This is a genomic window from Reyranella sp. (assembly GCF_050185545.1).
Classification (GTDB): Bacteria; Pseudomonadota; Alphaproteobacteria; order Reyranellales; family Reyranellaceae; genus Reyranella.
Genome location: NZ_JBFWZI010000005.1, coordinates 1 through 56,084 on the forward strand (window position 1 = coordinate 1; position 56,084 = coordinate 56,084).

A 56,084-nucleotide genomic window follows, 5' to 3' on the forward strand; every position below is an offset into this window, starting at 1 on the left:
CGTCGGAGGGCGACACGGCGGCGCTCGACGAGATCGAGGCGATCATGCGCCCGGGCTCCAACATCAACCCCAACCCGCGCGCCGACATCCAGCGCCCGTCGATGGCCCAGGACATCCGCAAGGGCCGACGCACCGAGATCGAGTTCATGAACGGCTACATCGCCGATCGCGGCGCCTACATCGGCGTGCCCGCGCCGACGCACGCCAGGCTGACCGAGATCGTGAAGAAGGTCGAACGGCGCGAAGTCAAGGCCGCGCCGGCACTGCTGGGCGGGTGATGTCATGCTCCTCCCCAGCTTCGCTGGGGAAGTGTCCGCGTCTTCGCGGGCCTGCCTTCACCGACGCGAAGCCGCTCGGCTTCGCGCAGGCAGGCGGAGGGTCATAGTCTTCCGGACCGCGGCCGTCCCGCCCGCTCGTCATCATGCACTTCATGAAACATGAGCGGGCGAGACGCCCGCGGTCCGGAAGACCGACACCTCCCCGGCGAAGCCGGGGAGGTGCATGAAGAGCTAGTTCACATAAAGCCCATACGCCTCCGGATCGCCCCAGGCGTCCCAGTCCAGCGAGTTCATCTCGGCGGTCGGCCAGTAGGGGTCGTCCTCGAGCTTGTTGGTCGCCGCCTCGCCGACCAGCAGCGAGTAGGCGTGCTTCATGTAGGCGCTGCGCGCCGCGCTGTTGCCGATGTAGAGGCAGCCGCAATAGTCGCGATCGGGATAGACCCAGACCGCCTTGCCCTTGTAGGTCGTGCGCGTGAGCTGATGCGGCGTCATGCCCTGGAACGAGGCCTGCTGCGCCGGCGTCTTGATCGGGATCGCCTTGAAGCCGGCCTGCTGCAGCATCTGCTCGTTGCTGGGCGGCGTGGTCGAGCAGGCGAGCAGCGCAGCGCCCAGTCCCGCGGCGACGACAAACGACCTGAACACTCTCATTGGTATCCCCCGTTTTGATGGTGAAGCCGGCATTCCGTGGCTTCCCCTCCCCTGTTCCAGCCTCAGGCCGCCTGCCTGAGGCCGGCCCGGGCATCCTCCTTGATCATGTCGGCGCCCTTCTCGGCCACCATGATGGTCGGCGCGTTGGTGTTGCCCGACGGCTCGGTCGGCATGATCGAGGCGTCGATCACGCGCAAGCCGGCGATGCCGTGCACACGCAGCCGGTCGTCGACCACCGCCATCGGATCACTGCCCATCTTGCAGGTGCCGGTAACATGGTAGGTCGTCTGGCCGTTGCGGCGGGCGAAGTCGAGCCATTCGTCGTAGGTGTTCACGTCCTTGCCCGGGTTGTTCTCGAAGGCGATGTACTTCTCGAGCGACGGATGCGAGACGATCTTGCGGGCGATCTGCATCCCGGCGACCGTGGTGTCGCGGTCGATCTGGGTCGACAGGAAATTCGGCCGGATCGCCGGCTCGACGCCCGGCGTCGCCGACTTGATGTGGATCGAGCCGCGCGAATCGGGCCGGCACTGGCCGATTACCACGGTCATGCCCGGCTCCTTCTCGAGGAGCCGCTTCTGCGCCGTGTCGTAGCTCGCATGCGCCATGTGGAACTGCATGTCGGGCGAGTCGAGGCCGGGCCGCGTGCGCACGAAGCCGTAGACCACGCCGGCGGTGAGCGCCAGCGCACCGCGCCCGGTGGCGTAGTACTTGACGATTTCCTTCACCAGGCTCAGCCCGCGTGTCTGCTCGTTGAGCGTGATCGGCTGCTTGACGCGCCAGTTCATGCGCGGTGCGAAGTGATCGCCGTAGTTCTCGCCGACACCCTTCAGCTCGTGCTTCACCTCGATGCCGAGCCCGCGCAGCAACTCGGGCTGGCCGATGCCGGAATGCTCGAGCACGCCGGGCGACTGCACCGCGCCGCACGACACGACAACCTCGCGATTGACCCGTGCCTCGCGCGCCTGGCCGTGCACCGTGTAGGCGACGCCGACCGCACGCTTGCCCTCGAGGATGACCCGGCTCACCAGCGCGTCGGTCTCGATCGAGAGGTTGGGCCGGCGGCGCGCCGGATCGAGGAAGGCGCGCGCCGTCGACTGGCGCTTGCCGTTTTTCATCGTCACCTGATAGTAGCCGAAGCCTTCCTGGTTGCCGTCGTTGTAGTCCTTGTTCTTCGGATAGCCGAGGGCGGCGGCGGCATCGATGAAGGCGTCGCACAGCTCATGGGTCTCGCACATGTCGGCGACGTTCAAGAGGCCGCCCTTGCCGCGGCTCTCGTCGCCGCCGCGCTCGAAATTCTCCGACTTCTTGAAGTAGGGCAGGACCTGCGAGTACGACCAGCCGCGATTGCCGAGCTGGCCCCAGGTGTCGTAGTCGAGCGGCTGGCCGCGCACGTAGAGCATGCCGTTGATCGAGCTCGAGCCGCCCAGCGTGCGGCCGCGCGGACAGGGGATGCGCCGGCCGGCCACGTTGTCCTCGGCCTCCATCTCGAAGTTCCAGTTATAGGTCTTGTGATTGAGCAGCTTGGTGAAGCCCGCCGGCACGTCGATCCACATCGACTTGTCGCGCGGCCCGGCTTCCAGCAGCAGCACCTTGACGTTCGCATCCTCGCTCAGCCGGTTGGCCAGCACGCAACCCGCCGAGCCGCCGCCCACGATCACATAATCCCAATCCGCCATGACGCTCGTGACCTCCCGCAGGGGGAGTCATATCACAACTTCTCCTCCCCAAGCGCACCTTGGGAAGGTGCCCCGTCATACGGGGCGGAGGGGTTATGATTCTTCTGGACCGCGGGCGTCCCGCCCGCTCATCATCATGCTCATCATGAATCATGAGCGGGCGGGATGCCCGCGGTCCAGAAGCCCATGACCCCTCGGTCGCCGTATGACGGCGACACCTCCCCACGCGAAGCGTGGGGAGGAAATCTACCTCAAATGGCACGACACCTTGTGACCCGGCGCGATTTCGCGGAGCGGGGGCGACTCGACCTTGCAGCGCGCCTCGGCGTAGGGGCAGCGGGTGTGGAAGTGGCAGCCGGGCGGCGGCTTGACCGGGCTCGGCACGTCGCCCTGCAGCACCCGCTTCTGGCGGCGGATCGACGGGTCGGGCACCGGCACGGCCGACAGCAGCGCCTCGGTGTAGGGATGCTGCGGCCGGGTGAAGATCGTCCGCGTGTCGGCATGCTCGACGATGCGGCCGAGATACATCACGGCGATCTGGTGGCTGATGTGCTCGACCACCGCGAGATTGTGCGAGATGAACAGGTAGGAGAGCTGGCGCTCGCGCTGCAGGTCCTGCAGGAGGTTGATCACCTGGGCCTGGATCGAGACGTCGAGTGCCGACACCGGCTCGTCGCCGACGATCAGCTTGGGGCCCAGCGCCAGCGCGCGGGCGATGCCGATCCTCTGGCGCTGGCCGCCCGAGAACTGGTGCGGGTAGTTGCTCATCTGCGCCGGCCTGAGGCCGACGCGGGCGAACAGGGCGGCGACCTGCTCCTCGCGCTCGCGCTTGTTGGCGACGCCGTGCACCAGCAGCGGCTCGCCGACGATCTCGCCCGCGTTCATGCGCGGGTTGAGCGAGGAGAACGGGTCCTGGAAGATGATCTGCATCTGCCGGCGGTAGGGTCGCATCTCGGCCTTGCCGAGCTGCGTGATGTCCGTGCCGCTGACCTCGATCTTGCCCGACGTCGGCTCGATCAGGCGCAGCACGGTGCGGCCCGCCGTGGTCTTGCCGCAGCCGCTCTCGCCCACCAGGCCCAGCGTCTCGCCGACGCCGATGGTGAAGCTCACGCCATCGACGGCGTAGACGTGGCCGACGGTGCGCCGCAGCAGCCCCTTGCGCACCGGGAAATGCTTCTTGAGGTCGTTGACCTCGAGCACGGGAGCGTTGGCAAGGGTGGCGGTCATGGTTTTTCTCCTCCTCCCCCGTCATACGGAGGAGGTGCCCCCATAGGGGGCGGAGGGGGAAGTCCGCAGACGAGATGTCGAAGAGTCCGACGTCGGAATTTCATGCATCTCGACCGAGGCTCTCCTCCTCCGGCCCTCCGGGCCACCTCCCCCGTATGACGGGGGAGGAAATCGATCGGGCCCTTACACATCACTGTGCCAGCAGGCGGCCCAGTGGCCGGACCGCTTCTCCTTGTAGACCGGCCGCTCGCGCCGGCAGAGATCGTCGGCGCGCTCGCAGCGCGGCGCGAAGGCGCAGCCTTCGGGCAGGTCGAACAGCGGCGGCACGATGCCGGGGATCTCCTGCAGGCGCTGCCCCGCCCGCTCGACCTCGCCACGCATCAGATCGAGGCGCGGGATCGAGGCCAGCAGGCCGACCGTGTAGGGATGTATCGGCCGCGAGAACAGCTCGCCGACCTCGGCCTCCTCGACCTTGCGGCCGGCGTACATGACGATGACGCGCCGCGCCGTCTCGGCGACCACCCCGAGATCGTGCGTGATCAGGATCACGGCGGCGCCGAACTCGCGCTGCAGCTCGACGATCAGCTCGAGGATCTGTGCCTGGATGGTGACGTCGAGCGCCGTCGTCGGCTCATCGGCGATCAGCACCTTGGGATTGCAGGCCAGCGCCATGGCGATCATGGCGCGCTGGCGCATGCCGCCCGACAGCTGGTGCGGATACTCCTTGGCGCGCTGCTTCGGCTCGGGGATGCGCACCAGGTCGAGCATCTCGATGGCGCGCGTGAGCGCGGCCTTGCGGTCCATGTCGCGGTGCAGGATCAGCGCCTCGGAGATCTGCTTGCCGATGGTCATCACCGGGTTGAGCGAGGTCATCGGCTCCTGGAAGATCATCGAGATGTCGTTGCCGCGCACCCCGCGCATCTCCTCCTCGCTCAACTTCAGGAGATCGCGGCCGGCGAGGCGCACCGCGCCCGAGACGATGCGGCCCGGCGGATCGGGGATCAGGCGCATCAGCGAGAGCGCCGTCATGCTCTTGCCGCAGCCCGATTCGCCCACGATCGCCAGGGTTTCGCCCGAGGCGACCTCGAAATCGACGCCGTCCACCGCCTTGACGATGCCCTGCCGCGTGTAGAACCAGGTGCCGAGATCCTCGACCTCGAGAAGTGCCGTCATGAACGCTGTCTCGGATCCAGAATGTCGCGCAAGGCGTCGCCCAGCAGGTTGGTGCCGAACACCGTGAGGCTGATGGCGACGCCGGGGAAGATCACCAGCCAGGGCGCGGTGCGCACGTACTCGGCCGCCGATTCCGACAGCATGCGGCCCCACGACGGATAGGGCTCGGGAATGCCGAGGCCCAGGAAGGAGAGCGACGCTTCCACCAGGATCGCCGAGCCGAGCTGGGCGGTGGCGAGCACGATCAGCGGCGCCAGGGTGTTGGGCAGCACGTGGCGCACGGCGATGCGCACCTCGCCCATGCCGACGGCGCGCGCCGCCTCGACGAACGGCTGCTCGCGCAGCGACAGGGTGTTGGAGCGCACGACGCGCGCCACCGTCGGCACCAGCGGGATGGCGATGGCGACGATGGTGTTCTCGAGCGACGGTCCCAGCGCCGCCGCCATGACCAGCGCCATGACCAGGAGCGGCAGCGACTGCATGATGTCCAACAGGCGCTGCGTGAGGAGATCGAACGAACCGCCGAGATAGCCGCTCATCAGGCCGATCGACACGCCGAGCACGCCGCCCAGCAGGGTGGCGCCGGCGCCGACGGCGAGCGAGATGCGGGCGCCGTAGACGATGCGGCTGAACATGTCGCGGCCCATGAAGTCGGCGCCCAGCCAGAAGACGCTGCCGGGCGGAGCGAGCGAGGCCTTGGCATCGGTCGTCGTCGGGTCCATCGGCGCGATGAGATTGGCGAACACCGCGGTCAGCACGAAGACCAGCACGATGATCGCGCCGACCGCCCCCAGGGGATAGCGCCGCGCCAGGAAGCCGAGCTGGCCGCCGAGACCGGTGATGTTGGCGCCGGCGCGGGCAAGCTCGGCATCATGGTCGATTGTCGTCATGGCTCAGGCCTCGACCTCATGGGTTGGCGTCATGACCCGGCTGGACCGCGGGCGTTCCGCCCGCTCGGAATCTAGAACGGGCGGGACGCCCGCGGTCCGCATGAAGCATGATCCGAGGAACCGGTTCGTGACCTTGTCGGCTGTCGTCATGGCTCAGTCCGCGAACTTGATGCGGGGGTCGAGGGCCATGTAGGCCATGTCGACCAGGAAATTCACCACGACCACCACGAAGGCGATCAGCATGACCAGGTTCTGGACGATCGGGTAGTCGCGCCAGCGGATCGCCTCGACCAGGAAGCGGGCGACGCCCGGGATGTTGAACACAGTCTCGGTGACGATCAGGCCGCCGACCAGGAAGGCCGCCTCGATGCCGACGATGGTGACGACCGGCAGCAGCGCATTGCGCAGCGCGTGGTCGTAGTTGACCGACATCGCCGAGGCGCCCTTGGAGCGCGCCGTGCGGATGTAGTCCTGGCGCATCACCTCGAGCATCGACGACCGGGTGAGCCGCATGATCAGGGCCGAGCTGCGGAAACCCACGACCGCCGCGGGGATGGCGGGCAGCCCGACCTCCTGCAGGAAGCTGCGCGGCTCGTTGGAATAGATCGGAATGGTGCCGAACCAGTGCACCGCCGCCATCAGCACCAGCAGGCCGAGCCAGAACGACGGCAGCGACAGGCCGCTGAGGCTGAGCACGCGCAGCGAATAGTCGAGGCTGGTGTTCTGGCGCACCGCGCTGATCACGCCGAACGGCACGCCGATCAGCACCGATATGACCAGCGCCATGCCGGCGAGCTTGGCGCTGATCGGAATGCGCGGGGCGATCTCCTCGATCGCCGGTCGCTCCGAGACATAGGCGAAGCCCAGGTCGCCGCGCGACAGGCCCGAGATCCAGAGGCCGTACTGCTCGATGATCGGCCGGTCGAGGCCGAGCTCCTTGGCGATCTTGGCCTTCTCCTTGGCATCGGCGATGCCGGCGGCGTCGACCAGAATGTCGGAGATGTCGCCCGGCACCAGGCGCAGCATGACGAAGATCAGCACCGACATGCCGAACAGCGTCAGCGCCATCAGGAGCAGGCGTCGGACGAGGTAGGAGCCCATTGGTTCAGCCTCTCATTGCCGAGAGATCAGACGCCTCCCCCGTCTTACGGGGGAGGTGGCCCGAATGGGCGCTGGTTACCGCGAATTTGCCGGTGGGGAAATGATATTTTGGACCGCGGGCGTCCCGCCCGAACTTGATCTTGAGGGGGGGGGACGCCCGCGGTCCGGAAGAAGAGGCCTCCGACCCCTCCGTCGCCGTAAGACGGCGACACCTCCCCAGCGAAGCTGGGGAGGCAAAGAAGAGGGGTTGGCGCCGTCGCATCGGGATCCCTACCGGTCGAGCCAGACGTTTTCGAAGCGCCAGCCGTTGTAGATGCTGTTGACCTGCAGCACCACGCCCTTGAGCTGCGGCGCCATGCAGGTGTTGGCCATGTTGTGGCCCAGGATCGGGCGGGCGACGTCCTCTGCGAGCTTCTTCTCGATCTCCCAGACGAGCTTCTTGCGCTTGTCGCGGTCGAGCTCCGCCGACTGCTGGTCGATCAGCTTGTCGACCTCGGGGTTCTTGTAGGCGCTGTAGTTGCGGTCCGAGGTCGAGAAGTAGTTCTCGTAGAAGTTAACGTCGGGATCGTCCACGCCCTGGCCGGTGAGGTTCATCCCGACCTGATAGTCCTTGCGCGTGACCTTGGTGTGCCAGACCGTCGTGTCGATCGGATCCAGCTCGCCCTCGACGTGGATCTTCTTCAGCTGGTCGATCAGGATCACCGCCGGATCGCGGTAGATCGCGATGTTGCGCGTCGCGACCTTGATCTTGAGCGGCTTGCCCGGCCCGTAGCCCAGGCCTTCCATGATCTTGCGCGCCTCGGCCCGGCTCTTCTCGACGTCGACCGCGTGGCCGGGCAGGCTCGCCAGCATCTCCTTTGGCATGCCCCAGACGCCGGCCGGCGGCGGCAGCATGGCCGCACCGTCCAGATCGTGGCCCTGGCTCAGGATGTCGGAGAAGGCCCTGAGGTCGAGGGCCATCACGATCGCCTTGCGGATCTGGGCGTTGTCGAACGGCGGCTTGTCGCGATTGATCAGGATGTTGGAGCTGACGTTGGTCGGGCGCGCCTCGCACACGGCGTCGGGACGCTGGGCCTTGACGTCCTTCAGCAGCGGGAAGGTGACGTCGGAGTCGAACGTCATGTCGAACTCGCCGGCGCCGAAGCCGAGCAGGCGCGTGCTGCGGTTGGGCACGATCTTCCAGTCGATGGCGTCGAGGTAGGGCTGGCCTTTCTTCCAGTAGTCGGGATTGCGCACCACCTTGATCGATTCGTTGCGCTTGAACTCGGCGGCCTTGAAGGGGCCGGTGCCGATCGGCTTGGAGCGCATGTCGCGCCCCGACACGTGGCAGGAGTAAACCGGCGAATAGCCGCTGGCGAGCATCGACAGGAAGGAAGGCTGCGGCCGCTCGAGCACGAAGGTGACTTCATGGTCACCGTTGGTCGTGATTTCCTTGACGTTCTTGTACCAGATCTTGCGCGGGCTCTTGCGGATGATGTCGAGTTTCTCGTCGCCCTTGCCGCGCACCGCGTCGAAGGTGCATTTCACGTCGGCGGCGGTGAAGGGCTTGCCGTCGTGCCACTTCACGCCCTGGCGCAGCTTGAAGACGAGCCGGGTCTTGTCGTCGCTCCACGCCCAGCTCTCGGCCAGGTCGGGAACGATGTGGTCGGGGCTGTTGGCCTTTTCCTTGGGATCGAAGAGCACCAGGTTGTTGAACACCGCCATGAAGGGCAGGACCGTCGAGATGGTCGCTTCCTCGTGGATCGACGCGCTCGGTGGGTTGTCACGATGAGAAATCTTGAGTGTCCCGCCCTGCTTCTGGGCGAGCGCCGGTCCCGCCGCCGACATCAAGGCAACGAACGTCCCGGCCGTCAAAGCCACTATTCTACGCATACGATACTTCCTCCCAGACACCACGCCCGACGGCCGCTCCGTTGGCCGGCGCGCTTCTTTCGTCCCCGTGGACCGGCAAGCTAGCAGATAATGTGCAACGGCCAAGGGCTAAAGCAGCCGCGAGCCCGGCGTTCCAGGCAAAGGGGCCTTTCGAGTCGGGCTGGTTCACTTTCGGGTTACAGAAGGGGGCGGACACGTCTCTCTGTTTCCTCCCCGTAATCGGGGGAGGTGGCCCGTAGGGTCGGAGGGCCGGGGGAAGGCCAGGGGGAAGGCCCCCGAGGCTTATGAAGTTCCGACGTCGGAATCAGAGGGATCTCGACTGAGGCCTTCCCCCTCCGCCTGCCTGCGCAAAGCCGAAGCGGCTTCGCTTCGGCGAAGGCAGGCCCCGTATGACGGGCACCTCCCCCGATTACGGGGAGAAAAAGAGATGCGTCCACTCCGCGCAGCCAAACCCCTACCGGTCCAGCCAGACGTCCTCGAAACGCCAGCCGTTGTAGATGCTGTTGTGCTGCAGCACGAGACCCTTGAACTGCGGCGTCCAGCAGGTGTTGGCGACGCCGTAGCCGATGATCGGCCGGGCGGCATCGTCGGCCAGGATGGTCTCGATCTCCCACACGATCTTCTTGCGCTTGCCGATGTCGGCCTCGGCCGATTGCAGGCCGATCAGCCTGTCGACCTCGGGATTGTTGTAGCCCGTGTAGTTGCGGTCCGAGGTCGAATGGTAGTTCTCGTAGAAGTTGACGTCGGGGTCATCGACGCCGACGCCGGTGCGGTTCATGCCCACCGTGTAGTCCTTGCGCTGGACCTTGGCGTGCCACACGGTGGTGTCGATCGATTCGAGCTCGGCATCGATGTAGATCTTCTTGAACTGGTCGATCAGGATCACCGCCGGGTCGCGATAGGTCGCGATGTTGCGCGTCGACATCTTGATCTTGAGCGGCTTGGCGGCGCTGTAGCCCAGCCCCTCCATGATCTTGCGCGCCTCGGCCCGGCTCTTCTCGACGTCCGGCGAATGGCCGAGCAGCCGCGGCAGCATGTCCTTGGGCATGCCCCAGAAACCCGCCGGCGGCGGCAGCATGACCGCGCCGTCGAGGTCGTTGCCCTGGCTCAGGATGTCGGAGAACGCCTGGATGTCGATCGCCAGCACCATGGCGCGGCGCAGTTGCGGATTGTCGAACGGCGGCTTGTCGCGATTGACCAGGATGTTGCCGCTGACCCCGGTCGGCCGCGCCTCGCACACCGCGTCGGGCTTCTGCGCCTTGACGTCCTTCAGCAGCGGGAAGGTGACGTCCGAATCGAAGGTCATGTCGAACTCGCCGGCGGTGAAGCCCAGCATGCGCGTGCTGCGGTTGGGCACGATCTTCCAGTCGATGGCGTCGAGCCAGGGCCGGCCCTTCTTCCAGTAGTCCGGATTGCGCACCAGCTTGATCGATTCGTTGCGCTTGAACTCGACCACCTTGAACGGGCCGGTACCGATCGGCTTCGAGCGCATGTCGCGGCCCGACACATGGCAGGAGTAGACCGGCGAATAGCCGCTCGCCAGCATCGACAGGAACGAGGGCTGCGGGCGGCCGAGCCTGAAGGTGACCTCGTGCGCGCCGTTGGTCGTCACCTCCTCGAGGTTGATGTACCAGATCTTGCGCGGGCTCTTGCGGATGATGTCGAGCTTCGCGTCGCCCTTGCCCCGCACCGCGTCCCAGGTGCACTTGACGTCGGCGCTGGTGAACGGCTTGCCGTCGTGCCACTTCACGCCCTGGCGCAGCTTGAAGGTGAGCCGGGTCTTGTCGGCGTTCCACGACCAGCTCTCGGCCAGGTCCGGCACGATGTTGTCCGGCGTGTTCACCTTCTGGTTGGGATCGAACATCACGAGATTGTTGAACACCGCCATGAAGGGCTGGTTGACCGAGATGCTCGCCTCGTCGTGGATCGAGGCGCTGGGCGGGTTGTCGCGGTGCGAGATCTTCAGGGTCCCGCCCTGCTTCTGGGCGAACGAAGGGGCCGCCGACATCAGGGTGGCGACGATCCCGGCCAGCACCGCGATCCGGTTGCGCATGACTTTCCTCCCACATGGCACGCCGTTGCCGAGGACATCGGCCGGCTCGTTGTTCGCTCCCCGTGGCCCGGGGAGGCTAGCCGATTATCGGCAGCGGCCATAGGTCAAAGCGGCGGCGGGCGACCACGGGCGCCCTAGGCGGAGGGGCCCTTGAGCTCGATCTGGTTGCCCTCCGGGTCGTGGAAGTAGACCGACGGGCCGGTGCCCTCGGCGCCGTAGCGCTGGAAGGTCTCGCCGACCGAGACGCCGAGCGGGCCCAGGCGGGCCTCGATCGCGGCCCGGTCGAACGGCTCGATGCGGAAGCAGAGATGATCCATGTTGGGCGCCGCGGATTTGGCGTCGCTCAGCACCAGGTCGAGCATCGAGGCGCCGGCGCGCATCTGCACCAGGTTGATGCGGTCGAGCCGGCGCTCGACGTTGAAGCCCAGCGCCTGCTCGTAGAAGCGGACCATGGCCGGCAGATCGTTGACCCGCAAAACGACGTGATCGATTCGTTCGACATGGAAGGTCATGGCGTCTAGCCTGTCGCAAAACGGAGTGGAGGAGAGAGCATGGCCCAGGCGATCAACGCCGCCAAGGCACGTTTGCGCAAGGGCGAGCTGGCGCTCGGCATCGGCATCCGCCTGGTGCGCAACGTCGACATCATCAAGGTGATGAAAGCGGCCGGCTTCGACTGGCTGTTCCTCGATCTCGAGCACGGCGTCATGTCGATCGAGACGGCGTGCGAGATCGCCGTGGCGTCGCAGGATTCGGGCATCGCGCCGATCGTGCGCGTGCCCTACGGCGAGCTCACCATGGCGACCCGCGTGCTCGACGGCGGCGCGCTGGGCGTCGTCATCCCGCACGTCGACACGGCCGAGGAAGCGCGCGACATCGCCGACAAGCTGCGCTACCCGCCGCGCGGCCATCGCTCGGTGGGCGGCGGCCAGGCGCAGTTCGACTACAACCCGATGCCGCTCGGCGAGATGACGAAAGCGATGGACGACAACACCCTGGTCACGGTGATGATCGAGACGCCCAAGGCGGTGGAGAACGCCGAGGCGATCGCCGCCGTGCCGGGCATCGACTGCCTGCTGATGGGCTCGAGCGACCTCTCCATGGAGCTCGGCATCCCGGGCGAGAACGGACACGCCAGGATCCAGGCCGCGGCCGACAAGCTCGTCGCCGCCTGCACGAAGCACGGCAAATGGGCCGGCATGGGCGGTGCCTACGGCGAGGACCTGCTGAAGGTGTACATCGGCAAGGGCATGAAGCTCGTGCTGGCCGGCAACGACCTTCCCATGCTCACCGGCGCCGCCCGCGCGCACCAGGCGAAGGTGCGGGCGCTCGCGGGGTGACCATTTACCTCCCCCGTCATACGGGGGAGGTGCCCCGTCTCACGGGGCGGAGGGGGAAGGCCGCAGGCGAGGTTCATAAGATCTCGACGTCGGAACTTCATGAATCTCTTCCGAGGCTTTCCCCCTGCCCTTCGGGCCACCTCTCCCGATTGCGGGGGAGGCGAATGAAGAGCCGCTCACCTCTTCCCCTCGATCTCGATTTCGACCAGGTGCGGCCTGCCTGACCTGAACGCCGCGGCAATGGCGGGGGCGATGTCGTCGGCTTTGGCGACGCGGGTGCCGGCGACGCCCATGCCGCTTGCCATGGCGACGAAGCCCAGCGCCGGGCCGCTCAGGTCCATGTGCATGTAGGGCTTGTTGGACTTCACGTCGAAGCGCTGGCGATAGGCGTCGATGTTGTGCTTCAGCACGCGGTACTCGCGGTTGGCGAGGATCACGAACACGATCGGCAGATCGTGGTGGGCGGCGGTCCACAGCGCCTGGATCGAATACATCGACGAGCCGTCGCCCGACACGCACAGCACCGGCCGATTGGGCTCGGCCACCGCGACACCGATCGCGCCGGCGACGCCCTGGCCGATGCCGCCGCCGCGGCCACTGAAATAGTCCATCGGGCCGTCGAAGGCGAAGGTCTTGAACAGGTCGAGATTGGCGGTGATGGTCTCGTCGACCACGATCGCATCGGCCGGCGCGCCGGCGCGGATCTCGGCCATGGCACGCGCCATCGAGGTCGGCGTGCGCGACCACGCCTTCTCGACTCGCGCCTTCTGCGACGCCGCCTCGGCCTGCTTCTGCGCCGCGAGGAGATTCAGGCGCGCCTTGGCGACCGCGGCGCTGAGTCCGCCGGCGGCTTGGACCAGCGCCTCCAAGGCAGCGCCGACATCGGCGATCACGCCGGCATCGAGCGCGAAATTGTAGGCGAGCCGCGCCGGCGCCGATTCGATCTGCAGCACCTTGCAGCCGGCCGGGAAAGGCGAGCCGGGCGCGTACCACACCTCCTCGAAGAACGGCCCGCCGACCATCAGCACCAGGTCGTTGCCGGCCAGCTGCCGGGCGACGCCGGGCGCATCGAAGGCAAGCGTGCCGCGCCACGCCGGATGCTCGGTCGGAAAACTGTTGCGCCCGCGCAGGCCCTCGAACCACACCGCGGCGCCGATGCGATTGACCAGCGACACCAGAGCCTTGTCGGCGCCGGCGCGCGCGATCTCGTCGCCAGCGACAATGGCCGGGCTCTGGGCCGCCAGGATAAGGCGAGCCATTGCCACGATGCCGGCCGGATCGGGCAAGCTCCTGGCAAACGACTGCCCGGGCCGGCCGGGCGGCACATGGGTCTCCTGCTCCATGACGTTGATCGGCAGGGCGACGAACACCGGACCGGCCGGCGCCTCGCCCGCGATCTTGAAGGCGCGCTGCAGGATCGGGCCGAGCTCGTCGGCGGTCTCGACCTGCACGCTCCACTTGGTGACCGGTGCCGCCATCGCCGCGAGATCGTGGCCGAGCACCGGATCGCGCAGGCGCAGCCGCGTGTCCTGCTGGCCTGCCGTCACCACCATCGCGGTGTTGTTCTTGAGCGCGCCGTAGATCATGCCGATGGCATTGCCGAGGCCCGGCGCGACATGCAGGTTGACGAACGCCGTCTTGCCCGCCGCCTGGCCATAGAAGTTCGCCGCGCCGACCGCCACGCCCTCGTGCAGGTGCACGATGTACTGGATCTGCGGGTAGTCGAGCAGCGAATCGAGCAGCGGACTCTCGGTGGTGCCGGGATTGCCGAAGATGCGGTCGACACCATGCGCCGCCAGCGTTTCCATGAATACCTGCCGACCGCGCATGGCATTTTCTCCCTGGCTTTGCCCTGCTATGGAACCTGCGAGGGGTGAGAGCACGCATGATCGGTGTTGTCGAGGCGGATTCCATTGCCAGCCGCGCTGCGGGACTGGCAGCGCTGGCGGATGCCGCGCGGCACGATCTCGCCCGGCTCAACTATCCGCCGGCCAACTGGGTGCCCGAGCACGTCGGGCCGGACGGCCGGCGCGTGCTCGACGTGCTTGTGGTCGGCGCCGGCATGTGCGGCCAGACGGTCGGCTGGGGCCTGCTGCGCGAGGGCATCCGCAACATCCGGGTGATCGAGCGCGCGCCGCACGGCAAGGAAGGACCGTGGAACACCACAGCCCGCATGCCGATCCTGCGCTCGCCCAAGCACCTGACCGGCCCCGATCTCGGCGTGCCCGCCCTCACCTTCCGCGCCTGGTACGAGGCGCAGCACGGGCGCGACGGCTGGGCCAGGCTGTACAAGATCGCCCGCCTCGACTGGCTGGCCTATCTCCTGTGGGTGCGCGAGGTCGTGGGGCTTCCGGTCGAGAACGGCGTCGCGCTGGAAGCGCTGGTGCCGGCCGGCGACCTTCTGGCGGCGCGCCTGTCGACGGGCGAAACTCTCTACGCCCGCAAGGTCGTCATGGCCAACGGCCGCGACGGCGCCGGCGGCTTTCGCTGGCCGAGATTTCCATCCTTCGATCCGGCCGATCCGCGACGGCAAGGCCTCGTCCATCACACGCTGGAGGACATCGATTTCGATCGTCTCGCCGGCAAGCGCATCGGCGTTCTCGGCGTGCTGGCGACGGCAATCGACAATGCGGCGACCGCCCTCGAGGCCGGTGCGCGCGAGGCGATCTGCTACGCCCGCCGGCCGCACCTGCCGCAGGTCAACAAGGCCAAGGGCATCTCGTTTCCCGGCTTCCAGCGCGGCATGGGCGTGCTCGACGACGACTGGCGCTGGAAGATCTACACCTACATGCTTTCGGCGGGCTCGCCGCCGCCCCACGAGTCGGTGCTGCGCGTGCAGAAGCTGCCCGGCTTCTCCTTCCGTTTCGCCGAGCCGTGGATCGACGTGATCATCGACAAGGACGGCGTCACCGTGAAGACCAGCAAGGCGGTCGAGCGCTTCGACGCCGTGCTGTTCGGCACCGGCTTCGACGTCGACGTCTCGCGCGTCGGCGAGCTCGCAGCTTTCACGCCCAATGTCCGCCTGTGGTCCGACATGCGCGCACCGGCGGAGGCGAGGGCCAACGCCGAGGCGGCGCTCTATCCCTATCTCGGTCCCGGCTTCGAGCTGATGGAGCGCGAGGCCGGCCGGACGCCGCGCCTCGCCGACATCCATCTGTTCAACTGGGGCAGCATCCTGAGCCACGGCGCGCTGGCCGGCGACATTCCCGGGCTGCAGGTGGGCGCGACGCGCGTGGTCCAGGCGATCGCCCACGACCTGTTCAAGGCCGACGCCGCCCGGCACGTGCAGACCATGTTCGAGCAGGAGGATCCCGAGCTCGAGCCCACCGACTATTTCGTGCCGCGCGACAAGCGCGTCGGGACGATCTGATTCATACGGACCGCGGGCGTCCCGCCCGCTCATGAGGAAGAGCGGGCGGGACGCCCGCAGTCCACAAGAGCATGAGGAGTAACGCGCATGCAGGCAGACTATGTCGTCGTCGGCGCCGGCTCGGCCGGATGCACTGTCGCCGCCCGTCTCTCGGAAAGCGGCGCCTCGGTGATCCTGCTCGAGGCGGGACCGAGCGACTGGTATCCGATGATCCACATCCCGGCCGGCATGCGCTCCCTGCTGCGCAACCCGCTGGTCAACTGGAACTACACCACCGAGCCGGAGAAGGGCTCGGGCGAGCGCCGCCTCGACTGGCCGCGCGGCCGAACCCTGGGCGGCTCGTCGTCGATCAACGGCATGCTCTACGTGCGCGGCGCGCCGGCCGACTTCGACGGCTGGGCGCAGATGGGCTGCCGCGGCTGGAGCTACGACGACGTCCTGCCCTACTTCAAGAAGTCGGAGCACTACGTCCAGAAGGGCGATCCCGATGTGCGCGGCCAGGGCGGCCCGCTCAAGGTCGAGGACTACCGCACCATCCTGCCGCTCACCCATCGCTTCGTCGAGGCCGCGCAGCAGGCGGGCTTCCCGTTCAACCCCGACCTCAACGGCACGCAGCGCTACGGCGTCGGCTACTCGCAGATGACGCGGCGCGGCCGCTGGCGCGGCTCGACGGCGCAGACCTTCCTGCGCGAGGCGCGGCGCCGCCCGAACCTGCGCGTCGAGACCGACGCGCAGGGCGGCCGGCTCACCTTCGACGGCAAGCGCTGCACCGGCGTCGAGTTCCAGCGCGGCGGCAACCTCACCACGGTACGCGCCAACCGCGAGGTGATCGTATCGGGCGGCACGGTGAACTCGCCGCATATCCTGCAGATCTCCGGCGTCGGCCCGGCAGCGCACCTGCAGTCGCTCGGCATTCCCGTCGTCCACGACCTGCCGGGCGTCGGCTCGCACCTGATCGACCACTACGTGGTCCGCCTGGTGCATCGCGTGCAGGGCACGCGCACGGTGAACGAGCTGGCGCGCTTCCCCGGCGTGCTGCCGGAGATCGCGCGCTTCTTTCTCACGGGCAAGGGCGCGCTGACGTTCGGCGTCACCACGGCACAGGTGTTCTGCGACAGCCGCGAGGGCCTCGCCTCGCCCGACCTGCAGCTGCTGTTCACGCCTGGCAGCACCAACACGCTGAAGTTTGGCCAGCTCGACGACAAGCCGGCGATGAGCTGCGTGGTCTGCGTGGTGAAGCCCGATTCGCGCGGCACCATCATGGCCGAGTCGGCCGATCCGTTCGCGCGGCCGGCCATCCGGCCGAACTACTTCACCACCCGCACCGACGAGCTCGCGCTGCTGGGCGGCGTGCGCCACGTGCGCCGCATCTTCGCCGCTCCGGCTCTGGCCCAGCACAGTCTGGGCGAGACCAGCCCCGGTCCCGACCTCAAGAGCGACGCCGAGCTGCTCGATTACGCCCGCCGCTTCGGCAACACGCTCTATCACCCGGTCGGTACCTGCAAGATGGGCGAGGACCCGCGCGCCGTGGTCGATTCGCGGCTGCGCGTGCGCGGCATCCAGGGCCTGCGCGTGATCGACGCCTCGGTGATGCCGACGCTCACCACCGGCAACACCAACGCCCCCACCATCATGATCGGCGAAAAGGGCGCGGCGATGATCCTCGAGGACGCGGCGTAGGCCGATTGCCCTTCATAGGCGTGCAAATTAGTCGAAAGCCCAACAAAATCCTCATCCTGATCCGAGGTGACTTCGGGCAGATTCACGTACTCGCGAAGAGATGAGGTTGAAGGTTCCTGCGGGAACCACCAAAGGGCGAAGTTACTTCATTTGAAGCGAGACGCCGTGCTGCGCGCGGCTCCTCAGGAGCGCCCCCAACGAAGCGTTTTCAGCACGGGCAATGAGCACCGCCGTTGGGGCCCATCCTCCGAGACGCGCCCTTCGGGCGCTCCTCAGGATGAGGATTTTGTTGGGCTTTCGGCCAAGCTTGATTTGACGCCTATGCCGCGCGTCTTGACCGGCGGAGCTTCTCAACTGACGCCCTCGTGGCAAGAGGCCAATAGCAAACCTCGCCGAAACACCTCTCCTCGCGAGACAAACCCTGTTCGCGCCGTCAGCGTGCATCACGCTCGTACATGGATAGACACTCCGGCTCGCGACCGCGCACGACACGCTGTCCGGCCAGCGACCCGCGCGCCTCGGTAACGACGGTCCGCTGCGCCTCGCCGCCGCTGTCGGCGTGGAAGTAGATGACGACCCAATCGTGAACCCTGTCGAGCTCATGCGCACGGGCTGTATTGGAGAACAGCGCCGTGAAATGCCATGGGCCACGGCGCGTGTGGAGAACCGGCAGCCATGCTTCGCCCTTCGGGTTGAACCGTCTCGGGGCGATCTTCCGGAGCTGGTCCGCCCCTGCCTTCGCCCGATACTCGCGATCGACATCGAGCAGGTCGTCGACAGACGGCTCGTCGCCGGGCGGCATGCGAACCGGGCGAATGCGCGCCAGCATCTGGCCCAGCACGGCGCGCAACGCCGCCTGCCGCCGCGGACCCAGCCCAGAGACCGGCTTGACACTCTTGTCATGCAGGGCGGCCTCGAGTTGCTCGAGGGTCTCGGCGTGATACGTTTCATGAAGACGCTTGGCCAGGATCGGCCCCACGCCCGGGATCGTGCAAAAGACATCGAGCGGCTCGGCCGAGCCGCGCAGCCGCTCAAGATAAGCCCAGCGCCCCGTGCGCGCCAGTTCGGCCAAGGCACCCGCGATGCGTACGCCGACGCCGGGGATCCCGTTCAGGGCAGCGATGCCGCCGGCCTCGAACAGCTCGCGCACGTCCGTCTCGAGCGCGGCGACGGCGTCGGCTGCGTGCCGATAGGCGGCGACCCGATAGGGGCTGTCGTCCTGGTGAGCGAGGAGCGTCGCGGCCTCACGCAGGCGCTCGGCGGCCAGCAGGTTGAACGGGGCCAGCCTCGATTGTGCAGCCGGCTCGAGCATGTCGCCACCCTACTGCCAGTTGAGCCCTGCCTTCACCCCCGCGGCAGTCGCCCGCGCAGGATGAAAGCTCGCTGCCGAGCACGATCTACGGCCACAATGCCCTCAGCGGCAACGGAAGATGATCGATGATCTTCGCCGACTCGCCCGGGTCGAGCCTTTGCCAGAGGAGCCTGAAGACCCCCTTGGTCACTGTCAGCGGATCCATCGGATACCGCGGTGGCAACTGCTGCGCGACGTGATCGGCGAATTCCTGCACGGTGCGATCCTTGGTCGGCTTTCCCGCCATGTGCCAGCCCTCGTAGTAGAGACCGCGCACGAGCATCGGAAGCTGTGCGCCGAGATGCACCGCCATCGCGGGCGTCATGCGATCACGCAGGGCGTGCAGCACGGCGCGCAGCGCACTGTAGGCATCGTGCCGATTCTCGAGGTGCAGCAGTTCCACGAGTTCCTTGAGCCAGACGTTGGTTTCCTGAATCGTGTGCTCGAAAGTGGCGACACCTGGAACATTCATGGCGCCCTCCGCGACGTTCATCGGGTTGAGGTGGCCACCCATTACCTCGGGGGAGCGACGTCTGGTTTGAGGCAGGTCAAGCGTGACCTTGCCGCATGGCGCCGACACCGCAACCGGCGGGAAATGCTCCCGTCAACGTGCGGCGGAGCTCAACCCACCATCCCGGCGCCGAACCTCGTGGCTGGCCTGGGCCACCATCAGGTATTCGGCAAGGTTCTCGAGGGTGATAATTCCGGTGAGCCTGCCGTCAGTGTCGACCACTCCGATCAGCGCCTGCCCGCCGCCTTGAAGCTTCGCGATGGCTTCGCTGAGGGGTGCCTGCCGATCGACGGTCGCCACGTCGCGCTCCATGACGTCGACCACCGGCGTATCGGGACCACGGGTCATCAAGGCCCTGATCATGCCGTCCCTGGTGACAACACCCGTCAATCGCCCCAGGCCATCGATGACCGGAAACTCGCGCTGCGTCGTGGCCAGCAGCAACTCGGCGGCCCGCGACACGGTGGACTGCATGTCGAGCGTCAAGAACTCGGTGATTGCCGCGTCCAGCGCGGCCGCGCCTTTGGCGGCCTCGCCCAGCTCGGCTGCATAGCCCTCGTGGGACGCGGCGAGAAATATGAAAAGGGCGATGAAGAGGAGCATCGGGTTGCCGAACAGGCCGAGAAAGCCGAGGCCGAAGGCGATGGCTTGGCCGATCTGGACCGAGACCCGGGTGGCGCGAACCTTGTCCATGCGAAGGGAGAGAAGAGCCTTGAGCACGCGCCCGCCATCCATCGGGAACGCCGGGATCAGGTTGAACAGCGTCAACATGACGTTGACCAGGGCAAGGTTCGCGACGAAGCCGTTCTCCTGGCCGCGCGCCATGCCCGCCACCCACTCCGCGTCGGGGAGCCGGCCGAGTGCGGCGAAGAGAAAGAGGGCTATCGCCGCGTTCACGACCGGTCCTGCGAGAGCCACCAGCAGCTCCTGGCCCGGTTTCTCGGGCATCCGCTCCGTCGTGGCGACCCCGCCTATCGGCAGAAGAGTGATGTCGCGGGTGGCGATTCCGAAGCGCCGCGCCATCAGGACATGACCGTACTCGTGCAGGATCACGCAGCCGAAGACCGCGAGAATGAAGGTGACCGCGCCGAGAGCGGCGACAAAGCCGCCTTGCATGGCTGCGGCAAAGCCATACCAGGCAATGAGCAGCAGGAACGTGAAGTGGAGCCGCACCTTTGTCCCGGCGACCTCTCCGAGCGAAAGCGACCATCCCATCATGACCAATGTGCTCCCAGGCGACGCGAAGTGGTCTGCCAAGGGCACATAGCTTCCGCGGAAACGGACGCGTGCCGCCTTGACCTGCGTCAACGTCGGGCGTTCCTGACCGAAACATCGGTCGCTCTTGCCCGGCGACGATCCTGGAGGATGCCGCACAGGCCGGAGCCTACTGACCTGTCGTCTTCGATGACGAGGGATCTGGCCGATCATCCTTCAATCCCAAGGCGCTGATGATCGAGGACGCGGCGGCCGCGGCAAACGCATCGTTGGGATGCCACGTGTCGCCCGGAACCTCCTCGACGGATCGGCCGCGAGCCAGCATTCGATCCAGCACCGGCAACAGCGAAACACACTGCGAGACGGTCTCCCGACACGCTCTTTCCAATGCCTGCCAATCGCGGCGATCGGTGGGCGAAAGCGCTGCTTCAGGCGCCAGGATCGGAAACAGGACGACGTCATACCGGATGCCGTGCCTGGCGGCGAAATCTGCCATGCGGGCGAAGCTGTCGCGCGCTTCCGCGAACCCATCCGATTCCGCCGCCTGCGACAGGAAGGCCGCCAAGCCGATCCGGTAAAGATACGAGTGCTGAAACAGCCACTGATTGACGTGCTGTCTGGGAGAATTGGTCAGATAGGCATTCAACGTGCCCGTCTGATCCCTGAACACGATCGGCGTAGCCCGAAGATCATTGCCATGAACCTGGTGAATGATGTGGTTCACCTCGACCGTGGACTGGAACTTCAGAAAGAAGCCGACCTCCTGCGCAAGATTGAAGGCTTCGACGCCCCCGTTGAGGTATTCGGTCTCCGGATCGCCCAGTTGCTCTCGAATGGCATCGACGATGCGACCGCGGGCCGTCACCGAATCGCCCAGGAACAATATTCTCCGGCGTACAGCCGATCCATTCGCGAGCGATCGGCGCAGCAGGCCATCTCTGTCATAGCCGCCAGCGACGCCCGGTTTCGGCCGGAAGCCAATTTCCTCATCGGGAACCATGAGGGCCGACATCCATGCGGCACTCCGTTCACGGAGGAACGCTAATTCCACGCCGGATCCGAGGGCGCCCCGAGGATAGAGAATCCGCAGGCCCGCTTCGCAGCCGCCGACGGCGATCAGGGTCGATACGGCGGCCAGCACGATGTTGGTAATGTATCGGCGCATCTCGTGTTTCGGCGCGGCAATCTGCCCGATGAGAACGGTGCGGCCTTCCCCGCGCAGCGTGCCCTCAGGAAGCCTTGCCCCACAATCTCCTGGTCGCGATGTCGGCGCCCTCGCGGCAGGCCTTGAGCTTCTCCCACACCACGTCCTCGGCGACGAACTGGCTGCCGGCGAAGGTGCCGAAGCCGCAATCGACCGAGGCGATGACGCGGCTCCTGTCGCCGACCGCGTCGACCGCCTCGCAGATGCGGTTGGCCACCACCTCGGGATGCTCGACGAAGTTGGTGAGCGAATCGATCACCCCGGGCAGCAGCACGAAACGGTCCGGCAGCTTGTTCTTCCTCAGCGCGGCGTACTCGTGCTGGTGACGCGGGTTGGCGAACTCGATGCTGAGACCTCCCACCCTGGCGCCATAGAGCACCGGCAGGATCTCGCGCATCGGGATGTCGTGCAGGTGCGGGCCCTCGTAATTGCCCCAGCAGCAATGCAGCCGCACGCGCTCGGGCGGGATGCCGGCCAGCGCCTCGTTCAACGCCGCGACGTGCATCTCGGCGATCTTCACGAACTCGGCGTTGCTCTTGTCCTGGAACAGCACGCCGCGCTCCATGGCGAGGTCCGGCGCATCGATCTGCAGCAGGAAGTCCTTGGCGATCAGCTCGTATTCCTTCCGCATCTGCCGGGCCAGCGCGAAGACATAGGCCTCGTGGCTGTCGTAGTGCGCATTGAGGAGCGTGGTGGCGATGATGCCGGGCGAGGCCGCCGTCATGAAGGCCTCGACCGGCGGCTTCGCCAGGCCGTCCAGGGCCGCGCGGAACATGCGGCACTCCTCCTGCGCCGCCGTCAGGTCGTCGTAGACCACATCGGCCACGGCCTGCGGCGCGTTGGTAACCTTGGCGCGCCGGTCGAGCCGCCGGGCGGTCTGCGCCGCCCATATCGGAAACTTCGTATAGTCGGGCGAGCGCGGGCGCTTGGACTCGCCGCCGAAGCCGGTCATGCGCTGCGCCACATAGGTCTGGAAGCCGACACGCGGCTGCTCGCCGTCGTTCAGCACGTCGATGCCGGCAGACGCCTGCTCGGCCACGACGTGGCGCACCGCGGCCTCGGCCTCGCGCGCCAGCGCGGCCTTGTCGACTGTCTCGCCGGCCTCGTCGCGGATCAGCAGCTCGCTGAGCACAGGGTTGCGCGGCAGGCTTCCGACATGGGTGGTCAGGATTCGCTCGTTGCTGTGCTTCATGTCAGTCCACCTTGGCTCCGACTGCCTTCACGACCTCGGCCCAGCGGGCGCGGTCGCGCTTCACGGTCGCCTTGAATTGCTCGAGCGTCTCGTAGCGTGGCGTGTTGCCGAGTGCCACCAGCTTGGCGTTGATATCGGGATCCTCGATCGCCGTCTTGAGCGCGGCGTTCATCCTGGCGGCAATCGCGGGATCGAGGCCCTTGGGGGCGAAGATTCCGAACCAGATGAAGCTCTCGTAGCCCGGCAGGCCCTGCTCGGCGATGGTCGGCAGGTCGGGCATGACGGCGACCCGCTTGGCCGTGGTCACGCCGAGCAGGCGTACCTTGCCCGCCTTGGCGTGCTGCATCATCGCCTGCAGCAGCGCGAACACGCAGCAGGTCTCGCCCTTCAGCAGCGAGTTGGTGGCATCGGGCCCGCCCTTGTAGGGCACGTGCACCATGTCGAGCCCGGCCTGGGCGTTGAACGCGGCGAAGGCCAGGTGCGTGCCGGTGCCGTTGCCGGTCGAGGCGAAGCTGAATTTTCCGGGCGCCCCCTTGACCCTGGCGATGAAGTCCTTGACGTCCCTGGCGTCGATCACGGCCGGATTGATGGCCAGCACGTTGGGCACGTCGACGATGGTCGAGATCGGCGTGAAGTCGGTCTCGACGTCGAACGGCAGCCTGGCATAGAGCGCGGGGTTGACGCCGTGGGTGGCGGCGGTGCCGAGCAGAAACGCGTAGCCGTCGGGCCTGGCGTTGGCGACCGTCTCGGAGGCGAGGTTGCCGCCGGCGCCGCTCTTGTAGTCGAGAAGGATGCGCTGCCCCAGGGTCTTCTCCAGCGAGGGCTGCAGCAGGCGCCCGACGACGTCGACGCCCGACCCGGCGGGGAAGCCCATGTAGATGACGATCGGACGCGCGGCGGGCCAGTCCTGCGCCTGCACCGATGCCGCTGTGAAAAAGAGAACGACCACGCCCAGCAACCACCGCACCATCCGCAACTCCCTAGGTTCCTCAAGTTGGCTAGTATGCTGGGGCAAGGGAAGGAGAATTGCCATGGGGTACATGACCGACGAGCGCCGGCTGATCCAGGAGACGGCGCGCGCCTTCGCCATGAAGGAGGTGCTGCCGGTCGCCAACAGGCTCGATCCCGAGAAGGGCGACATCCCGCGCGAGCTGATCCAGAAGCTGGCGGACATGGGCTATTTCGGCATCGTCATCCCCGAGCAGTACGGCGGCCTGGGGCTGGGCGTGTTCGAGTACTGCCTGATCACCGAGGAGCTGGCGCGTGCCTGGATGAGCGTCGCCTCGATCATCGCGCGCGGCAACGGGCTCTCGGCCGGCCGCGGCATGACCGACGCGCAGCGCGCGGTGTTCCTGCCGCGTGCCGCCCGCGGCGAGTTTCTGGGCGCCGCGGCGATGTCGGAGCCGAACGTCGGCTCCGATCTCGGCAGCATCGCCTGCCGGGCGCGGCGCGACGGCGAGGGCTGGGTGATCAACGGCAACAAGTACTGGTGCACCTTCGCCGACGGCGCCGACTACATCATGCTGGTCGCGCGCACGTCCGATCCGCCCGACCCCAGGCGCAAGCATGTCGGCCTGTCGTCCTTCCTGATCGAGAAGCCGCGCGGCACGCTGCCGCCCGGCGTCAAGGGCGCGCCGATTCCCAAGATCGGCTATTTCGGCTGGAAGACCTGGGAGCTGGCATTCGACGATTGCCGCCTGCCCGGCTCGGCGCTGATCGGGGAGGAGGGCCGCGCCTTCTACTACATCTCGGCCGGCCTCGAGCGGGCGCGCGCCCACACCGCGGCGCGCTCGATCGGCCTGGCGCGCGGCGCCCTCGAGGACGCCACCGCCTATGCCCAGGAGCGCCGGCAGTTCGGCCAGGCGATCGGCGAGTTCCAGAACACCCGCTTCCGGCTGGCCCGCATGGCGACCGAGATCGAGGCGGCGCGCCAGCTGCTCTATTTCGTGTGCGACGAGATCGATCAGAAGCGGCGCTGCGACAAGGAGGCGGCGATGGCGAAGTTCTTCGCCTCGGAGATGGCCGAGCGCGTGACGTCGGAGGCGCTGCAGATCTTCGGCGGCGCCGGCTACACCACCCTGCACGCCGTCGAGCGCTACTGGCGCGACGCGCGGCTCACCAAGATCTTCGAGGGCACTTCGGAGATTCAGCAGCGCATCATCTCCGACCATCTGCTTGGCAAACCGAAGCCGGCGTGACTCATGTCATCGTCAGGCCAATAGACCAACGCCGGTAGCCGCAAGCGCGCCCAGGATGACTACCAGCCAGGGCGCGGCTTTCCAGGAAACGAGCAGCAGGAGCGCCACGACGGCGATGGCGAAGTCCGCCGGGCCGTCGATCGCGCTGGTCCAGACTGGATTGTAGAGCGCCGCCAGGAGGAGCCCGACGACGGCGGCATTCACGCCTTTCAGGACCGACCTCATGACCGGGTGCTGGCGGATCCAGTTCCAGAAATGCAACGGGCCGATCGCCAGGAAGAAGGACGGCAGGAAGATTCCGATGAGGCAGAACAGGCCACCCAGCCATCCGCTGGGCTGCGGCCCCATGACGGTGCCGAGATAGGCGGCGAAGGTGAACAGCGGTCCCGGCACGGCCTGCGCGGCGCCATATCCCGCGAGGAAGGCATCGTTGCTCACCCAGCCCGGCTGAACGGTGGACGCCTGAAGCAGCGGCAGCACGACATGGCCGCCGCCGAACACCAGCGAGCCGGACATGTAGAAGGCGTTGAACACCGCCAGCAGCTGATCCCCGGTCGACGAGGCCAGCAACGGCAGCCCGATCAGCAGCACGAAGAACAGGACGATCGAGCCCACCGACCACAGCCTGCTGATGCGGATCGGGAGCGGAATCAGCGGCACGACCTCGCCCGGCAGGAACCGCCAGCCGATCAGGCCACCCAGAACGATGGCCCCGACCTGGCCGATCGTCGACGGAACGGCCAGCGCCGCCACCGTCGCAGCCGCCGCGATCGCCAGCCGCTCGCGATCGGGGCAGAGATTCCTCGCCATGCCCCACACTGCCTGGGCGACCACCGCCACCGCCACGATCTTCAGCCCATGCAGCCAGGCCGCGCCGGAAAGGTCGCCGAGCGCGGTCACGCCGTAGCCGAAGACGATCAGCGCCAGTGCCGACGGCATGGTGAAGGCGAGCCAGGCGGCGAGCGCTCCGGGGATACCCGCCCGGATCGTGCCAATCATGATGCCGACCTTGCTGCTGGCGGGCCCCGGCAGGAACTGGCTGAGTGCGACGACGTCGGCGTAGTGGTCCTCGTTGAGCCAGCGGCGACGATCGACGAACTCGGTGCGGAAGAAGCCGAGATGGGCGATCGGCCCGCCGAAGCTCGTGAGCCCCAGCCGCAGGAACGCGAGGAAGACCGTCCAGGCGGAGTCCTGCGAGGAAACCTCGGGTGTTTCGGTCGTATCGTTCATGACGTCGCTTCTCTTTAGCGGCCGATCAGCGTCCTGCGGAAGCCCGACCAGAACCCCGGCGCGGCCGACTCGGCCCGGCTGGTTGCCGCCATGCGGCGGTAGAGGTCGCGCAGGTTCAGCCGGTCGGCGCGCGCCTTGAGCTGGGCGCCCTGCTTGCCCGGCTCGAGCACGAGCTCGCGGGTGTGGAACGCCTCGAGGCCTGGCCGATGGCCGATGCTGACGACCGCCGTCCTGGGCAGGTCTTCGGCCAGGAGCCGCATGACGTTGGCCTGGCCGGCCTCGTCGAGCGCCGATGTCGCCTCGTCCATGAACACCCAGGCCGGCTTCTGGATCAGCACCCGGGCGAAGGCGACGCGCTGCTGCTCGCCGCCCGACAGGATGTGATCCCAGCGCTCGGTCTCGCCGAGCCGCCCGCGCAGATGATCGAGACCTACCTTGTGCAGGGCCTCGCGCAGGTCCTCGTCACTGAAACCCTCCGGCCGCTCGGGATAGAGGATGGCCTCGCGCAAGGTGCCGAGCGGGAAATACGGCTTCTGCGGCATGAAGGCGATGCTGGCCTTGGGCAGCTCGACCGCGCCGCGCCCCCACGGCCAGACGCCGGCGATGGCGCGCATGATCGTGCTCTTGCCGCTGCCCGACTGGCCGCGGATCAGCACCCTTTCGCCGGGCCGAATCTCGACCTCGGCCTCGGCGACCAGCGCCTCGCCGTCGGGCCGCGACAGGCCGACCTCGCGCAGGATCAGGCGGTCGGACCGGCCTGGCGTCACCTCGATGCGCTCGCCGTCTCCTGCCTCGGCGTCCTCCTCGAGATCGTGCAGCGCGGCGTGGAGATGGACCACGCGGTCGGTCGAGGCGCGCCAGTCGGCGAAGCGCGGGAAGTTGTCGATCACCCACGACAGCGCCCATTGCACGTTGGAGAAAGCCTGCGCCGTCTGCATCAGGCCGCCGAGCTGGATATCGCCGGCAAGATAGCGCGGCAGCGCCAGTATGAGCGGCACGACCGGCGCGATGTAGGCAAGCGAGCTGGTGAGCAGCGCCAGGCTGCCCTGGCCGCGCGTCTGGGCGTGCCAGGCAGTGCCGAGCTGGGACATGGCGTCGCGCAGCCGCTCGCGCTCGTCGGCTTCGCCCCGCATCAGGGCGATGCCCTCGGCATTCTCGCGCGCCCGGATCAGCACCGAGCGAACGTCGGCCTCGCGGCCCTGCCGCACATTGCCCGCCGCGATCAGGCCGCTGCCCAGCGCATAGGTGAGGATCGAGCCGAACAGGGCGTAGAGCACGGCCGCCCACACCATGTAGCCCGGCACGGAGAACTCCGTGGAGCCGATCCTGATCGGCAGCTCGCCCGAGAGCACCCACAGCACGCTGAGGAAGGTGATCAGCTGCAGAAAGCATTGCAGGATGCTCTGCGCGAACTCGACGGCGAGCTCGCAGGAAATGCGGATGTCCTCGGCGATGCGTCCGTCCGGGTTGTCGCAATCGTCGGCCAGTAGGCCGAGCTGGTACTGGCGGCCGGCGTGCAGCCAGCGCCGCGTCGTCACATGGGTGAGCCAGGTCCGCCAGTTGATCTGCAGGCGCCGCCTGATGTGCAGGTGGAGGGCGACGGAGATGCCCGCCGACACGACGATGGCGGCGAGGACGTAGACCAGCTCGGCCAGCTGGACGGTGTCACGCTTCTCCAGGGCGTCGAAGAAGTCGCGGTTCCAGACATTGAGCCAGAGCGCGATCGCGACATTGATCACGCCGAACAGCACCATGCCGGCCGTGAGGGACCAGGCGACGGTGCGATAGCCGGGCGCCGTCCAGTAGCCGCAGGCGATGGCGGCGAAGGCGCGAAGCGAGGAGGGCCGCGCGCTCACTCAGTCGCGGAAGCTCGGATCGATGCGATCGAGCTTGCGCAGAAGGGCCGGCCAGTCGAGCACGCCGAACGGCCGGCGGACATGCGGCTGGTAGTTCATGTAGGTGGCATCGACCACGTCGGCCGGGACCTCGATCAGCCTGGTGTTGCACGACATCGCCGCGATCTGCGTCTTGCAGGCGAGCTCGAGCCGATGCATGGCGTTGAACGCCTCGGGGATGGTGGCGCCGGTCGTCAGCAGGCCGTGGTTGCGCAGGATCAGGGCGTTGTTGTCGCCCAGGTCCCGGACCAGGGCCTCGCGCGACGCCGTGTCGATCACCACGCCGTCGTAGTCGTGATAGCTGATCCTGGCGAAGCGCATCGCGGTCTGGGTGTTGGGCAGCAGGCCGCATTCCATGGTCGAAACCGCCATGCCCGCCCAGGTGTGGGTGTGCATCACGCAGGCGACCTCGGGCTTGGCCATGTGGATGGCGCTATGGATCACGAAGCCGGCGCGATTGACGCCGTAGTCGAGGCCGCCGAAATCCGGTTTGGCGAGGATGTTGCCCTCGTGGTCGATCTTGAGCAGGCTCGACGCGGTGATCTCCTCGTAGAGCAGCCCGTAGGCGTTGATCAGGAAGGCATCGGGCTCGCCTGGCACGCGCACCGAGATGTGGTTGGCAATCAGGTCGGACATGCCATAGAGGTCGACCAGGCGATAGGCTGCCGCCAGATCGACCCTTGCCTGCCACTCCTCGGGCGAGACCTTGGCGCGAAGATCGGCGACTTTGGCTGTCTTGAGGGCATGCACGGACACGGGAACGCTCCTGGCTGATCGGCGGTTTCGCGACCGTAGACCGGCCTGCGGGCAAGCTCCAGCACGGACGTGCCGCCCTTCGAAGCCGCAAGCTTGCGGAAACCGCCGGAGCAGCCACTTGATATCATATCATATATGGTATCGGAGATCGTGAGAGTCGTGCTCGATACAGATGTCGTCGTCGCTGGAATGCGTAGCCCTGCGGGCGCGTCAGCAGCGCTGCTGATGGCGGCTCGCTCGCGGCGACTCGTGTTGCTGGCAACGGTCGCGATGTTCATAGAGTACGAGGCGGTCTGCCAACGTGCCGAACATCGAGAAGTTGCCGGCCTGAGCCGGTCTGAGGCAAGGCAGTTTCTCGATGCGCTCGCTCAACTGGTCGAGGCAGTCGAGGGTCACTACCTTTGGCGCGGCCGATTGCGCGACCCGAACGACGACATGGTGCTGGATGCCGCGATCAATGGCCAAGCCGACGCGATCGTAACCTTCAATCGGAAGGATTTCGGAACGGTCGCCAGCGAGTTCGACATCGAGGTTCTGCTTCCGCGCGACGCATTGAGGAGAATCACGCAATGAAACCGCCAGCGACCTATCCTCTGCGGCTGCCGGCGAGCCTGCGCGCCGAGGTCGAACGATTGGCCAAGCGCGAGGGCATCAGCGTGAACCAGTTCATCGCGCTTGCCGTGGCCCAGAAGGTCTCGTCCTTGAACACGATGACCTGGTTCGCTGAACGTCGTTCTCGCGCCGACATGAAGGTGTTCGACAAGCTGATGCGCCGGAAAGGCGGTGAGCCACCGCGCCCGGACGACACGAAATAGGTGCCATGGCGACCTCTAGGGCGTGCTGCGCCGCCCGACTCACGACCCATCCGCGTGCCTGCGCGAAGCCGAAGCGGCTTCGCGCAGGCGGAGGCTGGTCAGCCAAGACACCGACACCTGCACCAGATTCGCTGGGGAGGCACCCAGCACGCCCGGCGCGCACCACGATGCCGAGAAAATCGGGGTGGTACCCGCCCTGAACTTCATAGGAGCAGATTTTAGACCTTCTTCTTTGCGTCCTTGGGGTTTCTCGCCTCGATCGCGAGCGGGTAGGAGGTGGTCGACTTGATGCGTTCCATCGAGAAGCGCGAGGTCACGTTCTTGAGCGGCATGGTATCGATCAGCTTCTTGTAGAACGTGTCGTAGGCCTTCATGTCGGGCACGGCGACGCGCAGCATGTAGTCGATGTCGCCGGCCATGCGGTGGAACTCCATGACCTCGGGCATCGCGGTCACGGTCTGGGCGAACCTGGCGAGCCAGGCCGACGAATGATCGCCGGTCTCGATCGACACGAACACGGTGAGGCCGAGACCGATCGATTCCGGCGAGACCAGCGCCACGCGGCGCAGGATGACGCCCGCCTTCTCCAGGCGCTGGATGCGCTTCCAGCACGGGCTTTGCGACAGACCGACCCGATGGGCGATCTGCGCCAGCGAGAGGCTGGCATCCTCCTGCAGGAGGGCCACGATCTTCCTGTCGATGGCGTCCATGATCGGTCACTCGCGAGCTGGGCTGGGCTACTGTCGAGCCTGCGGTCGAAAATCTCAACAGGACTTCAGGTCGGCAGCGATTCGAGCCGCACGGGAGCGCCCAACCGCGCGCTCAGCAGGTCGGCCAGCGCCTCGATGTCGCCGTCGACCTGGCCGCCATAGGCGAGCAGCCGCCGGTCGGCGCGGGGCAACCGGGCCAGGCGCCAGTCGCCCGGCTCGCAGACCAGCGAGCCGACGCTGCGGCCGCCAGCCGAGATCGTCCACGGCGTGGGCACTTCCTGCGAACCAAGGAAGTAGCGCGCGGCGCGCTCGACGAACTGGTTGGCGAGGCTCGGCATGGTCCGACTGTAGGGTCCGACCGATCGGGCGGGCAATGAAACGGGCAGCCGTTGTTGATTGGCAGCACAGGAGAATCGTCTGTTGGGTGCCTCGCCAGGAGAAAAATTCGCTCCCGGGGCGAAGGTCAGGCCCTAAAGCAGCTTCGGCGTTGGCGAGCCTCTCCAGGGGGATGTTCTCGACCGATGGCATCGGCGTTGATCAGGGTCTAACCGCCGGCGAATCGATTTTCAGGCCGCGAGCGCGATCCATCAAGTAAGCCTGAAGCTCGACGTACTCCAAGGCATCGAGAGGCCAGGCCTCGGCGCGCACCCCGACGAGGCAGTTGCGCAGGCGACGCTTCAGCGAGCCCAGCCCCTGCCATTCCAGGCGATAGATCGGATAGCCGGTCGGATGGGCCTGCGGGATGACCACGCCGGCAAGCTGCTTGCCGGCATTGTCGTCGTGGCAGAGGGCGCAGCTCAGGTTCAGCTGTCCCTGGCGGCGACGGTAGATCTCGGCGCCGCGCTCGCGGAACGGCGCCAGGCGCGGATCGGCGGGCGGGGCGATCGGCTCACCGCGCGATTGATGCGCGACCAGGGCCTCGAGCGCCAGCAGATCGCGGTTTTCCGCCGGCCACGGCTCGGCCTGCTGCCGGCCGGTGCGGCAAAGGTTGATGCGACCCGCAAGGTCGACAGGCCTGTCGGCGCCCGGCGGGATCGCGGGGTAGCGGGCGGCGACGCCCTTCATGCCGCTCACAGGACCGTGGCAGTCGGCGCACGACGTGCCGCTGGCCCCGGCAGGCCTGCTCCACGCCTCGCCGCCGAGCTGGACGAACAGCATGCCGGGATTGGCGCTGTCGTCATCCTGCATCTTCCGCAGGGCCGGTCCCATGTCCTGGTAGCCGGAGCGCCGCGTCTCCAGCGCGCCCTGCGCCACGGCATAGGTGGCGATGAACAGCGAGACGAGCCCCAGGGCGGCGCGCGCGGATTTCATCCCACGGTGATCGCGACCTGCTCCTCGACGGCAAAGTCCTCGTCGCCGGTCCAGCGCAGGGCGATGGTGCCGCTCTCGCTCGCCACGGCGAAGAAGGAGACGAACGGGTTGGCGGCGACCGCCGGCGACATCGCCATGCTGAAGACCTCCCTGCCGTTCCAGGTCGCCGTGAAGCGCTCGATGATGTTGCGCGGGATGATGCGGCCGTTGGTGCCCGGCCGGAAGCCGGTCTCCATCGGGTGAAGGATCAAGGCCTTGATCTCGATCACCTCGCCGCGCCTGGCCGTCTTGGGGACGTTGATCATCACGTTGGCCATCAGGTCATCTCCTCGAGGCAGGCCGCCAGGGTGACGATCACGTCGGCGCTCGCGCTCCAGAATTCGCCCTTGCTCGTCTCGGCGATGGCCACGATCTTCTGCGAATCGCCGAGCTTGATGCGGGTGCCGATGACGGCCCTGCCGTTGCGCGGCCCGAGCGTGGCATCGAAGACGTGCGGCTGCGGGTTCTTCTCGTTGAAGACATGGATCGCCTTGACGTGGTCGGCCTCGCTCATCGGGCTCTCGACCGACACGGTGAGCGGCACGGCGTTGCCGTTCTCGATCAGCGGCGGCAGGTCGAGCGCGACCTTGCCTTCCCGGACCGTGGCATCTCCGACGACCTCCCGGATGGCGGCCGCCATCGTCTCGGGCGTGGCACGCGCGGCGGCGACCGGCAGCATCGTCACCAGCGCCGTACCGGCGAGGAAGGAGCGTCGTTGGAGTCTACATGTCGTCATTCGCGCGCACTCCCATCTACTCCTCCCCAGCTCTGCTGGGGAGGTGTCAGCGTCTTACGCTGACGGAGGGGTCATGGACTGCGGGCGTCCCGCCCGCTCATGATGCATGATCAATCATGAACGCGCGGGACGCCCCCGGTCAAAAGAGACCACGCCCCCTCAGTCGCCGTAAAACGACGACACCTCCCCAGCGAAGCTGGGGAGGAGAAAGAAAAATCAAAGCCCTCACTCTTTCAATGTCACCAGATAGGCCACGACATCCTCGACCTGCTCGGCGGTCAGGACGGTCTTGCCGACGAACGGCCTGGCGACGTGCTGCAGCCCGGTGGTCCGGTAGTAGGCCGGCATGATCGTGTCGGGATTGAGACGGGGGCCGTCGACGATGCGCAGCCGCAGCTGGCCTTCCGACCAGCGCGCGCCCGCGCCGGCCAGGCTGGGCGCCAGCGTGCCCTGGAAGCGTTCCTCCGGGATCGGCCCGGAATGGCAGAGCAGGCAGAGGCCGACGCTGCGGTTGGCGACGATCGCCCGACCGCGCGCGGCATCGCCCGGCCGCCCGGTCAGGGACGTAGCGATGGCGTCGCCGCTGACGGTGTAGGGCCGAAGCGGCTCCTGCGCGGAGGCGGCGGGCGCCGCCAGGGTCAGCAGGAGTGCGAGCGCCGCAGGTGACAACTTTTTCCGTCGACTTCGTTCCCTTGCCGGGAGCCCCCATGTCCGCGCCATGCCCGTCAGCCGTATACCTCGGCGGTGATCGTGCGGAACCAGCTGCTGGCGTACAGCGCCTCCTGACCGCGAAAGCCGCCGACGACCTCGAGCGGGCTGACACCGCCGGCCCCTGGAACGTCCGCCAGCACGCCCTTGTTCGGTCGATAGACGCCGGCGACGGAAATGCCGTAGTCGGCCGCGACCAGGCTGTAGCAGGTGTTGATCAGGATGGGATCCTGTGGCTTGCGGCCGGCCAGCAGGTTGACGATGGCGGCGGCACACACCTTGGCCTGGGCGTTGGCGGCGAAGGCCGACTTCGGCATGCCGCCCATGATCGCCGCATCGCCCAGAACGTGGATGCCGGGCTGCAGGGTCGATTCGAAGGCGACCGGCTCGACCGGGCACCAGCCGGTGCGATCGGCGACACCGGCCTGGTGCGCGATCGCGCCTGCCTTCTGCGGCGGGATCACGTTCGCGACCGCGGCCTTGTGACGCCCGAAATCGGTGACCAGGGTCAGGGTCGTGGGATCGACCGCGGTGACCTTGCCGCCATTCGACAGCGACACCCATTCGATCATGCCGGGATAGAGCTGCGCCCAGGCATTCTGGAACAGGCGCTGCTTGGAGAACGCGTCCTTCGAATCGAGGATCAGCAGCTTCGACTTCGGCTTCCAGATCTTCAGCCAGTAGGTGATCAGGCTCGCGCGCTCGTAGGGTCCCGGCGGGCAGCGGAAGGGATTGGCCGGCGAGGAGATCACCACCAGCCCGCCATCGTCCATGTTCTGCAGCTGCTGGCGCAGCAGGACGGTCTGGGCGCCGGCCTTCCAGGCATGCGGCATGATCTGCGCCGCCGCCTCGTTGTAGCCCGGGATCGCATTCCAGTCGAAATCGATGCCCGGCGACAGCACCAGGCGGTCGTAGGCCAGCGTGCTGCCGTCGGACAGCGTCACCGACTTCGCGGATGCGTTGATCGCCGTCGCCGACAGTTGCGCCACCGTGACGCCGGCCTTGGCCACACCCTGGTAGCCGAACTGCTGCTGGTCGATGGACCGCAGGTCGGCCAGCACGTTGTTGCTGAAGGGGCAGGCGGTGTAGGTCGCGTTCGGCTCGACCAGCGTGACCGTGAGCTTGGGCTCGAGCGCCTTCAGCGTGCGCGCCGCGGTGGCGCCGCCGAAGCCGCCGCCCACGACGACGACCCGGCCGGCGCCTTGTGCCGAGGCGATCGACGGGGCGACCGCCGGAGCCAGGCCGGCGGCCAGACCGAGCTTGAGAAAGCTGCGCCGCGACGCCATGGCCCTACTCCGGCCGGGCGGCGAACCAGGCCGCGATGGCGTCGATCTGGGCATCGTCGAATCCCTTGGCGATGCGGCCCATCACGCTCGACGGCCAGGCGCCGCTGCGATATTCGCGCATTGCCGTGACAATGTCCGTCGCCTTGCGTCCGGCGATGCGGGGAATGACCGAATCGGCCACCTTCACGGGCGCGTGACATCCCGTGCAGGAGCTCGCGCCCGGCGGCGGCTCGGCCGCCTCTGCCGCGCCGGCCAGCAGGAGCGCGCCAGCCAGCGCAGGCAGAAGTGCTCGTCGCATCAGGCGCCCTTCTTCAGCTCGTGATGCATCAGCGGCAGGTCGCGCACGCGCTTGCCCGTCGCCTTGGCGATCGCGTTCAGGACGGACGGTGCCGCCACGGCGATGGTCGGCTCGCCGACGCCGCCCCAGAAGTCGTGCGTCGGCGCCAGGACCGTTTCGACTTTGGGCATCTCGTCGATGCGCATCAGGTTGTAGCTGTCGAAGTTGGTCTGCTCGACGGCGCCGTCCTTGACGGTGATCTCGCCGTACAGCGCCGCCGACAGGCCGTAGGCGAACGAGCCCGCGACCTGGCGCTCGATCTGCGCCGGGTTGACCACATGGCCCGGATTGGTGGCCGCCGTTATCTTGTGGATCTTGAGCGCGCCGTCGGAGCTCACCGAGACCTCGGCGACGCCGGCGACGTAGCTGCCGTAGCCCATCACCTGGGCGATGCCGTGGAAGTGGCCGGCCGGCAGCGGCTTGCCGTAGCCCGCCTTGTCGGCCGCCGCCTTGAGCACGGCGGCCCATTTCGGCTTCAGCATCTTGAGGCGGAAGGCCAGCGGATCCTGGCCGGCGGCTTCCGCCAGCTCGTCCATGAAGCATTCCATGTAGATGGCGTTCTGGTTGGTGTTCACGCCGCGCCAGAAGCCCGCCGTGATGTGCGGGTTGCGCATGGCGTGATCGATCAGCAGGTTCGGCACCGTGTAGCCATAGGCGGATTCGACGCCGCCCGCCATCAGGCCCTGGAACACCACCGGGTCCATGCCGTTCTGCAGGTTCTGCGGCAGCAGCGAGGCCAGGATCGACTGGCCCGAGATGCGGACATGCAGGCCGACCAGGTTGCCCTGCGCGTCGAGACCGCCCGTGAGCTTGCACATCGTGGTCGGATGGTACTGGCAGTGCGTCATGTCCTCTTCGCGCGACCAGATGAGCTTGATCGGCGTGCCCGGCATCTGCTTGGCGGCGAGCACCGCCTGGCGCACGTAGTCGGCCCGGCCGCGCCGGCCGAAGCCGCCGCCCAGCAGCTGCTTGTGGACGTCGCACTGGGCGACCGGCAGGCCGGACGCCTCCGCCGCCGCCGCCATCGCCGCTTCGCCGTTCTGCGTGCCGCACCACACCTCGCACTTCTCGGGGGTGTAGCGCGCCGTGGCGTTCATCGGCTCCATGGTGACGTGATGCTGGTAGGGGAAGCTGTAGGTCGCCTCGACCTTCTTCGTCGCGCCGTCGATCGCCGCCTTGGCATCGCCCACCTTGTTGCCCACGAAGGCCTCCGTGGCGGTGAGCCCTTCCTTCAGCATCGCGGTGATGGTCTCGGTCTGGACCTCGGCGAGCTTGCCGGTGTCCCATTCGGTCCGCAGGGCGGCGAGCGCGGTACGCGCATTCCAGTAGGTATCGGCCACGACGATCACGGCGTTGCCGTCGATGGCGAAGACCTTCTTGACGCCGGGCATCTTCTCGACCCGGGCTGCGTCGAAGCTCTTGAGCTTCCCGCCGATCACCGGACAGGCGCGCACGGTCGCGACCAGCATGCCGGGCATGGTGAGGTCGATGCCATAGATCTGCTTGCCGGTGACCTTGTCGACCGTGTCCAGCCGATTGAGCGGCTTGCCGGCGATCTTCCAGTCCTTGGGGTCCTTGAGCTTGACCTGCTTGGGCGGCTCGAGCTGCGCGGCCGCGGCGGCGACTGCGCCGAAGGTCGTCTTCTTTCCCGACGGGTGCGTGATCACGCTCTCCGACGCTTTGCACTCCGACGCCGGCACCTTCCAGTCGGCCGCGGCGGCGGCGATCAGCATCTCGCGCGCCATGGCGCCGCCCTCGCGGACGTACTGCTGGCTTTCGCGGACGCCGCGGCTGCCGCCGGTCGAGAAGTTCCTCCACACGCGGCTGCGCTTCAGGTTCTCGTTTGGAGTGGGATATTCCCAGGTGACCTTCTTCCAGTCGCACTCGAGCTCCTCGGCGACCAGCTGGCAGAGGCCGGTCAGCGTGCCCTGGCCCATCTCCGAGCGGGCAATGCGAATCACCACCCTGTCGTCGGGGTGGATCACCACCCAGGCGTTGATCTCCTTGACCTCGGCGGCGTGCGCGGCGCCGTCCCCGACGGGAAGGCGCATGCCGAGCGAGAAGCCGCCGGCGACGGCGGCGGCGCTCACCAGGAAGTTGCGGCGACGCAGCGAGGTGCGGCCGAGCGAGGTTTGAATCGTCATGGTACGTCCCTCCTCTCTCACGCCTTGGCCGCTGCGTGGATCGCCTCGCGCACCTGCTGATAGGTGCCGCAGCGACAGATGTTGGTCATCGCCGCATCGATGTCGGCATCGGTCGGCTGCGGCTTCGCCGCCAGCAACGCCGTCGCCGCCATGACCATGCCGCTCTGGCAATAGCCGCACTGGGGCACGTCGAGCTTGACCCAGGCTTCCTGGATCCTGGTCAGCGTGCCGTTGGCGGCGAGCCCCTCGACGGTGACCACCTTGCGGTTGCCGACCGAGTTCAGCGGCACCTGGCAGGAGCGGGTCGCCACGCCGTCGATGTGCACGGTGCAGGCGCCACACTGGGCGATGCCGCAACCGTACTTGGTGCCGGTGAGGCCGAGTTGCTCGCGCAGCACCCACAAGAGCGGCGTGCGCGGATCGGCGGTGAAGTTCACGGACTTGCCGTTGACGTTGAGGACAGCCATCCCGGTCTCCCGTCTCAATGGATAAGTGTGGCCGGAGCCTAGCCGAGCGCTCCGCGAGCGGCCAGCGACCGCACCGATTTCACGGATGTGTGATTGTCGCGAGACGGACATTCGCACCGCTTTGTCGCAGAACTGTGCCGGCCAATCGCGCCCTTTGTCGCCAGTTGTCGCGCCCGAACCCGCTTGCAAACATTGATACATGTCTGCCCGCTCAGCGGATGGACAGCGCGGGACGAAGCCTGATTGGACGGCCGCGCCCCGGCAGACGAGCCGTCAACACGCGCGGAAACAGGTCAATCCGTTCGTCGGAGGGCGCCTCCGTGGCGAGCAACCGAAAGAGATCGTCGGAAACGACGAGACTGCTGCCAAGTGTGCGGGTCATCCGCTCGATCCGATTGGCGACGTTCACCGTGTCTCCGAAGGCGCCGAGCTTGCCGCGTCCCGGCAGCCCGATGGCTCCGACGACCAGTGGACCGGCATGCATTCCGATACCGATGCGGGCCGCGGGCAGCGCAGCAGGGCGGTCGCGGTTCCAATTCTCCATGGCCTCGCGCATGGCGAAGCCACAAGAAATCGCGTCCTGCAGCATCGGCACCTCCGGACCCTGTGCGATCCACATCGCCACTGCGCCGTCACCGACATGGTCGTCGAGCGTCGCGCCATGGTCGGCGATCTGCGCGGCCATTTCCCGATGAAAGCCGGACAGGAGGGCAAAGACCTCGGCTGGATCGATCTCTTCGGACAGCGCGGTGAATCCCACGATATCGGCAAAGAGCACGATGCCGAAAGCCGGCTCCATCTGCGGCCAACCGCGGGTCAGGTTCGACCCGTCTGACGTCCACGGCATCGGGAAGGAGAGTCGATGACTCGAGTCGGGTTGTCCGTGCCTCATGTTCGGCCCCTGGTTATCGATCTGCCAGCGCCAATATGGGAGGCATCTGTCGCAGGGGTCTGTCCGCGAGCAGTGTTTTGAGTCACCGAGTGTCCCAGAACCGCTCGCCGACACATTCTGATAAACTTTTTTTGGGGCGCCTTCCTGCACGTTGCAGTAATTCACTGGTCGATTGGACGACGCCATGGAACCCGTACCGCACATTGCCCTGGTCGACGACCATCGTGACATTCGCGATCTCGTCGGCAAGTACCTGAGCCAGCACGGCTATCGCGTCAGCGTCGCCGAGAACGGCGCCGCGCTGCGCCGGCTCATGGAGCGCAGCGCCCCCGATCTCGTCGTGCTCGATATCATGATGCCGGGAGAGGACGGCCTTTCCGTCTGCCGCCATCTGCGCAGCACGACGAACCTGCCCATCATCTTCCTGACCGCCATGGCCGAGGAGACCGAGCGGATCATCGGCCTCGAAATCGGCGCCGACGACTATCTGACGAAGCCGTTCAATCCTCGTGAGCTCCTGGCGCGCATCAAGGCGGTGCTGCGGCGCGTGAACAGCCTCCCGCCGCAGCGCGACAAGCTGAAGGCCAGGATGATCCGCTTCGATCGCTGGCATCTCAATGTGGGACGGCGCGAACTGGTGAGCTCGGAAAATGTCGGAGTGCCCTTGAGCACGGCCGAGTTCCGTCTGCTCAAGGCCTTCCTCGACCACGCCGGGCTCGTGCTGACTCGCGACCAGCTCCTCGACCTCACCGCCGGCCGCGCGGCCGAGGCCTTCGACCGCAGCATCGACAATCAGGTCAGTCGGCTCCGCAAGAAGATCGAGCTCGATCCGAAGACGCCCATGCTGATCAAGACACACTGGGGCGGCGGCTACAGCTTCACCGCCGACGTGGAGGAGGCATGAGGCGTCTTTGGGCAAGGAGCCTTGCCGCGCAGATCATTTGCGCGATGCTGCTCGCCCTGGGACTTTCACAAGTCATCGGCTTCATGATCTCGTGGGACGAGCGCGGTCGGGCCCTCTACCTGGCCGCCAAGAACGAATTCCTCGTTCGAACGGCGTCGCTGGCCCAGCTCCTCGAGACGACGCCATCGACGCTCGACAACGACATCCTCAATGCCAGCAACACGGCGTATACCCGGTTCTGGATTTCTCCCGATGAACCGGTCGACAGCACTGCCTGGCGCCACGAGGCCTGGACCGTGCTCGCCCAGCCGCTGCCCACGTTGTCGCAGTCGATGGATGGCCGGCGTCGACTGGAGCGGCAGGCACCGCAGGCCTCTCAACCTTCGGGCAGCATCGTCGCCGCCGCTGCAGCGATGGCGCACCTGACCTGGGTGACGCTTCCGGCGCACGCATGGCCGCTCTCGCGACCCGCGAAATTTCTCTATCTCGACGACTCCAAAGGTCTGGGCATCGCGGTCCGCCTCGAGTCGGGCGCCTGGCTCAATGCGGCCTATTCCAAGACGATTCCGAACTCCCCATGGACATCGCAGACCACAATCTCGTTCGGCATAGCGGCGGCCATCCTGTCGCTGATCGCCATCTTCGTCGCACGGAGCATCGCAAGGCCGATGCGCCGCCTCGCTGTCGCGGCGGAGGCTCTCGGCCGCGGCGAAGCCGTCAAGCCGCTGCCCGAGTCGGGACCGGACGACATCCGGCAGACAGCCGAGGCCTTCAATCGCATGCAGGAGCGCCTGGAGCGCTTTGTCCAGGATCGAACACGCATGCTGGCGGCAATCAGCCACGACCTCCGAACGCCGCTCACCTCCCTGAGATTGCGCGCCGAGTTCGTCACCGATCCCGATGTCCAGGAGAAGATGCTGAAGACCATCGGCGAGATCCAGACGATGACGGAGGCCGCCCTCGCCTTCGTGCGTGAGGAGGCCACGGCTGAAGCCACCCGCGCCGTCGAACTGTCCGCCCTGGTGGGAAGCCTGTGCGACGACCTGGCGGAACTTGGCCACAACGTCTCGTTCATTGAAGGAGCCGCGATCAACTACCGCTGCAGGCCGGATGCGCTGCGGCGCGCCATCCGCAACCTGGTCGAGAATGCCGTCCGCTATGGCGAATGTGCACGCGTACGCGTGCGACGAACCGCCGAGAGCATCGATATCGTCGTCGAGGACAACGGGCCGGGCATCCCGGATGCGGCCATGGAGCAGGTCTTCGCGCCGTTCTATCGCCTGGAAGATTCGCGCAATCGCGAGACTGGCGGCGTCGGGCTCGGCCTGTCCATCGCCCGGGCCATCGCCCGTCACCACGGAGGCGACGTCGTCCTCTGCAATCGCCCGAAGGGACTGCAAGCCACGATCAGCTTGCCGCTGCTCGACTAGACCAGGCCGTGCTTGCGGACCGCGCGCTCGGATGCGCAATTGAAAGCGCTCCGATGAGTGCGCGCTTCGCGCACGGTCCGGAAGAACGCGTCCCTGCTAGAGCTTGGGCGGCGGGTAATACGGCTTGTCGCCCAATGCCAGCACGCGCTTCCAGAATCCCGGGCCCGAGGCCTTGCCGACCTCGTCGAGGTCGGCGGCCTGGCGCCACATGCTCCAGGAATCGGGATGCAGGTTGCTGGCGATGTCCATCTGGCGATCGCCTTCGGCCTTGAGGCCGTGGGTATGCAGCCAGACGCCGAGCCGGAAGCGCGTCCTTGCCTCGGCGATCTCGTCCGTGACGCGCGGCACGCCGGAGCGCGCGTCCCTGGCCGGCAAGGCGTGCTTGCCGGTCAGCACCCAGTCCCGCACGGCATCGAGATAGGCTTGGCGGGCGGCAAGCCGCGCCGCCTGGTCTTCCGGCGCCATCGTCCGGGTCTCGAGGTTCATGCGGCGGAAGTGATCGGTCGAGCCCGCCGTCTCCGGTGGCCGCACGATGCGGCCCTGCTCGTCGATCCAGATCGCCTGCGGCACGTTCACGAGATTGTAGAGATCGCTCAGGCGATGCTCGACGTCGATCAGTTGCCAGTAGGACGAACTGGCCTGCTCGATCCACGGCCGCGCATGGTCGGCGCCGCGGCTTTCCTCCGCCACGGCCACCACCATGAAGCCCTTGTCCTTCAGCTCATCGTAGAGGGTCTGCCACACGGGCAAGTCGAAGCGGCAGCCTCACCAACTGGCCCAGGTGGCGAGGAACACCTTCCTGCCGCGCAACTGCGACAGCGTGCGCGGCGTGCCATCGACATCGGGCAAGGTGAAGTCCGGCGCCTCGAGGCCTTCGAGCGCCGCGTTACGTTCCTCGGCCGGCGCGCCGAGCGCCCACACCTCGCCGGCGTCGCTGGCGATCACCGGACCGCCCAGCGTCTTCCAGAAGGCTTCGAGGTCGACCTCGCCACCCAGCACCGCCTGGGCAGGCAGCGGCACGCAGAGATCGCCTCGGCACATGCCCTCGGGTTTCAGCGTCCAGCCGGTGACCCGCTCGGCATCGTTGGCGCTCATCCACAAACCGTCGCGCGTGGCAACGGTATGCTCGTCGGTCGGCGTCAGGATCGTCGTCATGCCGGCAGCCAAGCACACTTCGCCAACCGGTGAAAGGCCAGCCCCGAAGCCTCACGCGGACTTGACCCGGCCACGCGTACTTGTCCACGTCCGTGCTACCATGGTGCTGTCGTTTCACTGGCATGGGGGGAATTCGAGATGTCGATCTTCCAGACCACAGCGGTCGTTTGCCCACAATGCGACACCAGGGTGTTCGCCAGCCTCGTCGATACGATCAACGTCGATCGGTTTCCGGAGCTCAGGGAGCGCGTGCTCGCGCGCGACCTGCACCGGGTGCACTGCCCGCGCTGCAACACGGCGTGGACCGTCCAGAAGAAGCTTCTGTACATGCACCGCGGCAAGAACACCTTCATTCTCGTCGCCACGCCGCGCAGCCGACCGGATTACGCGCGCGGCCCCGAGGTCCTGGAAGGCCTGCTGGCCCAGGTGCCCCAGCCCTATGGCAGCGACGGCGACCGCCTGACGCGCACCGTGTTCGGCCTCGAGGAGCTGCGCGAGAAACTGGTCGCCCAGGACGCCGGCTTCGACGATCGCATCGTCGAGGTGCTGAAGGCCTATGCCCTGGAGGATCATCCGGTGCTGATGCAACGCTCCAGGCTGCGCGTCGTCCTGGAGTCCGTCGACGGCACGACCGTGCGCTTCACCGCGTTCTACGATCACGACCCGGAGCGCTACGAGATCCGGATCGATCGCACGATCGTCGATCGCGTCATCGGCAGCAGCACGGAGATCCAGGCCACCTTCGCAGCCGTCCACCAGGAGAGCAGCATCTTCGCCGCGCCGCCGGCGGCCTGGATCAATTTCGGGCGCTGGTCGCCGCCCAACGACGCCTCGGCGCTCTTGCGGACCTTCGCCGGGCGCGCGCGCCAGGGCGGCCCGGTCGATTCGGGCTCCGCCGACTTCCGGCGCATGCTGCGCGACCTGCCGCGCGGCAGCCACCTGTCGGGCGTCGCCAAGCGCGACTTGCGCGATCTCAGGGACTTCTTTCGCCAGCTGCAGCCGCCGGACGAGGCCCTGCTCGACAGGCTGTTCGAGATCCGCTTCGACAAGGGCCTCGAGGACGAGTGGGCGGTGAACCTCGCGACCGACGACATTCCCCGGATCTGGGACGTGCTGGAGGCCTTGCCGCCGCTGAACGTCGAGGGCAACACCAAGCTGCTGCGGCTCAACGTGAACCAGTTCCAGGGCGGCGGCCTGTACCAGTGGTCCGGCGAGATCGAGCTCGGCGACGCCTACATCGAGAGCGCGCCGGCGCTGTTCGACAGCACGGTGCGCCACGAGATCGGCCACGCCGTCATGGCCCAGCTCGACGCCGCCCGGAACGGCATGGCAACCCGATGGGTCGCCGAGCGATTCGGCTGGCGCTACTTCGACCCGAAGGACAGCGCCCAGCTCGAACAATGGATCCAGATGATGGTGCCCGACTGGTCCAACGTTCCGGGCGAGACACGGCGCCAGATTCGCGATGCCGTGCGGGCGTCGCTGGGGCCGGGACGCAGCTGGGGCCCGCCGCCGCCCTATCAGTTGCCGCCGGGCCACCTCTGGAACAGCCCCGATTTCGGGCCGCGGCTGGCGTGCGAGAAATCAACCAGCAACTGGTTCGATTCGAATCGCGACTGGCAGCGCAGCGCCGATGGCAGCAAGGCCTTCTTCGCCAACTACTGGTACGCTTGGCCCATGGTCGTCGACACGGCAGCGCTCGACATGGTGAACGGCTTCTTGCCGTCGACCTACGCTGCGATGTCCTACTTCGAGTTCTTCTCCGAGCTGTATGCGCTTTATTTCAGCCCGGACGACGAACGCCGCCATTCGATCCCCGACGACGTCGTCGCCTGGTTCAACGCCAATGTCGGAACGCCCGTCCAGAACGGCGGCGCACCGGTGTTCGCCGCTGTCCTCATCGGCGATCTTCCGACGACTGGCCTGGCCTGAAAGCGCGACAGGGCCGCGGCGCGCTCATCTCCTCCCCAAGTGAAGCTTGGGGAGGTGTCGCGTCTTATGCGACCCGCGGGGCGTCCCGCCGCTCATGAGCAGAGCGGGCGGGACGCCCGCGGTCCGCATGATTCATGACCCCTCCACCCCGTATGACGGGGCACCTCCCCAAGCTTCGCTTGGGGAGGAGAATGACCCTACTTCGGCACCGAGATCGTGGTTTCCTTCGACGTAATGAACTCGAGCAGCACCGGTACGCCCTTCTGGGTCTGCTCGATGCCGCGCTTGATCGCCGGGATGATGTCTTCCGGCTTGGTGACCCGCTCGCCGTAGCCACCGAAGGCACGCGCCATGGCGGCGTAGTCGCCCGAGATGTCGGTCGAGCGGTACTTCTCGGTCGAGACCTTCATGATGTGCAGCTCGATCGCCATCGAGAAATTGTTGAGCAGCACCGACATGATCGGGATGCGCTCGCGCACCGCCGTCTCGAAATCCATGCCGGTGAAGCCGATCGCGGCATCGCCCCACACGTTGATGCAGAGCTTGTCGGGACAGGCGAGCTTGGCGCCCATGGCGAGGCCGAGCCCGTAGCCCAGCTGCGTGGTCTTGCCCCAGCCGATATAGCTGTGCGGCGCGGTGTTCCGCCAGAACGGCGAGAGCTGGTCGCGCGGGCTGCCGGCATCGTGGGTGATGATAGTGTTGGCCAAGTCGACCGTGTGCTGCAGATCCCACAGCACGCGGTAGGGATTGAGCGGCGCTTCGTTATTGGTGAGCTTGGGCATCCACTCCTTCAGCCAGTCGTCGGCCACCGCCTTGATCTCGGCAGCGACCGGACCGGCGTCGCGCTTCGTGGCCCCCGCCGCCTTGCAGGCCGCGATCAGCCCGGCCAGCGTCAATTTGGCGTCGCCCACCAGGCCGTACTTCACCGGCACGTCCTTGTTGATGTGGGCCGGATCGAGCGTGGCATGGATGATGGTCTTGCCCTTCGGCATCGAAATGCCAAAGTTGGTCTCGGTGAACGAGCAGCCGATGCCCAGGATCACGTCCGACTGGTCGAGAAACTGGCGCACCGCCTTCGGGTAGGCGCGGCCGCCCGAGCCCAGCGCCAGCGGATGGGTCTCGTCGAAGCAGCTCTTGCCTTCCAGGCTGGTGCAGACCGGGATGGCCAGGAGCTCGGCCAGCTCCTTCAGCTCGGCATAGGCCTCGGCCCAGTGCACGCCCTGGCCGGCATAGATCACCGGGCGCCTGGCGGCCATCAGCACCTTGGCCGCTTCGGCCACCTGGCCGGCGTCGGGTCCGTACTTGGTGACGACCACCGGCTCGTAGTCCAGCGGCTCGGGCGCATCCTCGGCGTAGGCGTCGGCCGGCAGCTCGACGATCACCGGCGAACCGCGGCCGTTGCGCAGCAGGTTGAACGCCCGGCGCATGATGTTGGCCACTTCCTTGCCGCTGGTGATCGGCTCGGAATGTTTGGCGACGTGCGCCATGGCGAGGGTCGAGTTGAAGTTCGGCGAGACGTGGGCGATGCGGCGCGGATAGCCCTGCGGGATTACCAGCAGCGGCACCGATTCGCCGTAGGCCTGGGCGACGCCGCCATAGGCATTCTCCGAGCCGGGGCCGCTCTGCATGCAGAACACGCCCATCTTGCGGCCCTTGGAGAGCCGCGACATGGCGTCGGCCATGTGCAGGCCGATACGCTCCTGGCGGACGATGATGGGGCGGATGTCGACCGCGGCGCAGGCCTCGATCAGGTGATTGACCGGATAGGCGAAGAGATACTCGACGCCTTCCTTCTTCAGAATATCGGCGATCGCCGGGCCGGTTTTCATGAAATATTCCTCCCACTCATGTTCGTTCGAACCGCGGGCGTCTCGCCCGCTCATGGATTCGAGCGGGCGAGACGCCCGCGGTCCAGCATGAGCGGGCGGGACGCCCGCGGTCCGGAGACTACTTGTTCAACTCCTTCATAGCACTATCCAGCCCGCCCAGCGTCAGGGGGAACATGCGGTTGCTCGAGAGCTGCTGCAGCAGCTGGATCGAGGGCGTGTAGCTCCAGTGCCGCTCGGGCACCGGGTTGAGCCACACCATGCTGCGATAGGTGTCGGCCATGCGCTGGATCCAGACCTGGCCCGCCTCCTCGTTCCAGTGCTCGACCGAGCCGCCGGGATAGGCGATCTCGTAGGGGCTCATCGAGGCGTCGCCGACGAAGATGATCTTGTAGTCGGGCGGGAAGGTGTGCAGCAGCTGCTGGGTCGGGTAGGTGTCGACGTGGCGCCGCCGGTTGTCCTTCCACAGTTTCTCGTACAGGCAATTGTGGAAGTAGAAGAATTCCAGGTGCTTGAACTCGGTGCGCGCCGCCGAGAACAGCTCCTCGCACACCCGGATGTGTGCATCCATCGAGCCGCCGATGTCGAACAGCAGCAGCAGCTTCACCTTGTTGCGCCGCTCCGGGATCATCTTGATGTCGAGGTAGCCCGCGTTGCGCGCCGTCGAGCGGATCGTGTCGGGCATGTCGAGTTCGACCTCGGCGCCTTCGCGCGCGAACTTGCGCAGCCGGCGCAGCGCGATCTTGATGTTGCGCGTGCCGATCTCGACGGTGTCGTCGAGGTTCTTGTACTCGCGCTTGTCCCACACCTTGACGGCGCGGCCCTCGCGGTTCTTGTCCTGGCCGATGCGCACGCCTTCGGGATTGAAGCCGTAGGCGCCGAACGGCGAGGTGCCGGCGGTGCCGATCCACTTGCTGCCGCCCTGGTGGCGCTTCTGCTGCTCCTCGAGGCGCTTCTTCAGCGTCTCCATCAGCTTCTCCCAGCCGCCCATCGCCTCGATCTGCGCTTTTTCCTCGTCGGTCAGCAGCTTCTCGGCGAGCTTGCGCAGCCACTCCTCGGGAATCTCGGCGGTCGTGCCCTCGGCCGGCAGCGCCTCCAGCCCCTTGAAGACATGGCCGAACACGCGGTCGAACTTGTCGAGGTTGCGCTCGTCCTTCACCAGCACCGAACGCGACAGATAATAGAAGTCGTCGACCTTGTAGTCCGAGACGCCCTTCTCCATGGCCTCCATCAGCGCGAGGTACTCCTTGATGGAGACCGGCACCTTGGCCTGCCGCAGCTCGAGGAAGAAGTTGGTGAACATCGGACTCTCCTCATGCGGACTGCGGGCGTCCCGCCCGCCTCATGATCAAGAGCGGGCGGGACGCCCGCGGTCCAATGACTACTGCCTCTGCTCGCGGCGCGCCATGAAGGCAAGGCGCTCGAACAGGTGGACGTCCTGCTCGTTCTTGAGCAGCGCGCCGTGCAGCGGCGGGATGAGCTGCTTGGAATCCTTGGAGCGCAGCGCCTCGGGCGGCATGTCCTCGACCATCAGGAGCTTCAGCCAGTCGAGCAGCTCGGAGGTCGACGGCTTCTTCTTGAGGCCGGGCACCTCCCGGATGTCGTAGAAGATGTTCAGCGCCTCGCGCAGCAGGTTGCGCTGCAGGTCGGGGAAGTGGACGTCGACGATCTGGGTCATCGTCTCGCGGTCGGGGAAGCGGATGTAGTGGAAGAAGCAGCGGCGCAGGAAGGCGTCGGGCAGCTCCTTCTCGTTGTTGGAGGTGATCATCACCACCGGCCGCTGCGAGGCCTTCACGACCTCCTGGGTCTCGTAGACGTAGAATTCCATGCGGTCGAGCTCGAGCAGCAGGTCGTTGGGGAACTCGATGTCGGCCTTGTCGATCTCGTCGATCAGCAGCACCGGCCGCTTGTCCGAGGTGAAGGCGTCCCACAGCTTGCCGCGCTTGATGTAGTTGGCGATGTCCTTGACGCGCTCGTCGCCGAGCTGCGAGTCGCGCAGGCGGGAGACCGCGTCGTACTCGTAGAGGCCCTGCATCGCCTTGGTGGTCGACTTGATGTGCCATTCGATCAGCGGCGCGCCGATCGCCCGGGCGACCTCGTGGGCCAGTACGGTCTTGCCGGTACCGGGCTCGCCCTTGATCAGCAGCGGCCGCTGAAGCGCGATGGCCGCATTCACCGCCACGCGCAGATCGTCGCTGGCAACATACGAGTCGGTACCGGTAAATTTCATGATGCAAAATCCAAGTTCACGGGATTGAAAATCACCCTAGTGTCGCGTCCTCGTGGCAGCAAGACCACCTTCCAGCTCCGCTACCGCACCACGAAGTAGACGATGGCGGCAGCGGCGGCGAGCAGCGACAGCGCCAGCCGGCCGGAGGCGAAGCCGACACTTGGCGCCGGCTGGCCCGGCGGCACGACGTGGACGTACGGCTTGTGCCCGGTCAGCATGGCGCCGATCAGGTTCTGCCGCTTCCACACGAGATAGACGAGCGAGGCCAGCACGTGCAGGCCGATCAGCCACCACAGCACGGTGACCCAGAACTTGTGGAAATGGGTCAGCCGGTCGACCCATTTGTCGGCGATCAGGGTGGCGAGCGGGCCGTTTACCGTGCCGAGGTCGGTGTCGGCCGTGAACAGGCCGGCCACCGCCTGGGCAAGCACCGCGAAGATCAGCACGACGACCATGGCGCCGCCCGCCGGGTTGTGGCCGGCATCGTAGGTCGGCCGTCCGGTCACGAGGTTCCGCAGATAGGCAAGGCTCGCGACAGGCCCCTTCACGAAGCTCGAGAAGCGCGCCGTCGTGCTGCCGACGAAACCCCAGGCGATGCGAAACAGGAGCAAGGTGAGGATCGCGTAACCGGACCAGAAGTGCAGCTTGATCCAGTCGCCGCCAGCCCGCCCGCTGAGATAGGACACGACGATCAGGAGCACGAGCGTCCAGTGGAACAGGCGAACCGGAAGATCCCAGACCTTGATCCTGGCGTTGCTGGTGTTGCTCTCGGCCATGTCTGCTTTGCTCCCCACGGGACTCCGACCACACGCAGTCGTGATGGCGCGTCCTTGCCTGCCCTGTTCGCTTTGACACCAACCTCTGCAACAAATGTCGCCCCGGTCGGGACGCAGCTTGCCTGCCGGTCGTAACGAATACAAAGGGGATGGCTATCATGAAAAGGATCGTTGTCGTTGCCGCAATCAGCGCGCTTGCCGCAGGAGCTATGGTAGGCGGAGCGACGATCGCCTTCGCGCAAGCCGACATCATCAAGCAGCGGCAGGACAACCGCAAAGCGGCGGGTGCTGCGATGCGCGCCATCAAGGGCATCATCGACGCCAAGGGCGACACCAAGGGCGCCGTCCAGCAGGCAGCCAAGCTCAAGGAGCTCGAGCTCGCCTTCGTGAAGATGTTCCCGGCGGGCTCCGACAAGGGCGAGACCAAGGCCCTGCCCGCGGTCTGGACGGACATGGCGGGCTTCCAGGCGGCCGACAAGGCCGCCGTTGAAGCCATTGACAAGCTCACGGTCGCCGCCGGGTCGGGCGACATGGCCGCCCTGACGGCCGCCTTCGGTGCCACCGGCAAGGCGTGCGGCGCCTGCCACGACAAGTTCCGCGTCAAGGCGAACTGAACGTCTGACAGCACGAAAAAAGGTCCCTCGCTGCGCGAGGGACCTTTGATTCGGGGGGCTGATTCTTCCGGGGGGATCTGGTTCCAGGGATCGCCGCGGGTCCGAAGGACCCCGATCTCTCAGGACACCGTCATGGGACGATGCTCGACAAAGGCGCGCTGGACAATGGCACCGGCCGTGAAGCGCCAGGTGCGCGACGCCCGCACGGCCGACAGGCGAAGCTGAGCTCTGAGGTTCATCCAGCTGTCGAGCCCGAAGGCGGCATCGAGGGAGTCGAGCACCAGCTTGCGCGAATCGGGATCGAGCGCCCTAAGCTCCGAAGCAAAGCAGGTCGCCAAACGCTCGCGCAGGACCTTGCGGAAGTGAACGACTCCGACTCCGACCGGTGGCGCGATGCCGCGGACACGCTCGGCAAAACGCCACAACGGCAGCCATTCCTCGAACAGCCGGGCGCGATCCGACACCAGCAACTCGACCCGATTGGCAAGCGGCGTCGCACTGTCGACCGCCCGCACCAGATCGAGCACCCGCTTGACCGCCAGATCGAAGGCCGCGGCGTAGAGATCAGCAAGGCTCGGGAAATGATGGGTCAGGGTCACCCTGGGGACCCCCGCGATCGTGGCGACCGCCGCCGCGGTCGGCTCGACGTCCCCGGCCTGAATCAAATCCAGCGTCGTCTGGATCAGGGTCCGCCTGACACCCTCGTCGCGGGCGATGCGGCTGTCCCGCAAGCCGGCGAGCGGGACGGGAAATCCAATGATTTTCATGTCGACGCCACGAGATTAGCTATTGCCCTAGCAAGCTCACTGTACCATGGGATGGTGACTCCATAACTTGCAAAAATGCATATCTAGAGATTACGAAAGTCCGATTTTTAAGGGGTATGACCACTTGAGATAGGCATTTATGGTAGTTCTCGGAAGGATTTCTTCGAGGCGGCACCTGACGCCGAGGAGCGGAAGCAGAGCCGACGGGCAAATTTTATGAATGTGCCGAAACACCCGATGAACGTGCGGAAAGATCCGCGATGGGACGGCGCGACCGACGCCGAAATACGAAAGGCCGGCCGCTTGGGGAACGACCGGCCTTCCTTAGGAGCCCGCCTGGGTGTGGGGTTATCGAAGCCTTGGGGTGTGTGGGAAGGGGGCTTCGATGAGCGGCTTGGGAGGCCGCCGGCGGGCTATCTGAGAAACTCTTGCGACGAAGGCTGGTTGCCGAACTCGCCGCGAAATCTCTTCACAGAACCTTTCTCTCGTGGGCAGCAAGTCTCTGAACAAATCAACCCTAACAAATGCACTCACCCTCCGGCACCTGCAATATTGCATATCTGCTTTTGCCGACGCCCCTGATTCGCTGGAAATTGCTGCTTATTCCTTTGATCAGGTAGACAGAAATCAGCATGCAGGCAGCACTCTATCCCGGCGTTTCCGAGTGATTTTATCCTTTATTGACAATACCTTAGGGAACAAGACTTCATCTTGGAAGAAGCTATGTGACTGCAGATTTTATACGAAATATTGCTAAAAGACGCAATGATTTGCAAATAAATTGCGCCAGTCCTTTGCATTTTCCCGCTTGGCGAATTGAAACCACGCTTGCCTGTCTGATTCAGGCCGCATTCCGTGGTAGATGGACGGGGTTGCCATCACGTCCCGCGCCATCCGACCATCGTTTTCGGGAGATCCGATTCGTGCGACTCGTCCAATCCAGCCGAGCGTTGCAAGCGCTCCTCGCTCTGTCCGCGGCCGTGGTCCTGTTCGCCAGCCCGGCCATTGCCGGCTTCGAGGAAGGCATCAAGGCCCTGCAGGCGGGCGACGTTGCCACCGCGGAGAAGGAGCTTCAGCTCCTGGTCAAGGAACGCGATCCGCGTGCCCAGTTCATCGCCGGGCTGTACATCTACGGCAACCCCGACACCAAGTTCTACGACGTCAGCAAGGCGACACCGATGCTGCTCGACGCCGCCGAGCGCGGGTACGTGCCGGCCATGCTGCCGCTGGCCGGTGCCTATGCCGAGGGCAAGGGCGTGCCCCGCAGCCCGGCCGAGGCCTACAAATGGCTCGTGCTCGCCGAGCGCTGGAACGCACCGGTCGCGCCGCAGTCCTTCGAGCAGCTGGCGCGTGACATGAAGCCGGGAGAGATCGAGAAAGCAAAGGCGGACGCGGCCGCCTATACGTTCAAGACCAAGTGACCATGATGGTTCGGGCAGCGCTGTTTGCAGCACTGCTCGCCGCCTCGGGCGCCGCGCAGGCGCAGGACAATTCCGATGTTGCCCCGCAATTGCGCAGCGCCGTCGCGGCCTATCGCAACGGCGACCTCGCGACGGCGGAGGCCGCCCTGCGCCCGATGGTGTCGGGCAGTGCCGACGCCGAGGCGTGGCTAGGCGCCGTGCTGCTCGAGCGCGGCGCCGATCGCGAGGCTCTGCGTTTCATCCAGCGCGCCGCGGACGCCGGCTCGCCCGAAGGCATCCATCGGCTGGCGCTGATCCATGCCCAGGGCCTCGCCGGCACGACGCGCAATGACGGTCGCGCCTACGAGCTTTTCCTCAGGGCCGCGTCCGCCGGACATGCGCGCGCCCAGCTCAATCTCGGCATCCTCTTCCTGCGCGGACAGGGGGTGGCGCGCGACCTCGTCCAGGCGCGCGCCTGGCTCGAGAAGGCGGCGGCGGGCGGCGACCCGCTGGCGCTCTATGCGCTGGGCCGCGCCATGGACGAAGGCAGCGACCAGGTCCCCGCCGATCCGGTGCGCGCCGCCGACCTGTTCCGCCGCGCCGCCGAGAAGGGCCATATGCTGGCGGCGCTGCGCTACGGGCTGGCGCTCAGCGAAGGCACCGGCCTCAAGCGCGATCCCGTGACGGCGCAACGCTGGCTCATCCTCGCCCAGGACAACGGCGTGCCCGAGGCGGCACTGGCGCTGGGCGACATGGCGGCCCGCACGCCGGCATCGCGCGACAAGGCGGTCAACGAGAAGATCGTGCAATCGGCGTTGAGCTGGTACCAGGTCGCCGCCCATGGTGGCGTGCCCTCGGCCCAGTTCAAGCTCGCCAATGCCTACTTCGCCGGCGTCGGCGTGGCGCGCGATCCGGCCCAGGCGCAGATGTGGTACACCCGCGCCGCCCAGCAGGGACTGCCGCAGGCTCAGCACGCGCTCGGCCTCATGCTGATCGGCGGCGTCGCCGGCCAGAGCGATCCGTTCGAGGGCTACAAGTGGCTCGTGCTCGCCGAGCGCGGCGGCCATCCCGATTCGCGCCCGGCGCGCGAGAAGGCGGGCGAGCAGATCGGCGAGCGCGAACGCAAGCGCGCCGAGATGCTGGCACAGAGCTTCAAGCCCATCCTCGAGCGGCCGATCGACGCCGCGCCGCCTCGCCTCGTGCCACCGCGCGCAGTGCCAGGCCGCTAGCCGGGCGTCGCGGCCAGGCCATGACGACGATCGAGCGGCAGACGCGCCCGGAGGTGACGCTGGCGGTGTGCCGGGGTGCCAGCCGCCTGATGCGGCAGACCGGCCATTCGGTCCTCCTCGAGGTGCCACTGCCCGATGGGCGACGGGCAGACGTCTTCGCCATCGGCCACTTGGGCGAGCTGGTGATCGTCGAGGTGAAATCCTCGATCGAGGATTGGCGGGTCGACGCCAAGTGGCCCGACTATCTCGCCTGGTGCGATCAACTGTTCGTCGCCGTGCCGATCGATTTCCCGCAGGCGCTGATTCCCGTCGAAGTCGGCCTGATCGTGGCCGATGCCTATGGCGGCGAGATGCTGCGCCGGCCGCCGCGCCGGCCGGTGGCCGCGGCGCGGCGCAAGGCCCTGCTGGTCGATTGCGCCCGCCTCGCCTCCGAGCGGCTGGCCCGCCTGGCCGATCCGGAGTTCGTCGAGATCGGGTGAGCCATCGCCGCTTCCAGACCGCTTGCGTCGGACCGCGGGCATCTCGCCCGCTCATTCATCTCATGAGCGGATATCACCCTACACAGTCATCTCATGAGCGGGCGGGACGCCCGCGGTCCAGTATGAGCGCGCCTACATCCGCAGCAGTGAACCCGGCGCGCGCGGCCCCGTCGATGCAGGCCGCGCCGTCCAGCCGGCGCTCGCCTCGGCCATGCGCAGGCGCGCATAGGCCATGATCTCGCTGGGCGGGCCCGTGCGTTCGATGCGGCCGGCCATGACCAGGGCGACGCGATCGGCGATCGCGAGCGGCGCCAAACGATGGGTGATCATGATTACGGTGCGACCGCGCGCATTGGCCTTGAGCTGGCGCAGCAGCCGTTCCTCGGTGGCGGGATCGAGCGCGCTCGTCGCCTCGTCGAGGACGAGGATGCGCGGATCACGCACCAGGGCGCGGGCGATGCAGAGCAGCTGGCGCTGGCCCATCGACAGGCCGCGGCCGTGCTCGCCCAGCACCGTATGATAGCCCTGCGGCAGGCGCTGGATGAAATCGTGCGCGCCGACGAACCGGGCGGCCGCGACGATGCGGCCGGGATCCTTGTCGGCCAGGCCGAGCGCGATGTTCTCGCTGATGGTCCCGGCAAACAGCTGGACGTCCTGCGGCACGCAACCGATCGCGGCGCGCAGTCGCGCCGGCGGCATGTGCGCGATGTCGTCGCCGTCGATCGTCACGCGACCGCTGGTCGGCGCGATCAGGCCCTGCAGCAGATTGGCGATCGTCGTCTTGCCCGAGCCGGAGGGGCCGACCAGACCGATGATCTCGCCGGCGGCCACGACCAAGTCGACACCGTACAGGATCGGCGGCGCCGCGTCGTCGAGGCGATAGGCGACGCGGTCGAGCGCGATCTCGCCCGACAGCACGGAGGGCGGCCCGAATCCGGCATTCGCCGGCTCGGGCTCCTCGCACATCAAGGCGTCGATGCGGGCAAAGGCGGCGGCCACCGACTGCAGCTGATGCCATGCCGCGGCGAGTTGGCGCATCGGTTGCAGCGCCCGCATCGCCAGCATGTTCGCTCCGACCAGAGCGCCCAGCGACAGGCGATGATCGAGAACGGCGTCGGCGCCGATGGCGAGGATGGCAAGCGATGCCACCAGCTGCACCGTTCCCGATGCGCCCGCCACCACACCGGCGACGGTGCCGGCACGCTCGCTCGTCTGGGCCGACTGCTCGACCCGCGCCTGCCAGCGCCGCTCGATCTCGGGCTCGAGGCCCAGGGCCTTGATGGTCACGACGTTGGTGATGGCCTCGGACAAGGTCGAGCTCTTGGCGGACTGCGCCCTGAAGCTCTCGTCGGCCAGGCGGCGCTGGCTGCGCTGTGTGGCGACCGAGACGGCGAGCATCAGCGTGACAGCGATAGTCGCGACGAGGCCGAGCCTCGCGTCGAGGACGAAGGTTGCGACCAGGAACAGGAGCGCGAAGACGACGTCGATGACGAGCGCAGGAAGCTGTCCGGTCAGGAAACCGCGCACGACGTCGAGCTGGCGCAGCCGCTCGGCCACAACACCGGCGGGTGTGCGCTCGAAATGGCGATACGGCAGCTGCATCACGTGATGCAGGACCTCGCCGTTCAGGCTGATGTCGAGACGGCCGCCGGCGCGCGCCGTCCAGCGGCTGCGCAGCACGCGCAGCCCGAAATCGAGCGCATAGGTCGCCAGCAGGCCGAGGCAGAGCATCGTCACCGTGCGGGCAACCTCGGCAGGCGGGTCCGCATCGGCCAGCCGATTGAGCACCAGTATCATCACCAGCGGTGTCGCCAGCCCGAGCAGGTTGATCGCCAGCGACGCGGTGGCCAGTCTCAGGATGGCCGGGCGCGTCCGGCGCCACAGCGGCCTGTGCCAGGCGGCGGGCGCCTCGGCCTGCGGCCTTTCCCGCAGCGCCAGCACGCGGCGACCGAGCGCCACCACCTGCCGCCGCGACAGGCGTCGGGCATGGCCCTCGACGACGTCGAGCGCCACCCAGCTGTCACCCCGTCCGGCGACGATGACATGAGTCATGCAATCGTCCGCCACGATGGCGAACGGGATCGCGATTTCGTCCAGGGCGTCCACTGCGATATCAGCCGCATGGACAGCGAGCCCCAATCGCTCGCCGACGGTCAGGAAGGTCTGTTCGTCGACGCCGCCGGGCGGCACGGTTGCCAGCCGGCGCACCTCGGGCTCGCCGAGCGGACGCCCGGCCTGCTGGGCAAGGAAGAGCAAGGCGCGCAACAGGGCGTCAACCGGCCGGCCCTCACGCCGCTCTCCAACCTCGCCGGCCCGATCTCCGGACCGCCATCTGCCGTCCTCGAGACGGGCCATTCGCCGTCAGCTCCGCGAGCGTTCCAGAAATCCGAAGTCTAAATAAAAATCACTAAAAATCAATCGCTTAGGGGAAAAACCTGATTTTCCGACGGCACTGCATGCAGTTGCTCGACCTCACTCGATCTCCGGGCCGGCGTTGGCCGATCTCGATGCGCGGCTGCCGGACGAGATTCTCGGCTACGACGAGCATGGCCTGCCCACCTGATGGTTATCGGCACATCACCTCTGGTTGCTGTGCTGTTGGGAGAGCCGGAGGCTCCCCGCCTGGCCCAAGCTATCGAGGCGGGCTCGCCGCGGCTCCTTTCGGCCGCGAGCCTGCTTGAGGCGTCGATCGTCATCGCGGGCCGCAAGGGCGAGGCCGACGGCCGCGAGCTCGACCTCCTGCTCTATCGTGCGGCGATCGAGGTCGTCGCCGTCGATCACGATCAGGCGGAGATTGCGCGTGTCGCCTGGCGGCGCTTCGGCAAGGGCCGCCATGCTGCCGCACTGAACTACGGCGACTGCTTCGCCTACGCGCTCGCCAAGTGCCGTAGCCTGCCGCTGCTGTATTGCGGCAACGATTTCGCGAATACCGACATTCCAAGTGCCGAGCTGGCTTAGTGGCCGCTATCGGGCACCGAAAGCGCGCTTGAGCTCGGGCACCAGGTCCGTCCGTTCCCACGAGAAGCCGCCGTCTTTT

Annotated in this window: 54 protein-coding genes (1 of these 54 running past the window's edge); 16 read left to right on the plus strand and 38 right to left on the minus strand. The window is 66.9% G+C overall.

Features of this window, described 5'->3' with window-relative positions:
* The coding region (locus AB7O82_RS02245; RefSeq protein ID WP_428618544.1) for a ketopantoate reductase C-terminal domain-containing protein at positions 1–278 on the plus strand (278 nt) is incomplete at its 5' end.
* Between the two features lie 231 nt (positions 279–509).
* Here the strand turns inward: AB7O82_RS02245 and AB7O82_RS02250 are convergent.
* From AB7O82_RS02250 to AB7O82_RS02290, 9 genes are all read right to left on the minus strand, one after another.
* Positions 510–926 carry a hypothetical protein gene (locus AB7O82_RS02250; RefSeq protein ID WP_428544000.1) on the minus strand — a complete coding sequence of 139 codons (417 nt, stop codon included), beginning with the start codon at positions 924–926 and terminating at the stop codon, positions 510–512.
* Between the two features lie 62 nt (positions 927–988).
* Positions 989–2,605, minus strand: a complete 1,617-nt coding sequence (locus AB7O82_RS02255; protein WP_428543998.1) for a GMC family oxidoreductase — start codon at positions 2,603–2,605, stop codon at positions 989–991.
* A gap of 246 nt (positions 2,606–2,851) precedes the next feature.
* Positions 2,852–3,832: an ABC transporter ATP-binding protein gene (locus AB7O82_RS02260; RefSeq protein ID WP_428543996.1), complete on the minus strand. Its 981-nt coding sequence runs from the start codon at positions 3,830–3,832 to the stop codon at positions 2,852–2,854.
* 183 nt (positions 3,833–4,015) lie between these two features.
* Entirely contained in the window at positions 4,016–5,005 is a 990-nt protein-coding gene (locus AB7O82_RS02265; protein WP_428543994.1) for an ABC transporter ATP-binding protein, read from the minus strand.
* The gene (locus AB7O82_RS02270; protein ID WP_428543992.1) at positions 5,002–5,895 is read right to left on the minus strand and encodes an ABC transporter permease; all 894 of its coding nucleotides are present in this window, start codon (positions 5,893–5,895) and stop codon (positions 5,002–5,004) included. Before AB7O82_RS02270 ends, AB7O82_RS02265 begins: the two co-directional genes overlap by 4 nt.
* 153 nt (positions 5,896–6,048) lie before the next feature.
* On the minus strand, positions 6,049–6,996 hold the full coding sequence (locus tag AB7O82_RS02275; RefSeq protein ID WP_428543990.1) for an ABC transporter permease: 948 nt from the start codon (positions 6,994–6,996) through the stop codon (positions 6,049–6,051).
* Between the two features lie 270 nt (positions 6,997–7,266).
* Complete coding sequence (locus AB7O82_RS02280; protein WP_428618546.1) at positions 7,267–8,868, minus strand: ABC transporter substrate-binding protein; 1,602 nt, start codon at positions 8,866–8,868, stop codon at positions 7,267–7,269.
* 454 nt (positions 8,869–9,322) lie between these two features.
* Entirely contained in the window at positions 9,323–10,921 is a 1,599-nt protein-coding gene (locus tag AB7O82_RS02285; protein ID WP_428543986.1) for an ABC transporter substrate-binding protein, read from the minus strand.
* A 134-nt stretch (positions 10,922–11,055) separates the two neighbouring features.
* A complete protein-coding gene (locus tag AB7O82_RS02290; protein WP_428543984.1) occupies positions 11,056–11,433 on the minus strand; it encodes a VOC family protein in 378 nt (125 codons plus the stop codon).
* Between the two features lie 39 nt (positions 11,434–11,472).
* Here AB7O82_RS02290 and AB7O82_RS02295 point away from each other — a divergent pair, with 39 nt between their 5' ends.
* Entirely contained in the window at positions 11,473–12,258 is a 786-nt protein-coding gene (locus tag AB7O82_RS02295) for an HpcH/HpaI aldolase family protein (protein WP_428543982.1), read from the plus strand.
* Between the two features lie 176 nt (positions 12,259–12,434).
* On the opposite strand, the gene AB7O82_RS02300 is transcribed toward AB7O82_RS02295, so the two are convergent.
* The gene (locus tag AB7O82_RS02300; RefSeq protein ID WP_428543980.1) at positions 12,435–14,087 is read right to left on the minus strand and encodes a thiamine pyrophosphate-binding protein; all 1,653 of its coding nucleotides are present in this window, start codon (positions 14,085–14,087) and stop codon (positions 12,435–12,437) included.
* A gap of 56 nt (positions 14,088–14,143) precedes the next feature.
* Here AB7O82_RS02300 and AB7O82_RS02305 point away from each other — a divergent pair, with 56 nt between their 5' ends.
* Both AB7O82_RS02305 and AB7O82_RS02310 read left to right on the plus strand, forming a co-directional pair.
* On the plus strand, positions 14,144–15,628 hold the full coding sequence (locus AB7O82_RS02305) for an FAD/NAD(P)-binding protein (protein WP_428543978.1): 1,485 nt from the start codon (positions 14,144–14,146) through the stop codon (positions 15,626–15,628).
* 87 nt (positions 15,629–15,715) lie between these two features.
* Positions 15,716–17,308: a GMC family oxidoreductase gene (locus AB7O82_RS02310; RefSeq protein ID WP_428543976.1), complete on the plus strand. Its 1,593-nt coding sequence runs from the start codon at positions 15,716–15,718 to the stop codon at positions 17,306–17,308.
* Between the two features lie 433 nt (positions 17,309–17,741).
* Here the strand turns inward: AB7O82_RS02310 and AB7O82_RS02315 are convergent, their stop codons facing one another.
* The 6 genes from AB7O82_RS02315 to AB7O82_RS02340 form a co-directional block, all read right to left on the minus strand.
* Entirely contained in the window at positions 17,742–18,620 is an 879-nt protein-coding gene (locus AB7O82_RS02315; RefSeq protein WP_428543974.1) for a DNA-binding protein, read from the minus strand.
* Between the two features lie 85 nt (positions 18,621–18,705).
* On the minus strand, positions 18,706–19,173 hold the full coding sequence (locus AB7O82_RS02320) for a DUF2267 domain-containing protein (protein ID WP_428618549.1): 468 nt from the start codon (positions 19,171–19,173) through the stop codon (positions 18,706–18,708).
* Positions 19,174–19,263: 90 nt separating this feature from the next.
* Positions 19,264–20,478 carry a site-2 protease family protein gene (locus tag AB7O82_RS02325; RefSeq protein ID WP_428543970.1) on the minus strand — a complete coding sequence of 405 codons (1,215 nt, stop codon included), beginning with the start codon at positions 20,476–20,478 and terminating at the stop codon, positions 19,264–19,266.
* Between the two features lie 76 nt (positions 20,479–20,554).
* A complete protein-coding gene (locus AB7O82_RS02330; RefSeq protein WP_428543968.1) occupies positions 20,555–21,550 on the minus strand; it encodes a hypothetical protein in 996 nt (331 codons plus the stop codon).
* Positions 21,551–21,614: 64 nt separating this feature from the next.
* The gene (locus AB7O82_RS02335; protein ID WP_428543966.1) at positions 21,615–22,781 is read right to left on the minus strand and encodes a cobalamin-independent methionine synthase II family protein; all 1,167 of its coding nucleotides are present in this window, start codon (positions 22,779–22,781) and stop codon (positions 21,615–21,617) included.
* A gap of 1 nt (position 22,782) precedes the next feature.
* Positions 22,783–23,751: a Bug family tripartite tricarboxylate transporter substrate binding protein gene (locus AB7O82_RS02340; RefSeq protein ID WP_428543964.1), complete on the minus strand. Its 969-nt coding sequence runs from the start codon at positions 23,749–23,751 to the stop codon at positions 22,783–22,785.
* Between the two features lie 61 nt (positions 23,752–23,812).
* Here AB7O82_RS02340 and AB7O82_RS02345 point away from each other — a divergent pair, with 61 nt between their 5' ends.
* Positions 23,813–24,979, plus strand: a complete 1,167-nt coding sequence (locus AB7O82_RS02345) for an acyl-CoA dehydrogenase family protein (protein ID WP_428543962.1) — start codon at positions 23,813–23,815, stop codon at positions 24,977–24,979.
* Between the two features lie 12 nt (positions 24,980–24,991).
* Here the strand turns inward: AB7O82_RS02345 and chrA are convergent, their stop codons facing one another.
* Genes chrA through AB7O82_RS02360 form a run of 3 tightly spaced genes read right to left on the minus strand, consistent with a single transcriptional unit; the run spans position 24,992 to position 28,860 of the window.
* Positions 24,992–26,209: a chromate efflux transporter gene (chrA, locus tag AB7O82_RS02350; RefSeq protein WP_428543960.1), complete on the minus strand. Its 1,218-nt coding sequence runs from the start codon at positions 26,207–26,209 to the stop codon at positions 24,992–24,994.
* A 14-nt stretch (positions 26,210–26,223) separates the two neighbouring features.
* Positions 26,224–28,065, minus strand: a complete 1,842-nt coding sequence (locus AB7O82_RS02355) for an ABC transporter ATP-binding protein/permease (RefSeq protein ID WP_428543958.1) — start codon at positions 28,063–28,065, stop codon at positions 26,224–26,226.
* Complete coding sequence (locus AB7O82_RS02360; RefSeq protein ID WP_428543956.1) at positions 28,066–28,860, minus strand: class II aldolase/adducin family protein; 795 nt, start codon at positions 28,858–28,860, stop codon at positions 28,066–28,068. It lies immediately after the preceding gene.
* 159 nt (positions 28,861–29,019) lie between these two features.
* Between AB7O82_RS02360 and AB7O82_RS02365 the strand changes: the two genes are divergently transcribed.
* Together AB7O82_RS02365 and AB7O82_RS02370 are read left to right on the plus strand one after the other, a co-directional pair.
* Complete coding sequence (locus AB7O82_RS02365) at positions 29,020–29,433, plus strand: putative toxin-antitoxin system toxin component, PIN family (protein ID WP_428618552.1); 414 nt, start codon at positions 29,020–29,022, stop codon at positions 29,431–29,433.
* On the plus strand, positions 29,430–29,675 hold the full coding sequence (locus AB7O82_RS02370) for a toxin-antitoxin system HicB family antitoxin (protein ID WP_428543952.1): 246 nt from the start codon (positions 29,430–29,432) through the stop codon (positions 29,673–29,675). The genes AB7O82_RS02365 and AB7O82_RS02370 overlap by 4 nt, the downstream gene beginning before the upstream one ends.
* A gap of 218 nt (positions 29,676–29,893) precedes the next feature.
* Here AB7O82_RS02370 and AB7O82_RS02375 read toward each other — a convergent pair whose 3' ends face one another.
* From AB7O82_RS02375 to AB7O82_RS02425, 11 genes are all read right to left on the minus strand, one after another.
* The gene (locus tag AB7O82_RS02375) at positions 29,894–30,385 is read right to left on the minus strand and encodes an Lrp/AsnC family transcriptional regulator (RefSeq protein ID WP_428543950.1); all 492 of its coding nucleotides are present in this window, start codon (positions 30,383–30,385) and stop codon (positions 29,894–29,896) included.
* 65 nt (positions 30,386–30,450) lie between these two features.
* Positions 30,451–30,723 (minus strand): hypothetical protein, encoded by a 273-nt coding sequence (locus AB7O82_RS02380; protein ID WP_428539220.1) that lies wholly within the window; start codon positions 30,721–30,723, stop codon positions 30,451–30,453.
* A 199-nt stretch (positions 30,724–30,922) separates the two neighbouring features.
* Entirely contained in the window at positions 30,923–31,696 is a 774-nt protein-coding gene (gene soxA, locus AB7O82_RS02385; RefSeq protein WP_428539217.1) for a sulfur oxidation c-type cytochrome SoxA, read from the minus strand.
* Positions 31,693–32,013, minus strand: coding sequence for a thiosulfate oxidation carrier complex protein SoxZ (soxZ, locus tag AB7O82_RS02390; protein ID WP_428618555.1), 321 nt, complete (start codon positions 32,011–32,013; stop codon positions 31,693–31,695). The genes soxA and soxZ overlap by 4 nt, the downstream gene beginning before the upstream one ends.
* Positions 32,013–32,471 (minus strand): SoxY-related AACIE arm protein, encoded by a 459-nt coding sequence (locus AB7O82_RS02395; protein WP_428539212.1) that lies wholly within the window; start codon positions 32,469–32,471, stop codon positions 32,013–32,015. Before AB7O82_RS02395 ends, soxZ begins: the two co-directional genes overlap by 1 nt.
* 225 nt (positions 32,472–32,696) lie before the next feature.
* The gene (gene soxX / locus AB7O82_RS02400; RefSeq protein ID WP_428618558.1) at positions 32,697–33,140 is read right to left on the minus strand and encodes a sulfur oxidation c-type cytochrome SoxX; all 444 of its coding nucleotides are present in this window, start codon (positions 33,138–33,140) and stop codon (positions 32,697–32,699) included.
* Positions 33,141–33,196: 56 nt separating this feature from the next.
* Positions 33,197–34,465, minus strand: coding sequence for an FCSD flavin-binding domain-containing protein (locus AB7O82_RS02405; protein ID WP_428618561.1), 1,269 nt, complete (start codon positions 34,463–34,465; stop codon positions 33,197–33,199).
* A gap of 4 nt (positions 34,466–34,469) precedes the next feature.
* Positions 34,470–34,763: a c-type cytochrome gene (locus AB7O82_RS02410; RefSeq protein ID WP_428539206.1), complete on the minus strand. Its 294-nt coding sequence runs from the start codon at positions 34,761–34,763 to the stop codon at positions 34,470–34,472.
* The gene (locus tag AB7O82_RS02415) at positions 34,763–36,946 is read right to left on the minus strand and encodes a molybdopterin cofactor-binding domain-containing protein (RefSeq protein WP_428618563.1); all 2,184 of its coding nucleotides are present in this window, start codon (positions 36,944–36,946) and stop codon (positions 34,763–34,765) included. The genes AB7O82_RS02410 and AB7O82_RS02415 overlap by 1 nt, the downstream gene beginning before the upstream one ends.
* A gap of 17 nt (positions 36,947–36,963) precedes the next feature.
* Positions 36,964–37,413, minus strand: a complete 450-nt coding sequence (locus AB7O82_RS02420; RefSeq protein ID WP_428539202.1) for a (2Fe-2S)-binding protein — start codon at positions 37,411–37,413, stop codon at positions 36,964–36,966.
* Between the two features lie 211 nt (positions 37,414–37,624).
* Complete coding sequence (locus tag AB7O82_RS02425; RefSeq protein ID WP_428539200.1) at positions 37,625–38,212, minus strand: adenylate/guanylate cyclase domain-containing protein; 588 nt, start codon at positions 38,210–38,212, stop codon at positions 37,625–37,627.
* 277 nt (positions 38,213–38,489) lie between these two features.
* Here AB7O82_RS02425 and AB7O82_RS02430 point away from each other — a divergent pair, with 277 nt between their 5' ends.
* Positions 38,490–39,209: a response regulator gene (locus AB7O82_RS02430; protein WP_428539198.1), complete on the plus strand. Its 720-nt coding sequence runs from the start codon at positions 38,490–38,492 to the stop codon at positions 39,207–39,209.
* Positions 39,206–40,639, plus strand: coding sequence for an ATP-binding protein (locus tag AB7O82_RS02435; RefSeq protein WP_428539196.1), 1,434 nt, complete (start codon positions 39,206–39,208; stop codon positions 40,637–40,639). The genes AB7O82_RS02430 and AB7O82_RS02435 overlap by 4 nt, the downstream gene beginning before the upstream one ends.
* A gap of 96 nt (positions 40,640–40,735) precedes the next feature.
* Here AB7O82_RS02435 and AB7O82_RS02440 read toward each other — a convergent pair whose 3' ends face one another.
* Complete coding sequence (locus AB7O82_RS02440; RefSeq protein WP_428539194.1) at positions 40,736–41,794, minus strand: redoxin domain-containing protein; 1,059 nt, start codon at positions 41,792–41,794, stop codon at positions 40,736–40,738.
* A gap of 138 nt (positions 41,795–41,932) precedes the next feature.
* On the opposite strand from AB7O82_RS02440, the gene AB7O82_RS02445 reads away from it, so the two are divergent.
* The gene (locus tag AB7O82_RS02445) at positions 41,933–43,726 is read left to right on the plus strand and encodes a CpXC domain-containing protein (RefSeq protein ID WP_428618565.1); all 1,794 of its coding nucleotides are present in this window, start codon (positions 41,933–41,935) and stop codon (positions 43,724–43,726) included.
* Between the two features lie 197 nt (positions 43,727–43,923).
* Here the strand turns inward: AB7O82_RS02445 and AB7O82_RS02450 are convergent, their stop codons facing one another.
* The 4 genes from AB7O82_RS02450 to AB7O82_RS02465 all read right to left on the minus strand — a co-directional run bounded on the left by AB7O82_RS02450 (position 43,924) and on the right by AB7O82_RS02465 (position 48,558).
* Positions 43,924–45,609 carry a thiamine pyrophosphate-requiring protein gene (locus tag AB7O82_RS02450; protein ID WP_428618567.1) on the minus strand — a complete coding sequence of 562 codons (1,686 nt, stop codon included), beginning with the start codon at positions 45,607–45,609 and terminating at the stop codon, positions 43,924–43,926.
* A gap of 64 nt (positions 45,610–45,673) precedes the next feature.
* On the minus strand, positions 45,674–46,855 hold the full coding sequence (locus tag AB7O82_RS02455) for a vWA domain-containing protein (RefSeq protein WP_428618569.1): 1,182 nt from the start codon (positions 46,853–46,855) through the stop codon (positions 45,674–45,676).
* 78 nt (positions 46,856–46,933) lie between these two features.
* The gene (locus AB7O82_RS02460; RefSeq protein ID WP_428539186.1) at positions 46,934–47,782 is read right to left on the minus strand and encodes an AAA family ATPase; all 849 of its coding nucleotides are present in this window, start codon (positions 47,780–47,782) and stop codon (positions 46,934–46,936) included.
* Positions 47,783–47,862: 80 nt separating this feature from the next.
* Positions 47,863–48,558, minus strand: coding sequence for a cytochrome b/b6 domain-containing protein (locus tag AB7O82_RS02465; RefSeq protein ID WP_428618571.1), 696 nt, complete (start codon positions 48,556–48,558; stop codon positions 47,863–47,865).
* Positions 48,559–48,716: 158 nt separating this feature from the next.
* Between AB7O82_RS02465 and AB7O82_RS02470 the strand changes: the two genes are divergently transcribed.
* Positions 48,717–49,172: a c-type cytochrome gene (locus AB7O82_RS02470; RefSeq protein WP_428539182.1), complete on the plus strand. Its 456-nt coding sequence runs from the start codon at positions 48,717–48,719 to the stop codon at positions 49,170–49,172.
* 119 nt (positions 49,173–49,291) lie between these two features.
* On the opposite strand, the gene AB7O82_RS02475 is transcribed toward AB7O82_RS02470, so the two are convergent.
* On the minus strand, positions 49,292–49,939 hold the full coding sequence (locus AB7O82_RS02475; RefSeq protein ID WP_428539180.1) for a TetR/AcrR family transcriptional regulator: 648 nt from the start codon (positions 49,937–49,939) through the stop codon (positions 49,292–49,294).
* Between the two features lie 923 nt (positions 49,940–50,862).
* On the opposite strand from AB7O82_RS02475, the gene AB7O82_RS02480 reads away from it, so the two are divergent.
* Genes AB7O82_RS02480 through AB7O82_RS02490 form a run of 3 tightly spaced genes read left to right on the plus strand, consistent with a single transcriptional unit; the run spans position 50,863 to position 53,047 of the window.
* Positions 50,863–51,360, plus strand: a complete 498-nt coding sequence (locus AB7O82_RS02480) for a hypothetical protein (RefSeq protein ID WP_428539178.1) — start codon at positions 50,863–50,865, stop codon at positions 51,358–51,360.
* 2 nt (positions 51,361–51,362) lie between these two features.
* The gene (locus tag AB7O82_RS02485; protein ID WP_428618574.1) at positions 51,363–52,568 is read left to right on the plus strand and encodes a tetratricopeptide repeat protein; all 1,206 of its coding nucleotides are present in this window, start codon (positions 51,363–51,365) and stop codon (positions 52,566–52,568) included.
* Positions 52,569–52,588: 20 nt separating this feature from the next.
* A complete protein-coding gene (locus AB7O82_RS02490) occupies positions 52,589–53,047 on the plus strand; it encodes an MmcB family DNA repair protein (protein WP_428539176.1) in 459 nt (152 codons plus the stop codon).
* Between the two features lie 132 nt (positions 53,048–53,179).
* On the opposite strand, the gene AB7O82_RS02495 is transcribed toward AB7O82_RS02490, so the two are convergent.
* Positions 53,180–55,060 (minus strand): peptidase domain-containing ABC transporter, encoded by a 1,881-nt coding sequence (locus AB7O82_RS02495; protein ID WP_428618577.1) that lies wholly within the window; start codon positions 55,058–55,060, stop codon positions 53,180–53,182.
* On the opposite strand from AB7O82_RS02495, the gene AB7O82_RS02500 reads away from it, so the two are divergent.
* Both AB7O82_RS02500 and AB7O82_RS02505 read left to right on the plus strand, forming a co-directional pair.
* Positions 55,034–55,444 (plus strand): hypothetical protein, encoded by a 411-nt coding sequence (locus AB7O82_RS02500; RefSeq protein WP_428618579.1) that lies wholly within the window; start codon positions 55,034–55,036, stop codon positions 55,442–55,444. The two genes, AB7O82_RS02495 and AB7O82_RS02500, sit on opposite strands and share 27 nt — an antisense overlap.
* A 165-nt stretch (positions 55,445–55,609) precedes the next feature.
* On the plus strand, positions 55,610–56,005 hold the full coding sequence (locus tag AB7O82_RS02505) for a type II toxin-antitoxin system VapC family toxin (protein WP_428539170.1): 396 nt from the start codon (positions 55,610–55,612) through the stop codon (positions 56,003–56,005).
* 6 nt (positions 56,006–56,011) lie between these two features.
* Here the strand turns inward: AB7O82_RS02505 and metK are convergent, their stop codons facing one another.
* Positions 56,012–56,084 carry the end of a methionine adenosyltransferase gene (gene metK, locus AB7O82_RS02510; RefSeq protein ID WP_428618581.1) on the minus strand. The gene runs 1,214 nt beyond the window's last position, so 73 of the gene's 1,287 nt are visible here — the last part of the coding sequence; its start codon lies off the right edge, out of view; its stop codon occupies positions 56,012–56,014.

Coding starts and splice junctions, on each gene's coding strand:
- AB7O82_RS02270 (WP_428543992.1), bottom strand. CDS start 5,895: ATGACGACAATCGACCATGATGCCGAGCTTGCCCGCGCCGGCGCCAAC.
- AB7O82_RS02395 (WP_428539212.1), bottom strand. CDS start 32,471: ATGACGACATGTAGACTCCAACGACGCTCCTTCCTCGCCGGTACGGCG.
- AB7O82_RS02250 (WP_428544000.1), bottom strand. CDS start 926: ATGAGAGTGTTCAGGTCGTTTGTCGTCGCCGCGGGACTGGGCGCTGCG.
- AB7O82_RS02410 (WP_428539206.1), bottom strand. CDS start 34,763: ATGCGACGAGCACTTCTGCCTGCGCTGGCTGGCGCGCTCCTGCTGGCC.
- AB7O82_RS02445 (WP_428618565.1), top strand. CDS start 41,933: ATGTCGATCTTCCAGACCACAGCGGTCGTTTGCCCACAATGCGACACC.
- AB7O82_RS02370 (WP_428543952.1), top strand. CDS start 29,430: ATGAAACCGCCAGCGACCTATCCTCTGCGGCTGCCGGCGAGCCTGCGC.
- AB7O82_RS02430 (WP_428539198.1), top strand. CDS start 38,490: ATGGAACCCGTACCGCACATTGCCCTGGTCGACGACCATCGTGACATT.
- AB7O82_RS02295 (WP_428543982.1), top strand. CDS start 11,473: ATGGCCCAGGCGATCAACGCCGCCAAGGCACGTTTGCGCAAGGGCGAG.
- AB7O82_RS02455 (WP_428618569.1), bottom strand. CDS start 46,855: ATGTTCACCAACTTCTTCCTCGAGCTGCGGCAGGCCAAGGTGCCGGTC.
- AB7O82_RS02435 (WP_428539196.1), top strand. CDS start 39,206: ATGAGGCGTCTTTGGGCAAGGAGCCTTGCCGCGCAGATCATTTGCGCG.
- AB7O82_RS02490 (WP_428539176.1), top strand. CDS start 52,589: ATGACGACGATCGAGCGGCAGACGCGCCCGGAGGTGACGCTGGCGGTG.
- AB7O82_RS02505 (WP_428539170.1), top strand. CDS start 55,610: ATGGTTATCGGCACATCACCTCTGGTTGCTGTGCTGTTGGGAGAGCCG.
- AB7O82_RS02460 (WP_428539186.1), bottom strand. CDS start 47,782: ATGAAATTTACCGGTACCGACTCGTATGTTGCCAGCGACGATCTGCGC.
- AB7O82_RS02375 (WP_428543950.1), bottom strand. CDS start 30,385: ATGGACGCCATCGACAGGAAGATCGTGGCCCTCCTGCAGGAGGATGCC.
- AB7O82_RS02290 (WP_428543984.1), bottom strand. CDS start 11,433: ATGACCTTCCATGTCGAACGAATCGATCACGTCGTTTTGCGGGTCAAC.
- AB7O82_RS02280 (WP_428618546.1), bottom strand. CDS start 8,868: ATGCGTAGAATAGTGGCTTTGACGGCCGGGACGTTCGTTGCCTTGATG.
- AB7O82_RS02275 (WP_428543990.1), bottom strand. CDS start 6,996: ATGGGCTCCTACCTCGTCCGACGCCTGCTCCTGATGGCGCTGACGCTG.
- AB7O82_RS02485 (WP_428618574.1), top strand. CDS start 51,363: ATGATGGTTCGGGCAGCGCTGTTTGCAGCACTGCTCGCCGCCTCGGGC.
- AB7O82_RS02330 (WP_428543968.1), bottom strand. CDS start 21,550: ATGCGCCGATACATTACCAACATCGTGCTGGCCGCCGTATCGACCCTG.
- AB7O82_RS02260 (WP_428543996.1), bottom strand. CDS start 3,832: ATGACCGCCACCCTTGCCAACGCTCCCGTGCTCGAGGTCAACGACCTC.
- AB7O82_RS02335 (WP_428543966.1), bottom strand. CDS start 22,781: ATGAAGCACAGCAACGAGCGAATCCTGACCACCCATGTCGGAAGCCTG.
- AB7O82_RS02265 (WP_428543994.1), bottom strand. CDS start 5,005: ATGACGGCACTTCTCGAGGTCGAGGATCTCGGCACCTGGTTCTACACG.
- soxZ (WP_428618555.1), bottom strand. CDS start 32,013: ATGGCCAACGTGATGATCAACGTCCCCAAGACGGCCAGGCGCGGCGAG.
- AB7O82_RS02315 (WP_428543974.1), bottom strand. CDS start 18,620: ATGCTCGAGCCGGCTGCACAATCGAGGCTGGCCCCGTTCAACCTGCTG.
- AB7O82_RS02380 (WP_428539220.1), bottom strand. CDS start 30,723: ATGCCGAGCCTCGCCAACCAGTTCGTCGAGCGCGCCGCGCGCTACTTC.
- AB7O82_RS02255 (WP_428543998.1), bottom strand. CDS start 2,605: ATGGCGGATTGGGATTATGTGATCGTGGGCGGCGGCTCGGCGGGTTGC.
- AB7O82_RS02340 (WP_428543964.1), bottom strand. CDS start 23,751: ATGGTGCGGTGGTTGCTGGGCGTGGTCGTTCTCTTTTTCACAGCGGCA.
- AB7O82_RS02305 (WP_428543978.1), top strand. CDS start 14,144: ATGATCGGTGTTGTCGAGGCGGATTCCATTGCCAGCCGCGCTGCGGGA.
- AB7O82_RS02405 (WP_428618561.1), bottom strand. CDS start 34,465: ATGGCGTCGCGGCGCAGCTTTCTCAAGCTCGGTCTGGCCGCCGGCCTG.
- AB7O82_RS02345 (WP_428543962.1), top strand. CDS start 23,813: ATGGGGTACATGACCGACGAGCGCCGGCTGATCCAGGAGACGGCGCGC.
- AB7O82_RS02310 (WP_428543976.1), top strand. CDS start 15,716: ATGCAGGCAGACTATGTCGTCGTCGGCGCCGGCTCGGCCGGATGCACT.
- AB7O82_RS02285 (WP_428543986.1), bottom strand. CDS start 10,921: ATGCGCAACCGGATCGCGGTGCTGGCCGGGATCGTCGCCACCCTGATG.
- AB7O82_RS02470 (WP_428539182.1), top strand. CDS start 48,717: ATGAAAAGGATCGTTGTCGTTGCCGCAATCAGCGCGCTTGCCGCAGGA.
- AB7O82_RS02450 (WP_428618567.1), bottom strand. CDS start 45,609: ATGAGCGGGCGAGACGCCCGCGGTTCGAACGAACATGAGTGGGAGGAA.
- AB7O82_RS02500 (WP_428618579.1), top strand. CDS start 55,034: ATGGCCCTCGACGACGTCGAGCGCCACCCAGCTGTCACCCCGTCCGGC.
- AB7O82_RS02300 (WP_428543980.1), bottom strand. CDS start 14,087: ATGCGCGGTCGGCAGGTATTCATGGAAACGCTGGCGGCGCATGGTGTC.
- soxA (WP_428539217.1), bottom strand. CDS start 31,696: ATGAAATCCGCGCGCGCCGCCCTGGGGCTCGTCTCGCTGTTCATCGCC.
- AB7O82_RS02425 (WP_428539200.1), bottom strand. CDS start 38,212: ATGGAGCCGGCTTTCGGCATCGTGCTCTTTGCCGATATCGTGGGATTC.
- AB7O82_RS02415 (WP_428618563.1), bottom strand. CDS start 36,946: ATGACGATTCAAACCTCGCTCGGCCGCACCTCGCTGCGTCGCCGCAAC.
- AB7O82_RS02420 (WP_428539202.1), bottom strand. CDS start 37,413: ATGGCTGTCCTCAACGTCAACGGCAAGTCCGTGAACTTCACCGCCGAT.
- AB7O82_RS02465 (WP_428618571.1), bottom strand. CDS start 48,558: ATGGCCGAGAGCAACACCAGCAACGCCAGGATCAAGGTCTGGGATCTT.
- chrA (WP_428543960.1), bottom strand. CDS start 26,209: ATGAACGATACGACCGAAACACCCGAGGTTTCCTCGCAGGACTCCGCC.
- AB7O82_RS02320 (WP_428618549.1), bottom strand. CDS start 19,173: ATGGGTGGCCACCTCAACCCGATGAACGTCGCGGAGGGCGCCATGAAT.
- AB7O82_RS02475 (WP_428539180.1), bottom strand. CDS start 49,939: ATGAAAATCATTGGATTTCCCGTCCCGCTCGCCGGCTTGCGGGACAGC.